Consider the following 57,079-nt stretch of genomic DNA (forward strand, 5'->3'; position numbering starts at 1 on the left):
AGGGATCACGATTCCTATATCTACGGCCTTTTCCTTAATCTTTGCCCTTAATGGCTCCTCGCCACCGAAACCGGTTACATTAAATAGTTGCGAGTTGCCCTGCCCCTTCATATTCTCCAGATTGCTGATTAATTCGATGGACGCGTGGCCTGAATCCAAATTCAGAACGCCTAAATGATAGGTGGTAGGCCCTCCCCCGTAAAAAAGGTTCATCAGTACTAAAAAGAACGGAGAGAACATCAAAACCATCGCGAGAACTTTCCAATCCCTTATGTTTTCCTTAAAGGATTTGGTAACCGAAGCCGCCAGTCTCATTCCCGCAGCCCCCTTCCAGTCAGAGCAATAAATGCATCCTCAAGCGTCCGCTTCCGGATCGTCATATCCTCTATATGTATGTTAAAAGCTTGCAATCTCTGGTTCACCTTCGGAATAAGCTCAAGAACTCCACCCGCCCCCAGCAAAAATAATCCATCCGAATAGGTTCGCTCTGTACATTCATCCGGCATTGACTTCAGGACTTGATGGGCCAAATCTGCGCTTACCCCATTTACCCGTATCTGCAGAAGTTCTCCCTCCCCGGATTTTGCCTTGAGCTTCTCAGGAGTGTCTATCAAAAGCACCTTCCCATGGTCCATGATGGCCACCCTGTCTGAAAGTCTATCGGCTTCATCCATGTCATGTGTAGTGAGGATCACCGTTTTTTCTTGTGCCAGCTGTCTGATGAAGTCACGTACGAGTATTCTGCTCTGGGGATCAAGCCCTGCCTGAGGTTCATCCAAAATAATCAGCTTCGGGTCATGGACAAGTGCCAGCGCGATATTGAGTCTTCTTTGCATTCCGCCTGACAGCGTCTTGGCAAGCTTATTTCTTTTCTCCCAAAGTCCAAGCGATTGCAGCAGGCTTTCTGCCTTATTACCGGCTGCTCTGGAACTTAGCCCGTAGGCCATACCGGCAAATTTCAATTGTTCAAGGCAGGTAAGCAGCTCCCAGATGACAATTTCCTGCGGACACAGCCCTATCATCCCTTTTACACGCTCATAGCCGGAGGACATGGAGATTCCATTTACAGTAATACGGCCTGAATCCACTTTGAGAAGACCGCACAGCATTCTTATGGTAGTCGTCTTACCGGCACCATTGGGTCCAAGCAACCCGAATACCTCTCCCTTGCGAACCGAAAAGCTTACATTGTCTACTGCGGGCAGTTCACCATATGTTTTGCTTAATCCTTCTACAGAAAGAAAGTTCTCATGCTCCATACATTGGATTACTCCTTTCGTTTATTTCAGCCAGACCTGTTCAAACCGTTCAACCAGAAGCTCAATATCCTCCTCAGGATGAATCATCGCATAAGAAACAACCCCATCGAGTGCCCCCATCAAGGAGATCCCATAGGCTTCAGGGTCCCTCAGATCAGCCTCTCCGGATTCCATTGCTTTTTGAAACATCCCTATAAGGAACGCGGTACTTTGATTTACATATTCTCTGTAATACTCCATAAGGGCCGGAGCTTGCAAAGCCTTTGACATCGATAAGAAAAAAAAGCTCAATTCTCTTGGCCTGCTTGCCCAATAGTTCAGATATTCTTTAATATATTGTCTTAATCCATCCATAACACTGCTATTCGAGTAAGCCTTTTCTGCCATTTCCATGATTGGCTCCGAAAGCTTCTGATTCGCCTCCATCAGGAGGACTTCCTTATTGGGAAAATGATGATAAAAGCCGCCTTTGCTGACACCGGCCCGCTTGGCTATAGCATCTACAGATGCGCCATCATAGCCCTTTTCAAGAAACTCTTCTACGGCTGCCATGAGCAGAGACTCCACTCTATGTTCCTTTAACTGTTTTTTTGTCATATTCCGTTCTCCATTCCGACCGTCGGTATGTTCAATATAACAAGGACTATTGGTGATATCTGTGAATTAATTAACACCTTGCTCAAGAAGGACGAGAAAAAAGGCTCCCCGCTGCTTGCAGCGGAAAGCCTTCAGTGCCCCAGGAGGGGCTTCGCCCGTCTCAAGGGGTGAGTACAAATGCATAAATGACCAGTATAAGCGTAAACACAATACAGAGATTCTCTACTGCATTGCCCTTCTTCGTGCCGGTGCTCATCAGCTTAAGCCGAAGCTTGAAGGGGATCGGAGGCAGCGGGGTAATTCCGCGCTGAGTCAACGAATCCGCCAGCAGATGCAGCGCATAGGACAGGCCGCCGGCAATCCACAGGCTGCCGCCGTCATTCATTTCCAGGGAAGCAAAATAGAGCAGCGCTCCCCACCCGGCCACGGCGTAGAGTGTATGTGTCAGCCCGCGGTGCGGGACCACGGAGGACACGACCAGCACGCAGGCGGCAATGTAGTTCCACGGGTCGTAATCGTCCGCGAACGCGAACAGTGCCAGCGCAATCAGCAGCATGACGAGATGCCGGAGCCTCCTGCCCGGCAGGAAGGACACGCTGCCCACCAGCAGCGCCAGGGCGATATTCCAGGGCGGAGCTGCAACCTCAGCAAAATAGAGATACACCGCTGCTCCGATCAGAGCCACCTGCAGGATGCGCAGCAGGAATTCGGGAATCGCCTTGCGCACCAGCAATGAATTCGGCTCATCAATATCGGGGAGAAGTGCGCTGACCGCCGCCACGGCGATCGCCGGAATCGTGATTTCATAGCCGAGCAGATTCATAACAGAGAGGGTAACCCCGGTGCTGATTACTAAATGGGATTTGCCCATCATAGAGAACCGCTCCTTTCTAAGTTGTCGAAATAAGAACAAGTGTGCGGTTATCGAAGTATACCAAGGTCTGGATTTTTTGTCCAGCCTGGCCTGAATGATTGAGCTTCACTCCTTATACCAGCTGGCCTTTTGCGCAGTTTCGGCTTGTCCTTCCCCCTGTTTTAGGATACAATTTGGACAACTTGATACAGCAACTGAACTCTATCTAACCCTTCTTATAATCCAGGAAAGGATGACCACTGTGACCCGCTCCCGAATCGCCGATCTCAGTCTGCTGCTGGTAGCGATGATGTGGGGCTCAACGTTTCTGATTGTACAGCATGCCGTCAGAGTGCTGCCGCCTCTCGCTTTTAACAGTATCCGGTTTACGGGTGCCGCTCTGCTGCTGGCGCTGATTACCGCTGTTTTTTACCGCCATGAATGGAAAAAGCTAAGCTGGCGCATGGTGGGCCACTCCCTGCTGCTCGGCCTTTTTTTGTTTATGGGCTATGGCTTTCAGACGATGGGCCTGCTGTACACGACCACTTCCAACACCGGATTCATTACCGGTCTGTCGGTGGTGCTTGTCCCCTTCCTGTCCTTGGCGCTGCTGAAACACGCTATATCCCGTTATACCTGGTTTAGTGCAATCCTGGCGGTGGCGGGACTTTATCTGCTGACCTTTACCGGCTCGGCATTCTCCCTGAATAAAGGCGACGGCCTGATTCTGCTCTGTGCTGTCGCCTTTGCGCTGCAGGTTGCCTATACTGGCGTGTATGCTCCGCGTTATCCGGCGCTGCCGCTGGCGACGCTGCAGCTCGCTTTTGTCGGACTGTTCAGCATTGTGGCTTCGCTCCTTGTGGACGGAACCGCACCGCTGGCTCACAGCGGAGCGCTGATCCTGAAACCGGATGTGCTGTGGGCGCTGCTGATATCCATTGGCCCGACGAGCGCGTTTGCCTTCTGGATTCAGACCGCCTGCCAAAAGTACACCACCCCGTCACGGGTAGCCATCATTTACGCTACGGAGCCGGTATTCGCCGTCTTGACCGGCCTTGCCTTCGGCGGTGAGACACTAGGCATCTCCGCTGGTTTCGGCTGCCTCTGCATCCTTGCGGCCATGCTAATGGCGGAGCTCAGCCCTGAACCGGCCAGGAACGGAGTTCTGCAGCAGGATAGAAACTGAGCCTGAAGCAGGACTGAACAGCAGTACAAACCACCGCCACAAGCCGGAAATACAAATACAAATAGATAAAACTAAGGAGAGAACCACACACATGTACAAATTGATTGCTATCGATATTGACGACACCCTGATCAATGATGAGAAAGAAGTAACTCCCGCAACACAGACCGCACTGGAACAGGCCGTTGCCGCAGGCGTTGTCGTAACTTTGGCTACCGGTCGAGCTTATGCTTCAGCACAAGCCATCGCCCGTCAAACGGGACTGAATGTGCCAATCATCACCTATCAAGGCGCATTGGTGAAGAACCTGATGGATGAAAAAGTACTGTACGAACGTTATGTCCCGCAGGATGCCGTACGCAAGCTGTTCACCTACTGTGTGGAGCATGACCTGCACCTGCAGACTTATATTGACGACAAGCTGTATGCCCGCGAAGAGAACCAGAAGCTGATTGATTACTCCGCGCTGAACGGAACTCAATACTATATTGAGCCGGATTGGGAAAAGCTCGTTCCACAAAAAACGCCAAAAATGCTCATCATCGACGATCCCGCATTCCTGGACGAACTGTCGCCAATTCTGCGTGAGCTGCTGGGCGATTCCGTCCACATCACGAAGTCGAAGCCGCATTTCCTGGAAATCATGCATCATGAAGGCACCAAAGGCCTGGCGCTTGAGTTCCTTGCGGCCCACTTCGGCTGCGAGCTGTCCGAAACCATTGCTGTGGGAGATTCCTGGAACGACCACGAAATGCTGGAAGCTGCCGGACTCGGCGTCGCTATGGCCAATTCCATTCCTGCGCTGAAGGAGATCGCTGATTTCATTACACTCAGCAATAACGAAGACGGTGTGAAGTTCGCTATTGATAAATTTATTCTGAATAACGTAGAAGCTTAAGCTGAGGTAAACCTTAGGTAGTGTGCTGTAATGATAGGGAATGCGGATGATTCGGCGGGAACCGGGATTTTGAAGTGTGCGATTGAAGATCGCATAAGTAACCCCCTGCTTAAATGTATTTGCTGCAACTATTTGGGGCAAAAACGATTGATTTTGAGAAATAGTTGTATTCCGTGCAATTAAAAAAAACGAAGACCTGCATTTTAGCCGGAATCCGCCTATTTAAATGTACAAAGTGCAACTATTCCCCAATTGCTACCGAAGAGTAAAGATATAGTTGTATGAAATACAGTTAACCGCAATTGCGATTAAACAGATCACTCAGTCTGTACGATGAACCGCTCATTACCTGACTGCTGATTACTCAACTAACTAATAATACGCGTTCTGTCGCTCAGGGCCGCATTGGTGCTACTGTATATCGCATATTTATTCTCCGCCCTGGCCATTATGCAAAAGGGTGCTTAGTCCCGGGTCTGCAGACCTTGACTAAGCACCCTTTTGTTGTCCAGCGTGGCACAGCTAGCAGCATGCCGGGAAATCTACTGGCTCCGCGCCTATCATCATCGCTTTTACCTCACCAGCACACCCGCTCCGTACCTGTCATATGGCCTCTACCCCGCCAGCTCCCGCTCTCCGCCGCCAGTGAGCTCCTGCGCTATGCTCCAGTCCTCCAAGACCATCTCCCTCTTCCAGCTCCAGCTGGGAATGATAGAGTCCATGGTAACGCCCCTCAGCAGCAAGCAGCTCATCATGGCTGCCGCGCTCCACAATCTCTCCGTTCTCCATCACCAGGATGACATCGGCGTTCTGGACCGTTGAGAGCCGATGGGCGATGACGATCGTTGTTTTGTTCTTCATCAGCTTGCGGATTGCTTGCTGGACCATTTTCTCTGAGTAGTGAAAACTAATACAGTATAGATCCCCTTGTGCCTCAACATGTATGTACTTAACCTCGAAAATACCCCTTTCCGCTTCAAAACATCTCCTCCTTTAAAATTCAGCCCCCCGCACCTTTGCATATACCTTGCTGTCATGCAGCTCCCCGTCCGTGCCGCGGTTGCTCTTACGCAGAATACCGTCCAGCTTAAATCCCGCCCGTTCGGCTACAGCTGCGCTTCTGGCATTTCTTGCACTGCAGCGGATTTCGATGCGGTTCGCCTCAAGCTCCCTGATGGCAAAATCGGTGATTCCGTTCACCGCCTCCGTGATATAGCCCTGGCCCGTGCAAGAGCTTCTGATCCAATAGCCGATCTCAAAAGCGCGGATATCCCAGTCGATATGATGCAGGCCGCTGCAGCCAATGAATGTACCGTCAGCTTTGTTGAAAATGTGCATATTGAGCATGGAACGTTTCAGAAAGTCCAACCGCGACTCCCTAACGTATTGCTCGGATTCCTCCAGTGTAGGCATGCTCTGGGCGAAGGGCATCCACGGCTTCAATTCATTCAAGCTTTCTCCAATACCTTCATTTACCGCAGCCCCATCCCCCCAGAGCGGAGCACGGATAAGCAGGCGTTCGGTTTCCAGACTTTCCGGAATATCAAGCATAATTGGAATCAATGGTTTAGTCATAACCGTTCAGTTAGCCTCCTTAGAAAATTGTTCATCAAAAACCCAGAACAGCATATTTTATCCTCCTTATTGTAGTTCTTCTGTAACTTTCTGAAAATAAAAACTAATACACTGCATACAAAAGAGAGTAGGATGAGGCAAATGGTGAAGGGCCACTTATCTGCGGGATGAGCATAACCCTGCCGCTGTCGCCGCTGCATTGGCGAAAGTGCTGCACAAGGTGCGTACTCTATTCCTTACTCCGAACGTGTGAGCGGGAGTCTTAGGCCCGTAACCGCCAGCGTCACATTTTCCGGCAAAATATAAGCTTTTCTCAGATCCACATCATGCGACATATGTGTATACACGGCGTGTGCCGGCTGAACTGTCCGCAGCAGATCTGCTGCTTCCGTCATATCGTAAACAGAGCGGGTCGACAGCTCCGCCGCCTCATAATAAAAGCTTGTACCCAGTACCAGCAGATCCAGGCCATGCATGCGCTCCGTTTCCTGCGGTGTAAGGGAGATGGAATCCGGACAATATACCCACTTATACCCCTCCTTCTCCAAGCGGAAGGCGTAGGAGTATCCGTTTTTGCCGTGATTCACTTTCCATGTGTCGATCTGCCAGCCATCCAGCTCGATCCCGTCATCGCACGGTATCATCTCTATATTGCGGTCCAGCCATGGATATTGCCGCAGAATCACCGGAATCACCTCCGCAGGCGCGTACAGCTCCCCTTTATATCCCATCCAGCGGCAGGCATCTGCCCATTCGGGCAATCCGCCAATATGGTCAAAATGAGCATGAGTCACCAGCAGCCTGCGCATGGTACGTTGACCAAGCGATTCCATCTGCCGCCGCCAGTCCGGACCACAGTCAATCGCCAAAAAATCACTGCCGTTATCTATAAGCACGGAGGAGCGAAGCCGCACATTCAGCCCGCCCGCTCTAGCCTCCATGCAGGTCTCACAGCTGCAATATACCCGGGGAACGCCCATTGCGTCGCCTGTCCCCAAAAACACCAAGTTATCCATCTCTAATCTCTCCTTCAGTTCCCGGTGCGGAAGTTTAAGTAACCCCCATTATAGTACATCTCCCTCTTCATCTCATTATTATTAAAGCTCTCCATGCAACAAGCATATTTAGCACAGCGGTGAAAGGGGGTAGCTGTTAATGTAAAATGTGGATTTCAAGAACGCATACAGGAGGTTATTTTCATGGAAGACTGTTTGATCTGCAGACGGATTGACATGATTAAAGAAGACACCAATCCCTACTTCGTAGCTGAGCTCGAAACCGGCTATGTGGTCATTGGCGACCATCAGTATTTTGAAGGCTACACTCTTTTCCTCTGCAAGGAACATAAACGGGAGCTTCACGAACTGGACAGCGGCTTCAAGCAGAAGTTTCTTATGGAAATGAGTAAAGTCGCCGAGGCGGTCAACATAGCTTTTGAACCGGATAAGCTGAACTATGAACTGCTTGGCAACGGTGATTCACATATACACTGGCATATCTTCCCTAGAAGATTAACAGAACCGAATCCTACTCATCCTGTTTGGTGGACGCCCAGAGAGACGATGTATTCCGAAAGTGTCAGACCAAGTCATGAGGCATTGGAAGAATTGAAGCATAAACTGCGGGGAGCGTTGGAGAAGTTGTAGGCTGACAAGTATAGGCTTAAAGATTACATATAAAAACAGAGCAAAGACCGCCCTCTGCGATGAGGTACGGTCTTATTTGCTGCAGCTTAGGCAACGCAATCCTATCCGTATGGGCTATATTCCCGCCAGTACCTGGTACCAGACTCCACGTTTGGCGTAGAGTGTGCTGCGCACTTCATCCCAGCCGCCAAGATACTGAATATCAAAAAGCCCAGCCGGGACAGGATAATGGTCCGCATTCTCCGCATACACCTGCTCATTCACCGGACGGAAGCCGTATTCGGCGAAGACCTCCTGGGCCTCCCGGGTTGTCAGGAAGTCCACCAGCGCCTCCGCCGCCTCGCGGGTTCCATGCTCTTCCGCGTATTTGTCCACGACCGCCGCAGGATTCTCGATCAGGATCGTATTCTGTGGAATAATAACCTCATAATTTACACCCTGGGCAATCCGCGCCAGCAGCTCATTCTCATAGGTGACGATAACATCGCCCACGCCGTATTCAAAGGCAGCCATCGAAGCCCGCCCGCTTTTGTCCAGAGATTCTACGTTCGCGTGTATGCTCTCCAAAAAAGCTTTGGCGGCAGCAGGGTCTTTCACCCCTTCTTGCGCCTCAGACAGCTTGAGACCCGCCCCATAGATGGCATTGATATCCCACTGTGCTCCGCCAGAGGTCTTCGGATTGGGATACAGCACCTTAACGCCGGGCTTCGCCAAATCAGCAAAGTCGTGAATTCCCTTCGGGTTGCCTTCGCGTGTCCCTAGAGCGACAACCGAGCGGGTCACCATCCCGGCTTCTCCCCGCTCCTTCCAAGTTTTCTCTACCAGCCCTGCCTTCACCAGCTTGTCGACATCACCTTCCATGGCCAGCAGCGTCACATCGGCTTCGAACCCGCCGGCAATTGCCCGGGCCTGGGTCCCCGAAGCCTCATAGGATTCCTGAAAGGCGATAGTCTGGCCAGTCTCCACCTTCCACTTCGCTGCGAACAACGGCAGAATATCGCCCATCGCGTCTTTAGCCACACTATAGGCACCGACCACAAGCGTCAGGTCTCCTTGCTGGGGAGTTTCCTCCGCTGCGGTGTCCTGTTCCTTCGCGCAGCCGGCAAGGGCCAGCGCGAGCAATACCAGCATTAAGGCAGCTAGCCATCCGTGCAGTTGTCTGCTCCTTTTGAAAAGCCTCATACCGGCTCCACATCCTTCGGGGTGTTGGGTTTGAAAAATCCGTGTTGACGCTTGGCTCGGGAGAATTCGCCTATCGTGCAACAAACAGCGGATATAAGCTGTACTTCAAGCACTGCTCAAAGGCTCGCTCACAACTGCGGTGAATATTTGGACTTCCGGTCGCTGTCGCTCCTACAGTTCCAAAATTCCCCTCCGTTGCTTCTCAGCCCTATCCGCTTTGTATAGTACCTCTTCTAAAGTCCGCTATCGCTTGCTCCAGCTTCAACTCGCCTCTTGCCGCTTTGACAACAGATTGTTAAACCCTGTTTTATATTTAATAAAAACTGCACCGTCCTGCTGCGGACGGTTAACGATATGAAATCTAGTGAGTGATTAAATGAATACAGGCATTGGGTCTTCCTTCAGCCCGTTCTCCTGAATCCAGCTCCGCTCATCATTAAACAGATAGGCGCGGTGGACAAGCACGGCGATCTCCTGGCCCGGCTGCAAGGTTTCCTTCTCCAGTGAACGGTAGGTCACCAGCTTGTGGCCGTTCACTTCCACCTCTACCAGCCATTCGCTGCCGCGGAAATGCAGATGCTTCACGACCCCCTGTTCCGTGGCCGAAGCCATTTTAAATTCATTCAGATGGCCCACTTCGATATACTCGGGGCGGATCAAGGCTTTGGTCGGCTTGCCGCCGCCCGCATTCTTAAAGCCCTTCAGCTCGGAGGCGCTTTCGATCAGTGTGGACTCGCCGATAAAGGTCGCCACAAACGGCGTCTTCGGCTCCTTATAAATATCCCAAGGCGTGCCTTTCTGCTCCAGGCGGCCCTGGTTGATGATCATGATCTCATCGGCGACTTCTATCGCTTCGTCCTGGTCATGTGTAACGAAGATGGAGGTGATCCCGACACGCTCAATCAGCTCGCGCAGCCAGGAACGCAGCTCCTGGCGGATCTTCGCGTCAATTGCCGCGAACGGCTCATCCAGCAGCAGCAGCTGCGGCTCAGGCGCAAGCGCCCGGGCAAAAGCCACCCGCTGGCGCTGGCCGCCGGAGAGCTGATGGGGATACCGTTTCTCGAACCCCTTCAGTCCTGTGAGCTCCACCAGTTCCATAACACGGTTCTGGATCGTATTTTTGTTAACTTTTTTCACCTTAAGACCAAAAGCAATATTCTCATAAACGGTCATGTGCTTGAACAGTGCATAGTTCTGGAAAACAAAGCCGATTTCCCGCTCCTGCGGCGGAAGATTGTTCACCGCCCGGCCGTGAAAAATGATTTCACCGCTGTCTGGCGTCTCCAGTCCTGCCAGCATGCGCAGAATCGAGGTTTTGCCGCCTCCGCTGGGCCCGAGCAGCCCGATCAGATGACCTTTGGTAATCCCGAAATCAACGTCCTTGACGGCATGAAAATCTCCAAAATGTTTATTCAGACCCCGAACCTCGACATGCATACCTAATGCACTCCCTTTCTTCTCTTGCTCCATTCCATCAGCAGCAGCAGACCCGCGGAAAATGCGGCCAGCACCAGCGCTATCCCGCCCGCAGCCGTTACATTGAAATTCTCGACATCCTGGTAGACCAGGGTGGTCGCGGTCTGGGTCTTGTTCATGATGTTGCCGGAAACGACAAGCACCGCACCAAATTCACCAAGCGAGCGCGCAACCGTTAGAATTACACCATAGATTACCGCCCAGCGGATCGACGGCCAGGTCACCTTCCAGAATGTTGTCCAGCCATAGGCTCCAAGCGTTGAAGCCGCCTCTTCCTGCTGTGAACCGATCTCCTGGAGCACCGGCATCACTTCACGCACCATTAAAGGGAAGGTTACAAAGAGCGTAGCAATGACCATCCCGGGAAAAGCGTACACAATCTTCAGTCCGATTTGTTCAAAGATTGACCCCAAAGCGCTGTCCGGGCCCAGCAGCAGTACAATCATCAGCCCGCCGATAACCGGAGATACCGCATAGGGCAAATCTACAATGCTGTTTAGCAGCCCTTTTACCCGTTTCCCCAGCCAGTTTGCCCGCACCAGATAAAGAGCCATCATAATGCCAAACAGCGTGTTCAGCAGCGTAACGACAACTACGACAAACCCGGTCATCATCAGCGCATGCAGCGCCTCCGGTCTGCTCAGGGCGGCCCAGAAGCCGCCGAAGCCTTCACTGAAAGCCCCCATTGCCATTTTGCCCAGCGGTGCAGCAATCAGCAGGAAAAATACTAGATAGGTTAGTCCAATCCATAATTTCCTCATGACCGTCTCCCCCGCATCTGCAGCAGATTGATCATCCAGAGAATAAGAAAGGACAACGTCAGCAGAATGATGGAAACCGCAGCGGCCCCCACCGGATTATCACTCTCCACTTCCCCGAAAATAAAAACGGAAGAGACGAGTGTACGGCCCGGAATATTGCCTGCTACCAATACAACCGCTCCGAACTCCGCAAGCGCACGTGAGAAGGCCAGCATCCCGCCGCTGATCATCCCCGGTGCCATAGAGGGCAGAATCACCTGCCTGAATACGCGGCTGCTCTTGGCTCCCATCGTATAAGCCGCTTCTTCCTCGGAAGGGTCAAGCTCCTCCAGCAGCGGCTGAACCGCGCGGATTACGAAGGGAAAAGTTACAAAAACCATTGCGATTACAATCGCCGGCTGATGAAACACAATTTCAAAGCCCAGCGCCTCCGCGAGCCCGCCAATCAGGCTGCCTGGACCCAGCAGCAGGAGAATCATCAGTCCACCTACTGCTGTTGGCAAGGCAAAAGGCAGATCAACAAGACTGTTCAGCAATGACTTGCCTGGGAATTGATAACGTATAAGGACCCAGGCAATCATCGTGCCGAGTACAACATTAATAACCGTGGCAATAACGGCCAGTTTTAAGGTCAAGAAGACTGACTTCCAGGCAATTGGGTCGCTTATGGCTTCAGCAAAACTGCCGAACCCTAGCGAAAATGAATTGTAATAGACGCCCAGTATAGGCAAAACGATAAGAATTACGAAATACAACAGTATAGTTGAGCGAAATCCCCAAGTCCAACCCTTGTGTCTAAGCAGCGAATTCAAGTTATAAGTCCCCCCACCTCCGGCTTACCGGTCGGTTTACTTGCCTTTATACCCATAATTATTCCTATTAATATACTTGGTTTAATATTATCACTACTTTACCAAATGCCTCTGGTATCGTCAATTACTTTCACAGACTTTTGGGGTAAAATATATTATCATTCCAACTTCTGCAGCACCGAAAGGAGATACTTACTAATGCTTCATACCATGGAGATCACAACCAGCAAGCGGGACGAATTGCGGGATATTACCCGCGAAGTTATTTCCTATGTTAAAAAGAGCGGTGTACAGAACGGGATTATCGTCGTGTATTGTCCGCATACCACCGCAGGAATTGCGATCAACGAAAATGCCGATCCCGACGTGAAGCATGATGTGCTGATGAGACTTGACGAAGTTTTTCCCTGGGAGCATCCCAACTACCGTCATGCGGAAGGAAATACCGCCGCTCATCTGAAATCAATTACGGCCGGTCCCTCACAGAGCATTATTATCCACGAAGGCGCGCTACTGCTTGGACGCTGGCAGGGCATCTACTTCTGCGAGTTCGACGGACCGAGACGGCGGCAGTGTTATCTGAAAATTGTCGAGGGGTAGGCAGACCCGAAAGTTATAGCTATTATTGTATAGAAAAAGCGGCTCCGCCAGTTTCGGGGATCCGCTTTCTATACAATGCATAGCCTCTATAATACTTTCGCCATGCAAAGTTATACCAATGCAACGTTCTAAAGTGTGAAGGGCTAGAAAAACGGTATTTTTACAAACTGCGGCTTAGTACTTTGACATGTGTCAATGCGGCCTCTTTGACATCATCGAAAGAAACTTTATCCTGAATGTAATAAGAAATGAATCCGTGAGCGGATAAAAACAAGGTTAATGGTACGCTCTGCCAATCCTCCGAAACATAACCCTCTTCCTTCATATGGCTGCGTACAATACTTGAGAATAACTCAAAACATCGTCCCTGTTCCGCTCGACAATAAGCAAGCAGCTCTTCATCCCGGATCATGAACATAATCTCATATTGGTAAGGATGATCCAGTCCGAAGCGGATAAACTCCATAATAAGCTGTTCCACCCGGGTCATTCCCGGTTCAGGCGGTTTGTTCATTGCTTCATTAAGCAGTATTGCCACATGATTGAAATCCTCTACTACAATGGCGTAGAACAACTCCGCCTTTTCCTTGAAATGATAATAAAGAGAGCCGTGGCTATACCCCAAATGCTGACCGATGCTGCGCATGGAAATCGCCCGGTATCCTTTGGTGATAAACAGATGCCTTGCCGCCTCCAATATTCTTTCCCTCGACAACTCTCTCTCCACTGCTCTTCTTGCCATATCTTATTCCCCTTCGCTGTAGTAAAGCCGCCGCCCTTCAGTTACCAGGGATTGCCCCTCGGTAAGATCTGTTATCCATGCCTTAAATGCGTCGCCTTCATCATTTCGCGGGAGACACAGCAGCTTGACTTTATCTGTGAACGAAGTTTCTCCGGTCTTAATGCCTTTATTTCTCAGCTCATTTTCGACCTTGCCCAGCCAGGTGTACTCGATTTCCACGAATACTTCCCGCCTCAGCACACGGGTGATCACTTCTCCAGCTTCGAGTGCCAGCACTGCCCCATCCGTATACGCCCGGATAAGTCCTCCTGCTCCCAGCATGATGCCTCCAAAATAACGGGTAACAACAATTGCGACATTTTTAACACCTTGGTTGCGGATTACCTCCAAAATCGGTTTACCGGCCGTTCCACTCGGTTCCCCGTCATCCGATTGCCTCTGAATCTCGTCCCTCTCACCAATCGTATAAGCAGAGCAGTTATGTGTAGCATTCCAATGCTGCTTCTTGATGTTCTCGATAAATTGCACCGCTTCTTCTTCATTCTCCACCGGCATTACATGGCCGATGAAGCGTGATTTACGGATTACGACTTCCCGGAAACCGGGAGAACGCACCGTCCGATATTGTTCCAGCATCCTTATTCCAGTCCTTACCTACGTATGATAACTTAATATAGTTTAGGAGCAGCCCCGGTATGGATTACCTATGGACTGCTCCCTGATGATTACTTAGTATGAATGTTCTGTGTTAGGCAGTGGTACTACTCAGTAAGTCTGGCTTCGAGCTCAGCCTTTTCTTTCTCGTAACCCGGTTTACCCAGCAGAGCGAACATATTTTTCTTGTATGCTTCTACGCCCGGTTGATCGAACGGGTTAACACCCAGCAGATATCCGCTGATACCGCAGGCTTTTTCAAAGAAATACACCAGATAACCGAAAGTATATGGCGTTTGATCAGGGATGGTAACGATCAGGTTCGGCACTTGTCCGTCCGTGTGCGCCAGCATGGTTCCCTGGAAAGCCTTCTTGTTAACGAAATCCATTGTCTTGCCGGTCAGGAAGTTCAGACCGTCCAGATCATCCGGATCGTTCTCGATCGTTACATGATGCTCCACCTTCTCCACTTGGATAACTGTTTCAAAGATGTTGCGGTTACCCTCCTGAATGAATTGGCCCATCGAGTGCAAATCTGTGGAGAAGTCTACAGAAGAAGGATAGATTCCTTTGAAATCCTTGCCTTCGCTTTCGCCGTAAAGCTGTTTCCACCACTCCGATACAAAATGCAGGGACGGCTCGTAGTTTACGAGAATTTCCGTTGTTTTGCCTTTGCGGTATAGAGCGTTACGTACTGCAGCATATTGATAGCTCTGGTTAGTAGCCACGTCAGGGTTGTTGAACTCATCTGCTGCGGCTGCGGCCCCTTGCATCATTTCTTCGATGTTGATTCCTGCTACGGCGATTGGCAGCAAGCCTACCGGCGTCAGCACGGAATAACGGCCGCCTACATCATCAGGAATAATAAACGACTCATAGCCTTCTTCATTCGCCAGCTTCTTGAGCGCGCCTTTCTCCTTATCAGTAGTAGCGTAGATGCGTTTGCGTGCTTCTTCCTTGCCGTATTTCTTCTCCAGCGCAGCGCGGAAAATGCGGAAGGCAATAGCCGGTTCAGTGGTTGTTCCGGATTTGGAAATGACGTTCACGGAGAAGTCTTTGCCTTCTACAAGATCAAGCAGGTGCGTGATGTATGTAGAGCTGATATTGTTACCGGCAAAATAAACTTCCGGCGTCTTGCGTTGGTCCTTCGAAAGGTTATTGTAGAAGGAATGCGAAAGTGCTTCAATGGCAGCACGTGCGCCCAGATACGAACCGCCGATACCGATAACGATGAGTACATCGGAATCATTTTGAATTTTCTTGGCAGCTTGTTGAATACGTGCGAACTCTTCCTTGTCATAGGCTGTAGGCAGATCAATCCAGCCAAGGTAGTCGGAACCTGCGCCACTCTTGTTGTGAAGCTGTTCATGAGCCAATTTCACGGGAGCGGCAAAATAATCGATCTCTTGCTGGCTGAAGAAGGAAAGAGCTTTGGTGTAGTCAAAATTAATCTTCTTGGACATCGGTAATGGTAACCTCCTGTTTATCTCTTTAGATTTGACACCGTTTGTTACAACTTTATAATTAGGATACTTTAAATCGCCTTGACTGGCAAGGTCTTAAGGCACATCCCCGGCTTTAGAACCATGTTTTTGGAAGTTTCATGGAAGCGTTTGCCGTGTAATCATGGGAGCCTCTCCTGTGGAACAAGCCCGGGTGCCGTGATAGAATGTAGAAAAACATGGCTAAAGAATCTGAGCCGGGAACTACAGGTTCAATTTCTATAGTAATCTCAAAGAGCGAAGGTGGAAATGGAATGAAACAGATCGGCTTTATTGGACTCGGTACAATGGGAGCCCCTATGGCTTCCAACCTTCTGCGCGGCGGTTTTCAGGTTACGGTATATAACCGTACAGCCGCTAAATGCGAGCCTCTCGTTGCAGAAGGCGCGTTGAGTGCATCTACTCCGCAGGACGCGGCAGAGGGTAAGGATGTTATTATGACCATGATCAGCAATGATGATTCGATCCGGGAAGTATTCTACGGCCAGGGCGGCATCCTGGAGGCCCTTAAACCGGGAGCCGTTATCATCGATTCCAGTACGATCTCACCCGGACTGGTGCGGGAAATCGCAGCCGCGGTGGAAGAACGCGGCGGGAAATTCCTCGATGCGCCTGTCACCGGCAGCAAACCAGCGGCTGTCGAAGGCACGCTGGTATTTATGGTTGGCGGCAGCGCAGAGGTGATCGAAGAACACCGTGATATTTTCGACTCTATGGGCAGACTGCTGCTGCACATGGGTGACAACGGCAGCGGAGCCGTTGCCAAGCTTGCCCATAATGCTATGGTCGGGATTCATAATGTCGCCCTCGCTGAAGGCTTCTCTATCGCCGTGAAGTCAGGCGTTCCTGCGGACAAATTCCTTGAGCTCGTCCAGAACGGTTCAGCCGGCAGCAAGCAGGCAGAGCTCAAAGGCCGCAAAATTATCGAAAATGACTTCAGCAACCAATTCTCACTCGCACTAATGCTGAAGGACCTGAAGCTCGCCTCCTCGCTCAGCGATTCCACAGGTGTGCCTTCACCAATGCTTGGCCTTGCCAAAAGTATGTTCCAAGCCGGATATACCCAAGGGTACGGTGATGAAGATCTCTCTGCTGTCGTCAAATGTTATGAAGAGTGGATCGGCCAGAAGATTGGCGCTGGCGCTAGCCAGGAGTAGAAATTTAATTTAGCTGAATTTTCAGACGCAGCCGGAAGTACAGGCTGCGTCTATTTTTGCTGTATAACCGGGGTTGTCGCACCGCTCTCTGTGAAGCCGTTATAACCTATTGTAAGGAGCATCCATGCAGGATTCTGCCTGTCCATTGACGAATATTGATTGTGAAAATAAGTACATATCATTTCAAGGAGGAACCCCATGCTGAACATTCATCCCGCTGACCCTTCGGATGCTCCGGTATTGGCTGAAATACAGAAAAGAACATTCGACGAAGATGCACTTAAGTATCGGAATAAAGCGGAAGACGGACCGCCAGGTTACGATTCCGTTGCTTGGCAGGCAGAAATGATGAAGAAAGGCCATTATTATAAGCTTCTTGCTGACGGCGTTATTATCGGCGGAATGATCGTGTTCCCTGCTTCAGGGGAAGACGAATTCCTTCTCCTCCGGATCTTTATTGACCCCCTCCAGCAGAATCGCGGATTCGGACAGGAAGCATTTCATTACCTCTTTGCCAGCTACCCAGGCGCGAGGAGATGGTCACTTGACACCCCTTCCTGGGCCGTCAGAAATCATCACTTCTATAAGAAAATGGGATTCGTCCAGACCGGAGTAATCGGGGATCCTGACAGTCAAGACGCATTTTTTGAGTACGAACGGATCAGCTCCAATGTAACAGCATAAATCATCCCTTGAACGATCCAATACGGCAAAACTGGCATGAGGGTCCCTATCATTTTTCCAGTGAAGACAAAAAAAGAAGCCCCGCCATAAACGCGGGACTTCCAGGTTGAAATCTTATTGTTACAGAATCGGGTAAGAACAGCAATAATCAGTTAAGCCGAATACTTCCAGTGCAAACTTGGAGTTTCCGGGAACGTGGAACGTCTCCGCTCCTTTAATTTCCTTCCACACCTCAGTGCCGGGAAGCAGCACTTTTAGATCACCGGACAAAATTTCCATGGTCTCGGGACCATCCGTGCCGAATTCATACACACCAGGGAGCATAATGCCGAGTGTCACCTTAGTTCCGTCCTCCAAAATGACTGTACGGCTGGTAACTTTTCCATCGTAATAAATATTGGCTGCTTTTTGAATTGTCGCGTTGGTGAACTGACTCATGTGCTCATTCTCCCCTTTGTCCTTAATGCGTATATTATAGCAGGGCTTTTACGCGGCTGACTACATTTTCCACAGTGAAGCCATATTCTTTAATTACAGTATCGCCAGGTGCAGAAGCTCCGAAGGTTGTGATGCCCAGAATATCGCCTTGGTCACCTGTGTAACGTTCCCAGCCGAAGGTTTGCGCCATTTCGATCGCCAGACGAGCTTTTACTTCAGGCAGAATGACGGAATCACGGTAGGCTTTATCCTGTTTCTCGAACAGGTCCCAGCTCGGCAAGCTGATAACACGTACATCAATACCTTCTTCAGCAAGCGCTGCTTGTGCTTTTACAGCCAGCTGCACTTCAGAACCGGTAGCAATGATTTGTGCTTGCGGTGTGCCATTCTTGGAGTCGGAGACAACATATCCGCCGCGTTTGATATTATCGCGCACTCCTTCAACTGTACCAGGCAGGATTGGCAGGTTCTGGCGGGTAAGCACCAGCGCTACCGGATTCGAGGTGTTCTCCACTGCGTAGGCCCAAGCCGCGGAAGTTTCGTTGGCATCCGCCGGACGAATCACAGTAAGACCTGGAATAATGCGCAGGGAAGCCAGTTGTTCAATCGGCTCATGGGTAGGGCCGTCTTCGCCGACAGCGATACTGTCATGTGTCAGCACATAGGTTACCGGCAGCTTCATGATCGAAGCCAGACGAACCGCAGGACGCAGGTAATCGGTGAATACGAAGAAGGTACCGCCGAATACTTTGAGACCGCTGTGCAGGGCAATTCCGTTCATCGCTGCAGCCATACCGAACTCGCGTACGCCGAAGTAGATGTTGCGGCCGTCATAGGAATCGGAAGTAAACTGTGTCAGACCATTCAAATGTGTCATTGTCGAGCTCTCAAGGTCAGCGGAACCGCCCACCAATTGAGGAACACCGGCAGCAAGAGCGTTCAGTGCATTACCGGAAGCTACGCGGGTGGATACCGCTTTGTCTTCTGCTTTGAAGAATGGAAGCTTGGCATCCCAGCCTTCAGGCAGCTCGCCGCTGATTGCAGTTTCGAACTGTGCTGCAAGCTCAGGGTAAGCCTTTTTGTAGGCAGCAAATTTTTCATCCCAAGCTTTGTTAGCGGCGATGCCATTTTCCTTCACTTCAGCAAAACGGGCGCGCACTTCGTCAGGTACATAGAAATCTTCTTCATATACCCATTTGTAGAAGTCTTTTGTAAGTTTCGCTTCGTCTGCACCTAGCGGGGAACCGTGAGTACCGCCATGGCCGCCTTTACCCTGTTTGTTCGGGCTTCCGTAGCCGATAACAGTCTTGACTTCAATCAGTGTCGGTTTGCTGCTGTCCGCTTGCGCTTCGGCAAGTGCTTTACCCAGCGCCGGAAGATCGTTGCCGTCTTCTACACGCAGAACCTGCCAGCCATACGCTTCAAAACGTTTAGCTACATTTTCGGAGAACGCAAGATTCAGCTTGCCGTCAAGGGAGATATCATTTGAATCATACATTACAATCAATTTACCCAGCTTGAGATGTCCTGCAAGCGATGCGGATTCGGAAGAAATCCCTTCCATCAAATCACCGTCGCCACAGATTGCATACGTATAGTGGTCAATTACATTATGTTCATCTTTATTATAAGTAGCGCCAAGCTGAGCTTCAGCCATAGCCATACCTACCGCCATACCGATACCTTGTCCAAGCGGACCCGTAGTAGCGTCAACACCGGCAGTGTGTCCAAATTCCGGATGGCCTGGTGTCAAGCTGCCCCATTGACGGAACTGCTTCAATTCTTCCATTGGCAGATCATATCCGCTGAGGTGCAGCAAGCTGTATAGCAGCATGGAGCCGTGTCCTGCAGACAGTACAAAACGGTCACGGTTTACCCAAGTCGGGTGATCCGGGTTGTGGTTCATTGTTTTCGCGAACAGCTGGTAGCCCATTGGGGCTGAACCCATCGGCATTCCTGGATGTCCGGAATTGGCTTTTTCAATTGCATCGATTGCCAAAGTACGGATGGTTGTGATGGCCAGGTTATCCACCGTTGAATTTTCTTCTTTGTGGATCGCTTGTTCTTTTGCCTGTTCTGTCATTACAATAATCCTCCTCTAAATCAAGAATGTCATTTTGACTATTATTGTATCACTAATGTGGAAGCAATTCCAATTGTTTTTGTAAACTCTAGGTTTCAACAGCTTATATTTTGTATCTCCCAAACATCCTATACCTGATTTCACCTACATCAAATAAAACTTGCATCTTGAAGCATGAACCCCTAGCGGCTCTTCCGTTAAATAAATGCTGTGCTAACTGGCGGGAGCAATTTTATAAGCGTTTAAGGTGAAGTTTAACTTATGTCAACTTAGCCTTTGGTCCAGTTTTGAGTTAAGACTAAAGTTTGTTTTACAAAGCTGGATTATACAGTAAGATGAAGATACTTCAATTAACGGTTTAACCGGATGATATAATACTTCCAGAAGAAAGGAATTTCGAACATGACCGCAAATAGAGATATCTATATTGTGCTTACCGGGACGGGTACCGCCTTCAGCGGATTAATCAAATGGTTCACGAAAGCTGAGCTGAATCATGCTTCGATCGCCTTTGACAGTGAATTGCGCGAGGTATACAGCTTTGGAAGAAAAAAAATGTACAACCCGTTTGTTGCGGGGCTCATTCACGAGAACTTTATCGACCCCTTTTACAGCAGTGCGAATTGCGCAATCTATCAGCTCAGAGTCAGCAATACGGAATACGAGACGATGTACAACCATGTGCAGGGCATGATGCAGCATCAAGAGCGCTATAAATACCATCTCCTGGGCCTGATTGGAGTCCTGCTGAACATAAAAATAGACAGGGAGGACGCTTATTTTTGTTCCCATTTTGTCGCCTCCTTGTTTGAAGAAATTACGTTTCAGCCTGTAGATAAGCCCTCTTGCTTCGTGACGCCTGAAGATTTCGCCTCATCGCTGTGCGCTCATAAAATTTACAGCGGCAAACTGTCCTACTATATGCGCAGAACTCAAAGAACGGCTTACATAACCCAGGGAATGAAAACAGGATCTGCTGCTTCAACTGCCTCACTTGGTTCAAGAATGTTAAGAGCAGCAGAAGAACGAGCCGAGGGAATCGTCTAACGATTATCCCTCCGCCCGTCCCGTTTTGCTTTTATTTTATCCGGTGACTCTGAAAATACTCGGTCCATTCCCCCATGATAGTTACTGTCACAGTATCCGTTTTGGTATTAAACTCATTTTTAGCGGTAAAAGTGAACGCAACCGGACCAGCCGGCAGCTTTTCAAAAGCGGGATCATACAGTTCGCCAGTCCACAGCGTTCTGTCGCTGTTCACCGGATTCAGTCGAACCGTATAGCCACCCGTCATGGTCACATCAACCGTATCTGGCATACCCGTAGCTTTTGCCTCAAGTACAAAACTCTCTCCCGCCCAAAAGATGTTATAGCCTCGCGGACTCTCCGCATTCCCGCTCTTTTTTAAATTATAAGCTTGCCTATTCTTGTTCCACTCCCCTGTGTGCTGCACTCCGCCCTTCACCGTCAGCAGATTGACCATAAAATATTTACGTGGGGAAACGCTACTCCAGGCGAAGCCATCATACGCCTCTACCTCCACTGCATACTTCTGATTTTCCGCCAGGCTTCCTGCCGGGATCTGCCACTGCTTCGCACTTGTAGTCTGTTCCCCCGACTGTACAGTCACAGCCCCGGTTGTAAGATTAATGATTCGCACTTTATACCGCTGCTGCAGATCACCATCCTCGTCCTGGTACTCCCACTTCATAATCGGCGTTAGCGTATTGACTACCGTTGGACTCGCCTGACTGCTGCTGGTCGGGTACGTAATGTTAACCGTAGGCAGCCGATTGGCCACAGTGATGGACTGCGACAATTCCCGGTACAGCCCCAGGGAGTCTGTGACTACCTGTCGCAGCGTAAAGGTCCCGTTAGTGGTGAACTGCTTACTGAAATTGCCCTGGGCGCTGGCTAAGCTCTCCGTTCCGCCTGCCGGCTTCAGATAATACTTATGACTAATGCTGTCGCCTTTCACGATATCCGGATCTGTGGCCTTATCCTGTATGTTCACGATATCCGTCCGGTAGATCGGCACTTGAGTTGCATTACGTCCCGTATCCGTCAGTAAGGTGAAACCCGGCTGCGGCGGATTGTCGATGATGAAGGCTTTCTCATTCGAAATTTCCGACCAGGAACCTTTGGAGTATGCTCGGCCGTACAGATAAAAGTATACGAACCGCTCAAAAGTCGGGTTCGGAATCTGATACTGCCGCAGCGTGCCGGCGGGATCATTGTTCTGAATGGTTTTAACTAATGATCCATCCTTGTCATAAAACTCTAATAAATACTTCTCTTGCGCGTCGTTCTCCGGATCACTGTATGTCCACTTCACTAGCGGATCTCCCAGCAGCTGCGCATCAATGACGGAAGGACTCGCTGCCGTTCCTACCGGAGTGGTGAGTGTCAGCGATGGCGGCAGGTTTGGAATAACACTAACCTCCAAGGTGGCGATATTGGACTTCGCTCCAATCTGATCAATCGCCCAGTGCTCAAAACGATAGGTACCCGTCTCTGGAAAGCTCACCTCTATATTCGGAGTAGTATAGCTCTTCATTTGGCCGCTGCTGTCCGTAACATTCCAGTAATACCGAAGTGTGTGCTGATCCGCTGTATCTTCGTCTACGTCCGCTGAATTGAATGTAAGTGTGTCATCCTGATAAACTTGTGCCTTCCCGATAATCTTCGCTGTTGGAATATGATTCAGCACGGTGAACGCCCGGGAAACTGTTGAACTCAACGATCCGTCAGATGCGGTTAGCTTCATCTCCCATCGATCCGAGATGGATTGTTTGGGCGAAAGACTGTTCGCGTTAATTAGATTTTGCATGACCACGGTCTGATTTCGATTGGTCCCTACAGCATAATATGGACCTTCACGGTTAGCTGTTTTCCAAACATAGGACAAGCTGTCACCATCCTTGTCCGGATCTGGAGTCAAGTTTTCTAGGGCAATAACGGTATCCCGGTATACCTCCGAAGGCATATTGAAGTCAGCAATCGGGGGATGATTCATTACCGTCACGCTCTGGCTGTAAGGCTCAGACCATAATCCGCGGTTATCGCGTACTTTTAAGGTCAGTTGATAACTTCCCACTCCATAGCTGGCGATATTCGGCGGTGTGTTGGCTCCACCGGTATAGGACCATACCGTCTGTGAACCATTTTTCACGACGGACCATTGATAGGTATCCAGTGGGTCATTGTCGGGATCAAAGGATTTGTCGGCGACCGTGGTTGCCTTCCGGTAGGAAACGGTGCTCGGCTCTACGGTAAACAGTGCTACCGGAGGCAGGTTCCCCCCCGCTGTGCCAACCGTGCGTACGCACCAGTCACTCCACACGCCCAAAGCATTTTCGCCGTCAATGTCTCGTACCCGCAGGCGGATAACATAGTTTTCGGTAGATGATAACGTCCCTGAAGGAGTACCATCTTTCCATAGCTCTTCATCGCCTTTTTTATATTGCCACTGCCGCTGCGTCAGCCCCTTATCCACTCTGGAAATATGATCGGAGTCATAGGAACTGTCGGTGATCTGCAAGGCTCCACCGACTAATTTAGCAGTGAATAAGGCAATCGGCTTACGGTGTACCTGGAAGGAAAGCTTCGTAAAGTTGTCACTGCCCCACATCCGGTATTCACTGAATCGATTATCCGCCGTTGGCGTATCTTTGGGCTGATAGGTGACGACGTAGTAACCGGTGAATGGAAAGGAATCATACGGCGAATTCCGCCAGGCTCCGGAATCAGCAAGCAGTCCCATACTGTTGTCAAAATAATCGGGATTATGCTGGTACTTAAAGCGCTCCGCGTATTTGGCATCTCCCTCATAATCGCTGTATGATGTGCTGTTCTGGATTTGGCTATTAATAAGCACGAATGCACTACGCTTTAACCGTTGCCTCACTTTAAAGGACATCGAAGCAGAGGCCGAAGCATTCGAGGGATCGACCGCCTTCACAATTACCGTGTAGTCACCTGGAGGTATCGCATCCTCCAGGACATCAATAGGGATCGAAAATGCTTTGGTATTATGTGCTTTGGGCACGATAATTTTCTTGTACAACACATTAGGGATTTCCACACTAATGGTAACATCATTATTATCCGCATCCTGTACATAGCCCTCCACATTAAGAAGGCTTTTACCTGCATCATTTTGCAGCGTTTGGCCGCTTGGTGTTGTGAGTGACAAAGTAGGCGTTGAGTTCACTACCAGATCAAAATTCATAATTTTGCTTATTCTAAAAGTTCTCGAATGATTGTAATCAGCTACATAATTCTGCAAGATAACCGTAACTTCCATTTGTGTTGGTGGATTGACGATGCGCTTTTGAACCCCCGGATATTCGGCTTCATATTCTTTGAAAGTTTCATGACTATCATGTAGAATATCCACCATCGTATCTACTTCTCGTTCATTTTGCTCTGGTGGGTTTTTTTCCGGGAGATAATCTTGATCGGTTCTAAAATGCATTTCATCCACTGGATTGTGCCAAGGGTAATCCGGAAGATCATCTCTAATCCCCATATACATACCGAACTGAACCTGGTTTCCTATATACATATCTCTAGAAATATTTGTTCTCCTTGCCCGATACTGGGCGGGAAGAATTTTATAATTAAATTCTTTAGTGATTTTATTAAACGTTATATTTGTAATCGTGGTCTCAGATGCATCTAATATCAAAGTACCGTTTCTTATAATTCCGTATTCATCGTCGGAATAAGATAAAGTATCGCTCCATGCGGGTATGATTACATCCGCATATTGGATAATATTTGTATCCAGGGCATTCACTTTAGCTGTTCCCGGAAAAGCTTCCGGGAACACTGAAAGGACCATCAACCAGCAGAGCAGTACAGTTACGATCCGTTTCACCATGTCCAATCCCCTTCGGGTCCAAGATTCACTACCTCCACAATTTTCTCATCAATATGCTGATCCGATGAATCGGCATGTCTCCGATCTGCTGCTGTCACAAATTCATCAATGGTCGGTTGATTGAAGCTTTCATATGCAGTGTGCCGGATCTCATATCTGCCCACATGCGAAAGTTCAAAATTTAGCCGATGCTCATTTGCATCGCTGAATACCACCCAGGATTCGTCAGCAAAACTCTTATCGTTATCCGAATCAAAACGGTACTCCCACACTCTACGGCTGATGATATCGCCGTCAGGAGAATAGGAAAGATCATCCAGAGTGACTATCGCTTTGTTCCCCTTTTGCGGATCTCGGTAAACTCTCCCCGGTGTGGAGAAGTACATAATCGGAGGATCGTCCGGCACAATTTCAAAGGTGACTTCATTCGTTGCGCTATACCCTAAGGTGTTCTCTACATAAATGGTAGCCTTATATAGCCCCGGCTCCCTAAATAGAACATCTTTTTGATATATACCATTTAAGCTGCCGCTATACTTGATTGCTGCATTACTGCCTCCAGCCCCGGCCACCGCAGAAATGGTGATTTTCGTTTTATCGGTTTTGATTGGATAATGTTTCGGGCTTGTACTCTTGTCAATCAGCGTCACCTTGCGATTCTGCTTCTTCGTCCCCCCGATCTCCAGGAGCGCTTCCGGAATCGGCTCAATGACCCGTACGAAGGTACCCGCACTGTCGATCATCATGTCCTTGTCCACTACCGTAAGCCCAATGGAATTTTGCCCCACTCGTTCGGAGGGATACCACAGGGTGGCCAAATCTCCTTTTTGAGAGTAGGACACGAAATTGGCTCCCTCTGATGCGAAATAATAACCGATGATATCTCCATCCGGATCATAAGATCCCGAACCATTAGCAACAAGTTCATCCCCGGCTTTAACGATAGGGTTAGCAAAAATGGAAGCTACAGGAGGTCTACCCTTTGGAGTTGGCGGTTCTTCGATATTAGGAGGGAAGCTAACGGTGGGTTCGCCCTTATAAACTTCCACGGTAGCCTCTAACTTTTCGGAGAGTTGATCGATCTTCCCCTCTTTCGTCTCAATCGGCTTGCTGAAGCGTACCGTAACCCGTAATTCATAAACCTGCTGATAATTATCTTTACTGTTTTCAACTTTCATCTTTGGGATCTTAAATTTATTAAATGCCTGGCTGCTTGTTTTACTTTTCTCAAAACTTTTCTTGGTGTCTAACGTACTGGGGCTTTCTTTTTCCTGTGCATAAAACACCCATTCTGCGATGTTAGAGGAATTTTCATACCCCGAAAGTATTCCTTTCAGGGTCAAATTGACCGGCACATCCGCATTAGCATACTTGAACGGATTGGGATCGGGTTTGTTAACGACGACTAATCCGGTAAGGGTTGGTCCCTCTTGAAGAGTATAATCAAAGGAAACGTTACCGGCGTAGCTGTAAGAAGTCACTTTTGCTGTTCCGGTGAAATAATAAGGAATTGTGACGTAATACAACCGACCGAGTACCCATGTGCCTTTATCGAAAGTTTCTGGAACCTCTTCTCTAGTGAAATTAGCGGTTGGTGTGGTGTAATGGACACTATATAATTTATTGTTAATTTTACTGACCGTTCCTGATCCACCCTGCATATTTTCTAGATAGATTTCAATACTGGACTGTACAACGTTGCTATAGGGGACAGTCTGTATCCCATCTAATTGATACCAAGTGGCTGTATTCGGGTCTACTGGTTCAGAATAGGTTGTTACAGGTGTCTTCGGTGGGACTTCTGAGGGAACAGATGAATCATCGGCATTTTTGTTATAACTATACTGAGACCTGCTCTCAATCTTGTAATCATTTATCTGCCACCTTTTACCGTCAGAATAGCGCCAAATGGAATTACCAACTGTCGAGTTAAACTTTTCTATAAACATTCCATTTCTACCCTTTACCGGAATGGAATCAGTCTTTTCATCTCCCTTAAGTGTGACTTTTATCTTCCCGTTCTCCATTGTTAGTGATCCAATTATATTGTTATTGCCTTTGTATTTTAGTGTCCCTGTTTTAATCGATGTAGCAGTTACGCCACTGGGGAGATCCAATAGAAAGGTCTTCGCACTATTATTAGAACCTGTCAGACCTGTTATTGTAGGGATCGATATGGATAACGATTTTGTATCAGCAGCTCTTGCTGAGTACGAAAAAAATGGGAATAACAACATAAAGCAAAGGAGAATTGTGATTGTTTTTTTCATTTTACTGCACCATAGGCGTAACATACTTATAATTGCGAACTCCTTTGTTTTCAACTCGGATAAATACCAAACTAAAAGGTCCGTCGTAACCATATGCACTATATGATGTAAGTTGTTTACCAGGGGCTAGACTCCATGTCCATAAAGCTTCTGTATTGTTATCAAAATCTGCCATTTTTACTGGCATAGACTTGTAAGCTTCTTCTCCAAAATTCAACCTCCACTTATCACTCAAATCTTTCGAAGAAAATTGCACAACGGCCTTACTGTTATTCGCAATCGTCATTTTTGTCCAAATGAAATATTTCTGTTCACTGGCGTAACCGTATTTTTTTATCAGTGCCTGAGCTGCTGCAGACTTTGTTTCCATGATCATGATCTTCTCCAGCGTATAGCTAAACCCCCCAGCCGTCACAGTCACCGGCAGTTCGATATCCTTTTTCAGACCATAACTTGAAAGGTTGTCCCTTACGACTGGAGCAACTGTAGCTGCCGGTTTTGCTGCTGCTGCGTTTGTAACCACAACCTGCCCCAACACCAAACTAAACAACATCGATCCTGCTAAAGCTGCTTTAATCATTGTCTTTTTCATTTTGAATTTCCCCTTATATTCATATTTAGTAATGCATCCATTAACAGGATCGATAATCATACCTGTGAGAGACCTGGATAAGACATCAATAGTCTTATTCAGGTTAAGCTGTAAAATGGCCTTCCCTATCCAACGAATCTATCATCTCAAAATGCATAGCAGCGGGTATTGTGGGTCTGTTATCATACGCATCATTAATAACGTCACGAACGACGGGAAGAAGGATGGCGATTACGATCCTACACAGAGAAAACCGATCGCGATAACCAGTCCTGTTGAGATAACATCTTTTTCAAGGTTAACGTCTCCTCTAATGAACTTGGTTAGTTTCTCCTCAGCCTGTTCGTTAATCTTGTACTTACCGATTACGCTGTTGTCTCCGGATTTCTTGATTTATACCGCTTTTTGCGGTTGAAATCCGGAGACAAAGGCGGTCGCTATCGCTCTTACAGTTCCACCCTCCCACTGCTTTAGTCTCTAGCCAGTCCTTTAGTTCAACTGATATAGCAGATATCTTGTATCTGACAAAATCACTCATTCAGCTTATACTCCTGCACCGCCGGTACAATAATGGCCTCCTGAACTTTAGCTCTGGTGACCAGCACCGGATGTTTGGTCTCGATAACAGCGATGACCGAGGGGCCTTGTATGTATTTGGCGATGCCATGAGCGCTGTCTTCGTAAAGGAACGGAAAATTCACTCCGATCGATTCATCCACAATGTCGAACTTTACAATCTTCACCTGCGTCTGGAGCCTGCTGCCTGCCAGGGGGGAGAGGCCGCCATCCAGGCCCAGATTAATCTGAAGCGACTGCCGGAAGGTGGCGTATGCTTCAGCCGGGTCGATGATCAGACGGCCTTGTGCCCGTGCGGCTTCATTCAGTTGCTGTGATGCATCGTGGACCGCCATATTGTTGGCATCCTTCAGCATACTGCGCAGCATGTCCCACTCCTGATTCTGGATCTGAAAAAACCAGGAATAAATAAAAATCAGCAGAACAAAGGCCAGTTTAATAATATAATCCATAAATTAGATTCATCCCTTAATCAGTCAAGATACTCACTCATGATCGATCCATGGCCATAATAACGTGTCGGTTGAGACATGCCTGAGAAATTATAGGGAAACAGATTCATCCGCGGTGCGGTAACATACACATCAAGCCGCTGTTTGCGCTCCTGCACACTCGTCGTGCTGCTTGTGATTGCAATTGAAGCTTCAGGAAATCCAACTGCCTTCAGATTCGCAATGACCTCACTTCGCAACGAAGCCGTAACCATGCCTTCTGTTGCCACTTTTTGCGTAATATAGGAGGTGTTGGCTTTGACCTGCAAATCCAGCAAATAATCGATGTACGTAAAGATCGGCTGCAGGATGATGAATAAGACAAGCCACATAAACAAAGCGCGGAGGACGGTTGCCTTCAAACTTTACGCCCCCTTTTAATACTGCTCCACTTGCTTGGTATGTGTAATGATATCGTCCTGGCTTCCGCCAATGATGTCTGTTGCTGCCGCAATAAAGATCCCCGCAATCACAAAACCGATAGCCAGAAACATAGCGACTGAAATGGAGTCTTTTTTCATATCCTCTTAACCCACTTGATGGAGTGAAATATCACCCAGAGCCATTTGCCCCGGCTGGGCAGGTTGAAGCATAGTTACACCGGGGATATCGGGTCTGTTATCATCCGCCTTAGAGACCACATCACGTACCAAAGGAACCAAAATGGCAATTACAATGGCAACACAGAGAAATCCGATAGCGATGAACAGTCCAGTAGAAATAGCGTCTTTTTTCATTGTTAATATCTCCCTTTTAATTGTATATTTTATAGTGATGCTTGAATATAACAAAAACCTCACTGAAACATCCCCACACCGTTAAAATTGCCCTTAATCAGCATGATGTACTGCATGGCCAGCGAGACGATCATCAGGAAAGTGGCAAGCGACGGGATCACGTTGATAATGGTGGAAACGTCGCCGATAAACGACCATTTTTTGAGATATTGATCGCTGGAGATTTTGGTGATGATCTTGCCTTGTTCCCGCAAATAGTTCGCCGCTTCCGTGTCATCATCCATCCCCTCCGTGGCCAGCAGGATTGAGCGGATATCGTTGATAAAAGCATGACCGTCTGGGAATTTACCGCAGAACCATTCGATTGCCCGCTCGTTCCCCTCATCGACTGCCCGTTCGGACAGCTCATATAAGTCCTGGCGGATGTATTGGAAATGGCTGGCCGTTCCTGCACAGAAGGCACCAAACTGCATGTACCCCCGCTTGCGCAGCCGGTTGTTCTCGTAGAGGCGGATGAAGGAGATCAGTTCACCGTCTTTTTGAATCAGTGCTTTCTGATGCAGCCAAGCGAGCAGCCAGCCGAAAGGCAGATAACGCAGCGGACTGGTGATGAGCAGAATCAGTACAGCAATCAGCAAATCATAGATGGAAAAGGGAACTGCGCGGATGAAATCACCCGTCACCTGAACCGCTAAATAAATCAATGCCGCCGAATAACGAAACAGTGTGATTTTGCTTGCAGATATCGAGAGGCCGCTGCCATGCAGTAATTGCTGAAGCCGCTCATTTTGCACACGTTCCCCCAGCGCCTTCCACTTCACGCCTAACCGGTGAACATATCGTTCCTGCCTGCTGCTGCTCACAAAGACCAACAGCGAGAGATATACAACACCAAGTATTGAGATTAATAGCAATAATCTATCCATAGTTCATCACCTTAGTTGTAGTCCAGTTTGGGTCTGGCGAGAACGGTACTAATGATGAAAGAAATAAAAAGCCCGGAGATAATGATCGTCAGAAAAATAATGCCGACTGAAGTTTCAAACTGCAGCTTAAAATAAACATCAGGCTTCAGCATGTAAATAAAAGTTCCGACAGAGGATACGAGCACTATCAGGTTGCCGTACAGCCCCAGGCTGATTGCATCCCTGCTCCCGGCTTTTACCGTCAGAATCGTCTCCCGCTGCTGCTCCATGGACCGATTCAGCATCATGAGCGAGCTTTTTAAATAACGGGTGCCTTCCTTCTCGCAATACAGCAGGTCCGACACGAATTCTACAGCGAAGGTTGTCCCGATCGCCCCGGAGAATCTGGCCGCTTCCTCATTCAGCTCACTTTCATTGCTGTAATTAGCGAACGCCGCACCCAGTAACCGTAGGGGAGTCTTCAGCACATTATCTTCAGTCAGGAAATCAGACGTTCTGGACAAAATAGCATCTACCGATAAATGCGTGAATTTGGTAGCAATTTTGATAACATCGAGCAAATCGTAGCTTCCGCGCACTTTTCTCTGGGCATAGGTGTATCTCATCCGCAAATAGGGAACGCTCGCTGAGATTGCTGCCACAAATAACGGAAGGCGCCAAGCACCTTTAACCGGCAGCCGTTCATTGAAGCTGATCCCCTCCAAAAAAGGATTGCTGAAGCTCATCTGTCCCGGCAGCTCTTTTAACGTCAACAAACCGGACAAGAAAACCGCTGTGAACAGAAAGACCGTCCGCATGGAGAAACGCATGACACTGAGGCCAGGCTCATATTTCCGGTGTGAGAAATACAGCAGATCATCCAGATGCCGGTACAGCCACATTCTTTTTTTGATCCCGCTGACCTTTTTGCCGAAAAGACTGACCCTCAGGTTCATCCGATAGTCTATTTTTTGTCCGAACTCCCGCAAATGCCGATCCACAAGCGGCTTCACCAATAGCCAGATGCCCCAGACAACCAGCACATGAAGAGCAAAGCGGATTATATAAAAGATTAGCTCCACACTCTCCTCCCCCTCATTCGTTCAACACAATCCTCGATTTCAGGCTTTCCTTCAGCGGCCCTTCCATCGGTCTAATAGCGGCCAGATGCCCCAGCTCATGGAGAAGCAGACGTGTTGCCTGCGGATTTTTCTTTTTCATCTTTGTCATCAGGCCTGTTGTCAGCTTGTCATTATAGCTCCAGGCGGATTTCTCATCCTCCCAGCGCATCAGATCATTGGCAAACACCGAATTACTGCCTTCTTCATAAAAAACCTCGGAAATCCGGGCCAGCCGCTTTTTCCCGTCCGGAACGCTTTCCAGAATAAACACCAGCTCACAGGACTTCAGCGCGGAGATCAGATGTCCCTTCAGACTGCCTCCGATCCGTGTGGACACGGCAAAAGCGCCCTGATAAGGAATATCCTCCGAATCCACCGTATGAAAGGTTCCCGTGATGCCGTCATAGCCCTTTTCCCCGCTCCACAGGTAAAACTCCCATTCGTTATAGCGCATCTCCGTCATATAGAGGATATTGGGATCATGCCGCAGCGACTCCACCCCGACTTCCATCAGCTCTTCGTTGGCAGCCTGGATCGGAATGATCCGGTGACCTTTAATCTGGTACGGCAAAATCGACTCCGGATGTTTCTCGATCATCACCACTCCCATGCAGGAGGTGGAACCGAGCAACTGCTCCCCGACAATCGTGTTGGCAAAAGTGGTTTTGCCCGAACCCACTGCCCCGGCAATAATCGTGTTGCGGAACGTGCCCGCTAACGCCCGGATCAGTTCAATTGCTTCGGCAGGAATACATTCCGTACCGGCCTGATCCTCCAGATCCAGAAACTCCACAACCTGGCGGCGCAGCGAGATGGTCGTAAAGCCGTCCCACACCCTTGGCGACACCCAGATCGCGAGCCGGATGAACCGTCCGGGCCAGAGCGGATCATCCATTTTGAACTCTACCGAAGGATTGTCCTTGTTCAGCTTTTTGTTGGGATCACTTTTCAGCAGGGAGCGCTTCAGTTGCTCGACCCGGTCAAGTGAAGGCATTTCATACGGATAAGGCACAAATTTCCCGCGATGGTTATAAAAAATTTGCTTCCCGATCATCTGCAGCCCGGTAGATTCGCTGTAAGCCCGGTCCGTGAACCAGCGGTAGGCTGGCCCAAAGCCCTTCCATTCGTGAAAAAGCGCCTCTGCCGCCGTCCGGTATGCCTCCGGCAGCTTGCCGGTGAACGGTGTTTTGCGCAAGTATTTCTCAATCCCGTTCATAAAAAAGCTAACCGCCTGCGGATCACCGATCAGCGCCTTTCCATTCAGCTCAAAATAGCTGTCATCCTCCCGCTCCAGTCCGGCGTTCATATCGTTTTTCATCTTTTGCAGGAAGCTATAAAAGTCCTCCTTGCCCGGCTTGCTGGTGCGAAGCAAACTCTGCTTTAGCGAGAAGGGCCGATGGGAGTCCAGATAACTGTGCCGGTTATTCGGCTGAAGACCAGACGGACTATTGCCCCCCGTATACGGACGAGGGTACAGGCTACCTTGCTGCTTCCTGTGATCTTGCTTCTGGCCCGGCTTCTGTTCTGCTTGCCACATCTCTTCCCGGTATTCGATCATTGAAAAATCCCTCTCTTTCGGGCTTCCTGCGCCAGTCCAAGACTAACCAACAGGGAGTGGACCTTGTCGTCTACCTGCTGAAGCTCCTTTTTGCCAAGCGGCAGTGATTCCAGAAAAGGCTGATAATACGGCAGCTCAAGCAAAATCTCACTGCCGAACCGCAGCGCCAGATTCTTAGGCGAGGTCAGCTCTTCGACATTGCTGCGGTTTATAATCCACTGGAAGTCCTGCGGATAGAGATCCATGTGTCCGGCCAGTTCCATCAGGGGCTGAAGGCGATATTCGTGTTTGGGATGGGTTACGATCATCCGGAGCACTGATTTCTGCATTCCTGCGTACCACGCGGCACTTTCAGGAATGGAGCCAAAATCGGCAACCACCAGGTCTGCGTTCGCCCTAGCTTCCGTGAGCAAATATTCAATCTCCTCCTCCTGATAATCCTGTGCGCTTAAGTAATCGAAGTTGCCCGGCAAATAACTATATCCATCCTGCTTAACCAACCCTGCGAAATCCTCGGGGTGGAGCATCTTGCCGGTAATGCGCGGACGCAGCCTGTCCAGACTTACGGCCGTTTTGGGATCATAGCCTGGATCATACAAATCCAAACCGAGCAAAATCACACGCAGTCCTGCTGCCGCAATCCTCCTGGCGAACAGCTTGGCTACACTTGTACAGCCAATGCCCGGACCGGATCCAAAAAAGCCGACCAGATTTCCACGCTCCTCGTGTTCCTCCTCCAGAATGTACCGCAGCTTCTCTACCACCGCCGATGATGTTGAGCGGGGCGGAATGAAGAATATGCCAAGGCTCTCACACAGCATATGTATAGACTGATAGCCGCGGACTCCCTTTTGCAGATACATATATAAAATAGTTGAACCCGGGTATCCTTGGCGAAGTCCGCTTAAGGCTGCAACAGGTACCTGCTCGCTTGTTACCATCAGCATGTGCCCTTCGGCATGTTGGACTTCGGGCAATACACTTTGTGTGATGACGGTGAACCCGGCAAGCTTGATTTCGTTAATGGTTAGCTGATCCATACCGAGACTGAAAATTTTCAAGACTGCCTTCCTCCTTTCTACTCAACTCGTACAATCCATAGCTTCTTGCCTTGCTCCAAATATTGTCCCAGCAGCTCACCGTCGCTTTTCTTCAGCTTCAGTTCCGGCGCTGCAACCTTGCCCGTGGAAGTAAAGCGGTTGTTAATGTTGCCGTTCTCTGTATCCAGCACATCATTGTTATCCTCTGTACGGACATAGTTTACGGTGACACCGCTGAGGAAAACCTGACGGGCAGGCTCAGCCGGCTGGGCGGCCTCATTTGCTGAGTTGCTTGCCGATGGATCAGGCTTGACTCCTGTGGTGGACGCCGGAGTTCTGGATGCATTGGCAGCAGTAGGAGGGGCGGCTTCGGATTTATCCGGCGGATCCCCTTCCACCAAATAGATATCCACCTTGTCTCTGCTGCGGAGCGATCCGTTGATTGCAAAGATGGCTTCCTTCGGAATAGGGAAAATCCCCTCATCCTGCTGCGGCTCCAAATCACTGACATCGACCAGCGATTCCGTCAGGATACTGCCGTCCATCAAATTCACATTAGTTATCTTGTGTTCCACCTGGCTGACTTCCGTAATGACCCCTGAGGGAATATCCTTGGTCTGGACAGAATCCAGGTAGAGATCTCCCACTTTCAGCTCATAATTTTTAGGTAAAAAACCGCCCTCAGCCACCTTCACCTTAACTACTGTCTGCGACAGCACATACGGCTTAAAATAGAGATCATAGCCAAGCAGACCGCCTAAGCCAATGATCAGTATAAGAAAGGCGAAGAAATAATTTCGTTTTAACAGATGCCCCCGCTGTGATCCCAAGCGATTTACCTCCTTTGAAATACGGTTATTTGCGCATGACAAAATGCACTTTGGCATACGTAGCCAAAATGCTGGTAAAATGCTTTTTTACCTGATTGAGAATAAGAAGATTATTAGATTATACATATGAGGTAGCAAATCTAGAGGCAACTGCGGGATAAAGTATCCCGGCTGGAGAAAGGATTCCGGTAAAAGCCAGGCCAATACTGCCGTCAATGACACTAGCAATACAGTTGGTATTCCCATTGGGATAGGATTGGCAGCGATATTACACTCTGGCTTTCACCGGATGAATTCAATTAATTAAATACTACTGTCTTATTGTGATGAACAAGGATTCTATCCTCAATATGCCATTTGACCGCACGGGCCAGAACAACCCGCTCAATGGTGCGTCCAATACGTTTCAGTTCATTCACATCATCGCTATGGCTGACCCGCTGCACATCCTGCTCGATAATCGGACCTCCGTCAAGCTCTTCGGTCACATAGTGGGCAGTAGCGCCGATGATCTTCACCCCACGCTGATAGGCCTGGGCATAGGGTTTGCCACCCACAAATGCCGGCAGGAAGGAATGGTGGATATTGATGATCCGGTGCCGGTAATGCTCAATAAATGAAGGAGAGATAATCTGCATGTAGCGGGCCAGAATGATGACGTCAATATCATCACCGATGACTTCCAGCTGGCGTTTCTCTGCTTGCATCTTGGTATCCGCCGTAACCGGAATATGATGGAACGGAATACCGAAAGATTCAACGTACGACTGCATATCGGTATGGTTGCTGACAACAAGCGCAATATCGGCATCCAGATCGCCTGCCTGCCACTGCCAGAGCAGCTCTACCAGACAATGATCTTCTTTGGAGACGAAAATCGCCAGTTTCTTCTTATGGCTTACATTGAAAATTTGCCAGTCCATCTTGAACCGCTCGGCGACCCCTCCGAAGATGGACCGTACCTCTTCCAGACGTTCTTCCAGCTTTGGCAAGTCAAACTCCACTCTCATAAAGAACATTCCGCCATCCGGGTCCATTGTATATTGATCGGATTGCACGATATTAGCTCCGTGCTGGTATAGAAAATGCGATACAGCCGCAACAATCCCCGGTCCGTCGGGACAAGAAATGAGCATGCGTGCCCGGTTCGGGTATTGTCCGCCTGATGAATGATCTCTTTTCACATGTAATTCCATAATCCCCTGTCCATCCTCTCATCTACTTGCGCAATCTGTAGTTTAGCTTAAGCGTTCACGAGAACTTGTCTGCCGGCCAGCCAGGCGATCAAACGCTGATTGATGGCTTCCTCGCTAAGCTGCGGGAACAATCCGGCAGAAGCGATATTATCATATAAACGTTCCAGCGGTTCACGCGGATCAGCCTTTTTGGCTTTGGCATCATTCTTCAGCAGCTCCCACACATCAAGCACATACTTGCGGGAATCCAGCTCCTGCTTGGCAAAGAAAGCATGCAGCTCTTCTACCTCCTGCAGGAATTCTGCTCCGAACCGTTCAGCCACATTGCCGCGCAGCAGAGCAATCTCCACCTCGTACATCGGGCGAAGTGTCTTGGCGTCCTTCCCGATCCAAGGGGTCTCCAGAATGAACGGCAAACCTGCCAGAGCTTCATGGTGAACCACATTGTTGATCGTTTCGAAGCCAATCCAGCCAGACCCAATCGGGGTATGGCGGTCTTTTCCCGCTCCGCGCGGATTTTTGCTGTCGTTAATGTGGACTACGCCAAGCCGTTTCAGGCCAATCACCTCATCGAACTTCCGCAGTACACCATCAAGATCGCCAACGATATCGTATCCGGCATCATGAATGTGACAGGTATCCAGACAAATGGACAGCCGCTCATTATGTACGACCTTGTCAATGATCGAGGCAATCTCCTCGAAGCTGCGGCCGATCTCTGTTCCTTTGCCGGCCATCGTCTCAAGAGCAATGTGTACTTCTGTCTCGTTCGTACCGCCAAGCACCTCGTTCAGGCCATCGGCAATACGCTGAATTCCGTACTCGGCATCCTTGTCGGTATACGCTCCGGGATGTAATACAATGTGCTTGACCTCAAGTGCATGGGTACGGCGGATTTCTTCCTGCAGGAAATCAACCGCCAATTGATAGGTGTTTTCCTTGTAGGAGCCCAAATTGATAATATATGGAGCGTGAACGACGATTTCCTCGACTCCGTTAGTCTGCATAGCGAGCTTCCCTTCAGCAGGGTACATCGCTTCGATCGGCTTACGGCGTGTATTCTGCGGAGCTCCCGTATATATCATAAACGAGCTTGAACCGTACTCATTTGCTTCATTGGCCGCGCTCAGGAGACCCTTGTCCGCGCAGGACACATGTGAACCTATTTTCAGCATGCCTTTTCCCTCTTTCCTTCACGAATTAACCCTTATTCTACCGTGATCGGGAAAATAAATCTAGGCAAGCTCCCGCGGATGTCTTTCGCTTCGCAAAACTGTGGAAATACGCTATACTTTAGAAGAGATTAAGGATTGTGACAATCATCATTGTCAAAGGCGGTGTATACATGTCTTTTAAATCAGACTTGAGCTTATTATCCGCAATACCAAGCAATTGGTTTATGAACTCCATCGCATTCTGGACTTTTCTGCTGCTGGGCTGCATGTGCATCGGCGGCTATTTCATGTTCCGCAAGTTTTTGAAGGTGCTGCCCAAAGCCGACGGCAAGTCCAAGCTGGACTGGCAGAATTACTGGGTGGAGCGCAGCCGTCCGCTATGGAGCGACGAGACGAAGGCTTTCCTGGATCAGCTTGTGCAGCCGGTGCCCGGACCTTTCCGCGATATTGCCAAACATTCCATAGCTGCAGAGATCGGTAAAATCGCGGTAGAGAGCAATGCTCCGGCAGTCACCCGCGAGCACTGCATCAAAGGCTACATTGTCGCCACCCCGCGGCGTGATAACCGGTTTCTTATCACCTTCCTTGAAAAGAACGGCATCGACTACTCACCTTACCGGCATTTAATCAAGTAACAATCCGCTTATCTCCTGCTGTAGATATACCACTAACGTCTCTTCAGGACGTCCTGAAACGGAGATTGCCATATGAAATACGTAATTTGCGGCGGCAGCGGCTTTATCGGAAGAGAGCTTACAGAATACTGGCTGCAGGCCGGACATCAAATCATCATCGTCGGACGCAAGCTGCCCAAAACCCAAATGATACATCCGGGACTCAGTTACCTTACCTGGGACAGCCTTTCAGAGAATCCGGGTTCTGCTGAAGGTGCAGATGCACTGGTCAATCTGGCCGGAGCTTCGCTCAGCCAGCGCTGGAGTCCGAGCGGAAAGAAAGTTATTATGGAATCCCGTCTTGAAACCGTTGCCGCAGCCGCCAAGCTGCTGAATGCGCTGCAGCATAAGCCCCCGGTAGTGATCCAGTCTTCCGCTGTTGCCATTTACGGAACATCGCTGGCCGATACTTTTGACGAAGCCTCACCGGCCCATGTAATGGACTTTCCGTCTGAGGTTGTCAAGACCTGGGAAGCAGCAGCGGATGAAGCTTATACAGGGGTTAGGCTGGTGAAACTGCGGACCGGGGTTGTGCTCGGCAACGAGAGCGGAGCATTTCCCAAAATGAAGCTGCCCTATGCTCTGGGCTTTGGCGGCAGAATGGGCAGCGGCAAGCAAAGCAGTGGCTGTCCTGGATTCACCTTGCCGATATGTCCCGGCTGATCGATTTCTGCATCCAGACTCCCGGAATAGAAGGCCCTGTCAACGCGACTGCCCCGAATCCCGTTACAAATGAGGCTTTCGGCAAAATGATCGGCAAAGTATATCATCGTCCGCATTGGTTCCCGCTTCCGGCGTTTTTATTAAAAGCAGCTGTAGGTGAACTGTCGGAGATTTTGCTGGAAGGCCAGCGCGTGCTCCCTGCCAAAGCCATTCAGCATGGTTTCACGTTTACTTATCCGACCTTGCAGCCGGCTCTGGAACAGCTGAAATCAGAATAGAGTATAGATCTGCTATCAGCCCGCTTCTCCAAGGTTAGAGCGAATGAAACGTATAAGACCCTTTTACAATGGTAAAAACAGATCCTTCGTTCAGCGGGTACTCCTTATAAGGAATCATGGCTTCTCCCTGATAAAGGGTGCCGTTCCTGGAGTCCAGATCCTTCAGGATGTACCCCTCAGCACTCTTGGAAATTTCAGCATGCACTCTCGATGCGCCTTCTGATTTCTCTACATACTGGGCTACCTCCGGCGAGCGGCCGATAATGAAGCTGGCTCGGTTCAGTTCAATGATTTCTGCTGGTCCGCTTTCATCCTCACCGCATCTTTCCAGATAAGGAGAGGCAGATAGCGGCTTTACCTCCGGCCTCATCTCTGAAAGATTCTCCCGGGAGAGCAGTGCCGTCGCGGCTACAGCCACCGGCGGCTTAATCATGCTGCGCCCCTCCATCCCCACTTCAGTTCTTTGTATGCCCGCAGGAACACGAGCATTCGCAGCTGTAGACAGCTGCGGACTAGCTCTGACAGGAGCTTCAGTACGGACTGGAGTTACCGGATTTCTGCCAAAATCCCATTCCAGTTCCCGCTTGGACCTCCAGCTTTTGTCCGCAGCATCTACTTCGCCCTCTTCCTCCTCCTCTGGTTTGCTCCCTCCGAGCACAAGCCTTTCACTCCAGACCAACCAGCAAAATCCACCCAATACTAACGTTGCTATTGCGCAAACTGCCAGCCACAACGGCTTGGGACTATTTAAATAGAGGAACTTCCATAACAACGCGCCGGCCAAAACACCGCCGAGCACAACATAGGTTCTGTTAGCAGAGGACTGGGAAGAAAGACGATGCTCACTGCCCGCTTTATCCGGCTTTGTCTCCTCCTCCTCGTCCTTCCGCTTAAGTTTTGGCAAGTCATTGTTCCATGGAGGCTCATACTGCTGGGTATTGTCTGCAGGTTGTGCATTCTCGGTTACCCCATATACCGAACGCCTTGGCAGAGCGGACAGTTTACCTGCTTCACGTGCACTTGCCTTCTCCTGAATATGTCTCTCTGCACCCGGCGGCACTGCTGCCTGAGATATTTGGATTTCTGGCGGCAGCTCTGTATTATTCACAGGTCTAATGACAGGGTCCGCAGCGGTCAGCAGCTCCGAGAGCAAATCCCTTAAGCCTGCAGGAGTAAAATCCTCTCCTCCACAATATTGCAGCAATCTCTGCACACCGCTTCCGGCAAGCTCTGTTACCGAAGCCATCATCACCATAATCAAAGACCTCAGACATTCCCCCGGCTTCGTGGTTGCTGCAGGCTGTTGCAATGGAATGCAGGTCAAGTAGACTCTTCCTCCGTTCAGCGGACCTTCTACAAAAATGTAATCCTCATGCAGCGCATATTGCTCCGCCCGCAGCATGTACAGCCGGCCTTCCTCCATTCCCTGGGCAATTTGCAGCAGCAGCCCGAAAAAATCGTTCATGCTGAGCCTGTCGCTTTTCAGCAAATGGCTGAGCATTTTGCGGCGGGACAGGGAATATTCCAAGGTCACCTGCAAATCAATTTCTCTGAGCAGCAGCCGCAGGTGATACGGAATGCCGCTGTTCATCAGCATCCGGGCCTGAACCATATTAAGCTCGCCCACAGACAATCCATCCGGCTTGCCGAGCAGCATAGAGATACCGTCCTGCTGCACAAAATCGCGGCTCAATCCGAACATCAAGCTTCACCTCCAATCTATAAGTAGAGATATGTACAAATGAACCCTGGAACTACAGCCAGCATAAAGGGAAACCTGAGCATTTCCTTGCCGTTCCCAGCCTTTAATATTTTTGGATTACGCAGCAGCAGAAATCCGGCAGTCCTGCTGACAATACCGCGAATCCTCCTTCCTGCCTCCCGTCTGCACAAGACAATCATCCAGCCGATTACAGCACCGAATAAGATAGAATACATCATGACCTGCAGCGTGAACAGCACGCCCGTCCATGCACCTATTCCTGCAAAAAGCTTAACGTCTCCAGCTCCGACAGCGCCCATAACATACAGGATCAGCAGCAATGTAAAGCCAACCCCAGCACCGCAGGCAGCGAACAGCAATCCGTGCCAGCCGTTCATTATGCCTTGCACAAGCAGGCCTGTCGTCAGTGCAGAGACTGAAATCCAGTTCGGTATTCTCATCCACCGGATATCGGTTATTAACGCCGCCGTTAGAAACGGCAGACAACCCCAAAATGCCCATTCCGTCATACATAACATCCTTCTTCCGCCATGTTCATTTCACAACCGTAAATGCCGCCTCTAGGAATGTACCGTCATCCAAACGGACTACAAAAGGCCAGGAACCCGGTGTTGTATTCACGCCGATTTTCCATTCCCATTCGATATAACCGCCTTCATCCGCTTGCTTCCAGCCCAGATATTTGGCCGTGCTCTGGCCGCTTTTATAAAATATCGACAAGTTTGCCGAAGCATTTGGCGGAACTTTAACCCGGATCTTGCCCTGATAATTTGCTACCCCCGGATTCGGCTTCGCCAGAACTACAATGGAATGCTGCTCTTCTCCGGCACCGCCGTCTCCATCTGCCCCTGTTTCTCCGGTATCGCCAATCCACAGCCGCTCCACCGCACTTGCCTCCAGTACAATGCTCCGGTTCAGAAAGGGGACCTTCATCGGCAGCTCGTAGCTGACAACGAGACCAAAATAAGGTCGTGTGCCTTTCTTCAGCTCCGGAATAATGGCATTGGAGACATGAACCCGTTCATAATCCAGCCAGTCAGATGAGAGATAAGGCTTCATTATTGGCTTCAGCGCAAGATCCAGCACCGACTGCGACGCCTCAGCCTGAAGCTCCTGAAGCGGGCCTTCACCCCGCTGTATCGCAGCGTTGACCCACTCGTTCAAGGGCTCAGGAAGGTCTGCGGCGAAGCTTTCACCCCATTGCTCAAGCGACAGGCGCGGGATACTCCAAGTCCCGGATGATAACGGGGACGCGCCTCCTGCTGCGCCAGCATTGATTTGCGCAGCTGCATCAGCTTCCCTTCCTATGCTTCCACCAGTGCTTCCTGCTGCAGCCGGCTGACCTGCCGTTCCGCTATCTGCTCCTTGTTCTTCCCCCCACTTCTGCGCAGCCAGTGCCGCCGGATACATGTGGGCCGATATCACCTTGACCGTATCAGAAGCTGTGCTCTGCAAGGCTGTAGAGTACAAGGTCATCTGCACGATAAAAATCAGGAACAGGACAAACAGCAAAAACATGGGGAGAACCATAGCCGCCTCAACAACCATACTGCCTTCATCCCGCTGTCTGGTTAGGCTCTGCCATTGCTTCATTCTGCAACCTCCCGCTAATATGAAAAATCAGCCTTTACCCCTCTGTAATACAATCTGCCCTGAACATCCCCGGGAAGACCGGCGCTGTAGTCCACCAGCTTGACTACGCCCGGCAAAAACCAAAGCGGCATCGCCATTTTAATCTCCGCCGAGGCATAGGTGAATTTCTCGGCCGGATTTATTCCGGTGTTCAGCCGGATCAAAGCGAGCATGCGGGAGAGCTGCACATCGCCCCCTCCATGCAGGAGCATGAACAACCGCAAATAATCACGGTAGGACAGCTTTGCAGGCATGTATTTGGACAGCGGGATTTCCCCTGCCCTGCATAGCAGCAGCATATCCTGAACAGCCTGCTCGATTCCGTACAGCAGCGCTGCAGCTAGAATCGCCAGCGGATTGCCGAGACGCGAACTTTCAATAAAGCCCTCCATAGTACGGATGGCTAGCCGCAGCGCAAAGATTTCACCGTACGCTGCCGCTACATTACCCGCAGGGTTATGGAAGCCGTAGAGAATATATTCAAGCTCCTGGGCATGGGGATCAAGCTGGTCCGCAAGCGGCAGTGCGGCGTCACCTGCGGAGCCGGAAGCTACCGGAGTCAACTTTGAAAGATCGAAATGCGGAAAATACATTGCAGAATATTCTGTTCGGAACAGCCGGTCTCTGGCACCCTCCATAATGCTGCCCATTGCGGCATAAATATCGTCTGTCTTTGCCATTGAAGAACTTCCGGCTGCATAAGGATCCGATGTGTTCTGCGAATTCGAGGCTTCCTGGTCCGATCCACTGTTCAGCTGAATGTTGTCCTGATAATATTGGCTCAGCGTCTGATAACGTTCCCGTGCTGCTCCGGCGCTGTCGCCAAGCTGACGAATCTGATCCAACAGCTTCATAGCATCGTTCAGCTTGGCTTTTGCCTGCCGTTCGATTTGCTTGCGTTCTCTGTCCGAAGTTCGGTGGGCTTCAATCTTCCCGGCTTCAGCAGCAATGATATCTCCATGTTCACCATAGTTCTGGAGGTAACTGCTGACGGCCTGTAAAGCGTTCAAAACTGCCATATTCATGCTGCCAAAATCCGCATCCAGCCCCGTGGCTCCACTCAATGCGCCCGGCAATCCGGAAGCTGCCTGCTCCGCTGTCTGAGAGGCAGTTTCCTGAACAATTAAGTCATGCTCCATGGCGCTGATCTCTGCCGGTGCGAGAATAAGCGAATCCTCCTGCTCCCGCATTTTTTTTAGCGGCTCTGCACTCAGTTCACCGGCACTTCCCGGTATGTCCCAATTTCGCGCACTATCTTCGGCACTCCCCGCCCCGTTAGTTCTGGACTGTTCAAGTATGTACCTCATCTCTTCATTCAGCTCCCTGACTCTTTGCAGCGCATTCCCGGCATCAGCGATAAGACGGGTATGCTCTGTACGAAAAAGAGTCAGTGCTGACGGAATCCTCGGAAGAAACTCCGTAGTTTGTCTTAAATACTCGCTGATCTGACTGCTGTATCTGGAATATTCATCCTCTTCACGGTAAAAATCCGCATAGTATTTGCCGACATAATCGTCATACATCGCTGCAATGTCAGCCGCAGAAGTGATCTCCCCCAGAAAACGGTACTCAATATGGTCTCCCGGCGGATTCATAATCAGTTCTTGAAGGGATCTTACGCTTTCCGCAGCCTGCTTTCGCCGCTCCATCATAAGATCCAGTGCAGCCTCGCGTTCATCGTACAAGGGCTGCAGCTTGCCGAATAATTTGGTTGAGCGTGAAGCCTCACCCATAGCCGCCGAGAGCGGCTTAAACTTGCCGGCCAGCTCCAGGGCAAAATCGATCGGTGCTTTATATTTCATCTCCTCAGCAATCTGCCTTTGAAAAACATCGTAGCTTCCAAGAGGGCGCCTCCAATTCAAGACCGAAGAATCCAGGCCTAAGGGCAATAAATTAAAAGCATCCCCCCGCCCGCTCTCGTATAGATTGTCGTTCAGCACCCCGGACAGCAGCTGATTGCCGTCACTGCCGCCAAAGGCGAACAGGCCATAGCTCTCGCGCAGCTGAATATCATAAGAAGACATTACCGAACGGACTGCGGCTCTCGCCAAACGTTCCTGCTGCACATTAACGGCGGCAATCCGTGCATAATCTATCAGCACAGCGGTGAACAGGAACACGAAGGCCAGTATCATAATCAGGAAAATAGAAACCGATCCCTCTGTTCCTTTCTTTCGCCACGAATTGAACGCTTTTCTTGGACTGCAGGCCGTACCTTTTCTACTCCTCATCCGCGCCCCTCCCTTGGCCTCTTTTGGGTTCCGAACTCCACAAAGCGGATCAGCGCAGCTTCTTCAGCATCTGGGACGCGTCTTTCTTTTCCATGCTTGTTCCGGTATTGCCACTCTCCGTGCCTCCCTTGAACTTCGCACCATAATAACGCATCAGATCTACTGTTCGGATAAACTCAACAGGCTCAGAAACAACGGACTGGGCTTTCACTTGAGGGTTGGCCTCGTCCGCCAGCATCTCATCCAGTACGGGCAGATTCAGCATTTGCTTCAATTCCGCACTGATCTTCCGGCCGGTTAAACTGTAGGCATAATTCATCTGGCCACTTAAATTTGCCGGAACTATGCCGGAAGATTGCTGAAGCTTAATTGCAGGCAAGGTACCAGTACCCTCGGCAGCATTCGGCAGTGTAACAGAAGCCCCGCCGTTCCCGGCGCTAAGCCCGAATAAAGAAGCTAGCATTCCATCCTCGCCGATCCGCCAATACAGCGAGTCATACTCGCCAATAACAAATGATCCTTCCGTCTCTTTATGGCTGTTGTCCCAATTGTAAGCCGCACGTTCAGTCGCAGCGGAAGCGACCTGCAGCAGCATCGACTTCTGGTAACTGTACAGGCAGAAGAATAGCAGCAGCATCGTAATACACATGATGATAGGCAGCAAAAGTGAAGCTTCGATAGTAAAGCTGCCTTCGTCATCCTCCAGTTTCATGATTCGAATACTTCCTGGCTCTTGCTTCCTGCAGTGCTGATCAAGTCTTCTACCACTTTGACAATCTCCTTGCGGAACACCAAAACTACAGCGATCAGTACAGCGATAATCAGGATCATCTCCAGCGTGCCCAGCCCTTCCTCGTCCTTCCACAAGTTCTTAGCGCCTTCTATTATGAATGTCATCATTCGTCTCATCCTCCTACATTTTCATCATCATAAATGCCGGTGTGCCCACCAGAATGATTACAATTAAAAAGATAACCACCATCGGGAACACCAGCTTCGAAGAAGCCTGCTCCCCCCGCGTCCGGCTGATCGCCTTCCGCTTCTCCCAGAGCATCCGCGAAAGATCGCGCAGCGACAAGACAAAGTCGGCTCCGCCTCTGCGGTAATTCAGCAGCACCGTGGTTGTAAATAGCGATACCTCCTGTACGGCGCAGCGTTTGCTGAAATTCTCAAACGCCTGCTGAAAGGAGTAGCCGCTCTCCCACTCCCCAGTCATAATCGACAGCTCTTTATAGAGCGGATGGCTGTAATCTCCCTTCCGGCTCTCCACGCAGCGGATAATCGCCCGCTGCACATTCTCCCCTGCGCCGACCAGCAGGACAATGCTGTTCAGCAGCTCGGGCAGCTCCAGCATAATATTCTGCTCCCGCAGCCTTACCTTCTTGTGCAGATCACTGACCAGTGCAACGGGTAGAATAACTGCCAGACCAGTCCCCAGGAGAATTCCCGCCTTCTCGCCGCTGAACAGGGTCAGCGCGCTTCCACCGATAAGCAGCAGCCAGCTGTAGCTGAACATTTCACCCATAAAGAGCAGCGTCCGTTCTGCGCTGTAGCGCATGCCGTAACTGCGCTGCAAGGATCGCTGAATTCGGAACATCACCGAAGGAATATGACTGCCTATTCCCCACCGCTCAATCAGCAGCAGGAAGGGCTCGCCCAATCCGCGCAGCCGCAGTCCATCCATAGGCAAACTGCGAAGCCCGGAATAATGGCTGCCGCATTTCAGGCGCAGGAATATCCATCCCAGCCCTAACATCAGAACGGCCGAACCGCACAGCCAAATCATTCTTTCACCTCCTTCACAGCGGGATATCCATAATCTTGGAGGTCCAGAGATAACACAGAAACAGCCCGCCCAGCGCCAGTGTGGAAATTGCAATTCCGGCACCTGTATACATTGGCTGCATATAATCTCCAGCGGTCAGGCTCATGAACAGCACCATGGCAAGCGGGGAAGCCAGCAGCGCCTTCGCCTCGAATTTCTTCTGGGCGATGCTGACGGCAATGTCCTGCTGGATATCCAGCTTCTCCCCGATGATTGTGGAGGTGCGGCGCACAATCTCCACAAGGTCGCCCCCTGTCCGCTTGCAGACAGAGAATACATCAGCGAACCGTTCCACATCCTCCATGCCTGCCCGTCTGCTGAAATCCTGCAGCGCTTCTTCCACAGGCTGTCCATACTCCATCCGGGCACATATAATATTCAGCTCAAAGATCATATCGCTGCCCCCTTCCGGGTCAAGCATCCGCAGATCCTGCACGGCCTCGCGAAATGCATTCTCTACGGAACGTCCGGCGGACAGCGAAGAAGAGAGCGAAAATAAGGTTTGCTTGAATTGCAGGTTAAGCGCAGACCGGCGGCGCTGCCGCAGGTAATCACGCAACAGCCGCGGTGCATAAGCTCCCCCCGGCACAAGCAGCAAAGACAGCAACAGGTTATGGTAGAACAGGTACCCGATGCCGAACAGCAGGAGCCCGCCTGCCAGCATAGCCAGCATTCTAGACAAAGGAGTCAATACATAGACGGTATAATCCGGCAGCTGCGGACTGCCCCCGGCTTCAGCCTCCGCAGATGTCCCTCCCTTCTCTGCGGAGGACCCCCTCCGCTTGCCCGGCGAAGAGACTGGCTTCTTCCCCAAATGAATCAGAAGACCACCTCCTTCTCAGTTCCCCAACTGTATTGCGATAATGGATAACTCTGTACCCCAGCCATCCTCAGCTTGCTGGAATGCAGCAGAGGATTCCCGCAAGGAACCAGGCCCCCCTCCACTCTGCCCTCACGTTCCCCCGTTTCTTGAAACGCATATAACGGATTCAGCGCTACCTCCCCATCCCGTAGTCCGATGACCTCCGAGATTTCCATCACCCGCCGCGAGCGGTCCCGCAGCCTGGAGAGATGGACAAAGATATCTATCGCAGAGCCGATTTGCTGGCGGACCACTGATACCGGCAAATCAGCTGCACTGAGCACCATCGTCTCCAGACGGCTGACCATATCCTGTGCGCTGTTGGAATGTCCAGTTGAGAGCGAACCAGAGTGGCCCGTGTTCATAGCCTGCAGCATATCCAGACACTCGGCCCCCCGCACCTCGCCGACCACGATACGGTTCGGGCGCATCCGCAGGGAGGAGCGGATCAGGTCGCGGATCGTGATCTCCCCGCGGCCTTCTGTATTGGCGTTGCGGGTCTCCAGCGAGACCAGATTCGGCACGGTGACAATCTGCAGCTCGGCAGAGTCCTCAATCGTGATCACCCGCTCCTGCGGCGGAATAAATTGAGACAAAGCATTCAGAAAGGTGGTCTTGCCGGAGCCCGTGCCGCCGCTTATAAAGATGTTGTATCCGGCAGCTACCAGAATCTGCAGCAGCTCCGCCGCTTCTCCGCTCAGCGCCCCACGATACACCAGCTCGCTCATCGACATCGGCGTTTCCGGAAATTTGCGGATCGTCATCGCCGGCCCTTTCAAGGCCACTGGCGGCAGTACGATATTGACGCGGGAACCATCCTTCAGCCGCGCATCCACAATCGGGGTGGAATCGTTAACCACCCGGTTCACACCGGAAACTACGGTCTGGATAATATCCTCCAGTCTGCTCCTGGATTCGAAAGCCAGCGGCAGGCGGCGGATCTGCCCTTCCTCTTCAATAAATATCTCCTCATGACTGTTGATCATAATCTCGGTGATATTCGGGTTATCCACCAGCGGCTGCAGCACATCCAGCCCCCGGAAGGAATCGAACAGCTTTTTTACCAGTTCATGCTTTTCCTGGGCAGTTAAATAACGCAGGCTGTCCATCTCCAGAATGGTTCGTTCAATATAGCTGTTAAGCTCACGGTTTCCGACAGCCGAAGTGACATCAAGCCCTGCGCGTATGTCGCTGCGCAGCTTCCTGAACATGGCTTCATTCATGTAAGCCCCCGGTGAATACCCGCGGCAGCGCCGGCTCAATGATACCGGTGCAGAGCTGCTGCACCCCAGCCGTAAACTGCGGAGAATTCAAGCAGAGCTCCACATGATGCTGAAGTGCCCAGGAAGGGATAAAAGGAAGCGCACCATCTATTCTGAGTTCTTCCCGCCCTGGCCGGCCAGCGGCTGAATCCCCGGCAAAATTCATCACAAACCTGCTCTTGCCCGGCACCTCCGGCGGCAGACCGGAATGCGGATCTCCGCAATGCTCCAGCCACCTGAGCGTCTTATACATACTTGCCTCGTCACTCTTCAGCGCCCATAGCAGAATGCCGCACCGCTGCAGTACTGCCTGGGCCCGCTCTTCCTCAATGCTGCCTGTATCTACAATCACAACATCATAGCCAGCATCGCCGGCCAGCAGCTCCAATAAATCCAGCGTATCCTGCCGGGTCATCTGCAGCATTTCCTTGAAATTACCGATCGGTCTGAAGGCGTCACAGCGGAGGCTGTCATGCCTTACGGCGTATCTCCCGAGTTCAGGCTTGCCTGCATTCCCCTTGCTTCCTTCGCTGCCGCTTGCTTTAAGCTCGTACAACAGAAGTTCTAGCCCGGAAGTGTTGCCCTGGGGCATCCGCAGGAACAACCCGCTGCTGTCCACACTTTCCAGGTTCAGATAAAATACAGACAGCCCGATCCCGCCAAGCTGCTTGGCCAAATTGAGCGCAATCGTTGTTTTGCCGCTGCTGCCGCTGGCTGAAACTATCCCGAGCAGCAGCGTCTCCTCCTTGGCAGCCGAAGCTGTCCTCATGCGTTTCACATCGCCTATCCGGAGGATGGACTCCAGAAGCGAGGGCAGCGACTGATATTTCTCAATCACCATACCCCCGGCCAGACTCCCCGCATTGCTGCCAGAATACTTCCCGGCCTCGCTTAGAACACCCCAAGGAACTGTATTTCTGCCTTCCACCAGCCAGGCCTCAACGAAAATAGGATCGCCTACAACGGCGTCCGGCAGCTCTTCTCCCTTCATGAATTCCATAAAGGTATCCAGCCGGCTGAAAGCTGTGATCCGCAGCATCTCCCCATACTCACTGTGATGCAGGTAATGCAGCAACGGCTCAATGTATTGACTCTCACGAACTGCCAGTACGATCCTCGCCGCCATGAAATCACTCTCCTTCCTGTAATGCGTACCTTTAAAAAAGACAACAAAAAAGACAGCAAAAAAAGCACCGCCAATAACCGTGGTATACGGTCATTGAACGGTGCTTCCGTTACTATCCTTTAATTTACAGCTATAGTAGCATATATGCAGTAGAGCGGCAATATCTTTTTTACGAATACCTCTTCTGTACTCCAAATCCTGAGCCCGCACCATATCCTGAGTTGGATATTTACCTCATTATTCCACTGCCCTATACTGTTAGTCAGTCAGCTTTCAGCACGGCCAGATTACAACTAAAGGAGATCATTCAACATGAAATTAGTGCCCAGTTTACTCGCAGCCCTCGTCTTATCCGGATCCATCAGCTTGTCAGCAGCCGCAGCAACCAAACCTATCACTGTACTCGTTGACCAGCAGAAGCTTAATTTGACCACCGCCGCCCCGATTCAGGATGGCAATTCCGTGCTCATCCCTATGCGGCCCATTTTTGAAAAGCTCGGCATGAAGCTGGTCTGGGATGCCAAGAGTAACACGATCACAGCCACCAAGGAAGGTCTCAGCATCAAGCTGCAGACCGGAAGCAAAAAAGCAACTATAAACGGAACCGTTAAACAGCTGGCCTCCGCACCCAAAACAATTGACAAAGTCACTTATGTTCCCCTGCGCTTTGTAAGCGAAGCCACCGGAAACAGTGTGGAGTGGAAAGCAGCTTCCAGAACTGTTGCAATTACAAGCAAGGAGAACACCGCTGATGTCAAGGGAATCTCCGCATTATTTGATAAATATGTGACGTATTCCAATACAGAGAACTATGACGGGTTCATGAACCTTATTGATCCGGAATCCCCACTGGCAGGGATCGGCCCAGGAATCAAAGAGCAGTACGAAATCTTTGATGCCAAAACTACCGTCCTCCAGATGGAAATTATTGATTCCAAAGGGAATGAAGCAACCGTACACACGATTGAAACCTCCGAGAAAGTAAACGGTCCCTTCATGCTGGATAGCCAAGCAGAGTATGTATACTCCCTCACCAGAAAAGCCGGCGGTTCTGCTTGGCAAATCAGCGGTATCCAAATCGCTGCGCTACAGTACATTCTTCCGGCAGATGTGCTGGAGGCTAAGGTCAATGTACCCAAAACGGATGAAGATCAAATTAAAGCTGTGGTTCAGGCCAATGTGGATTACTCCAACAAAGAGGATCTGGATGGGGCATTATCCACCATTGACGAAACTTCCCCTGCATACGAGCAAAGCAAAGAACTTTATATGCAAATGTTTAAAGCCTATGATTTAGCCATTACGCTTGACTCTTCTAAAATTATTGATTATACCGGGGATACTGCTGCGGTATACACAGTGCAGACGTCCAAGAAAGTAAAAGGTCCGGAGTTTCAGGACAGCCGGGCCGTATCGGTCAATATACTGAAAAAATCGGCAGACGGCAAATGGAAGCTTACGCAAACCTATATCCTCACGACGACAGCTCTTAATCAATAAATCCTCTTTTCCCAAACCGAATAGGGGTTTAAGCCAGCCCAAAAAGCAGCAAGGTGACATAGCCACCTGCTGCTTTTTTGGGGTTGTGCACATCGGCTGTGCACCTTACAGAAATCTCTTGCGGATTTCCGGTGTGGGAAGCAGACATTGCTCGTCACGCCCAAACCAGCGGTACCGGTTCCTTGCCACAAGCCTGTACAGGGCATCTCTCAGAGGCCGCGGCACAAGTATGAAGATATATGCGGCAGGCCACGGAAAACGCAAGCCACGGGCGATCCGCAGCACTGCAGCCGACTCTGTATAGCAGGTCCCGTTCTCCACCAGCACGACCGTATTCAGCTGGTCTGATCCAAGCCCGCCTGCACTCAGCATTCCGCCCGCTGTCTCACTCTGCAAGGGGGCGAACAGAAATCTGGCCTTGGGATCGCGCGGAATAATAAACCGCACCAGCCCCTGACAAAGATGGCATACGCCGTCGATCAGCACAATAGACTTACCGCCCGTCTTGTTTTGCTCTTCCTCCATCTTGCCACACCCCCTCTTCATAGTATCTCCCCCGGAAATAAACAAAAACGCGGGATAGCTCCCGCGCCTCATCATCCGTCCATTTAATTATTCAGCAATAGCCTTGTCGATCCACTCGTCGCCGAGCATTTGCCCTTCGAAATCAGCAGTGAAGGATTCCATACATTTGCAGATGAAATCTTTGCGGCAAACCGGACATGGTGTCTTAAGCAGGCGGCTGATGTTCGTCATTTTCCATTCCGGAAACCGATGATAGAACGCGCGGCACTCCGTTCCGTCAGCAAGCTTGATAATGAACTCGTACAATCCTTCCTTATCATTGCTGCTGGCTTTGGTCACATTCGTAATATGCGGTCTGTAAGACATCTTCATCACCCATTATTTATATTTTTGGTACTTAGTAGCACACGTGCATAACAGATACTTAGACATATTAAAGAATTTTAGGGGTGATGTCAACCAAAGCCGCCCTTTAGACCGCTATTCCCGGCTGTTTCCTGCCTCACCGTCTCTATTTAGCCATTATTTCCAGAAATCCTTCTAAATACCGGCTGCTCGTTACAACACATTCAGTTCAACTTCGATGTTGCCCCGCGTTGCCTTGGAATACGGACAGAACGCATGAGCCTTCTCTGCCAAATCCTCCGCCTGCGCACGGTCAATGCCGGGCAGCTTCACATCCATTCTTACAGCCAGTCTGAAGCCGCCGTCGCTGTCATCCTTGCCGATGGATACGTTGGCGGTGACCTCCACATCCTGCAGCTTAACGCCCTCTTTACGGGCGATATTGGCCAAGGCACTTTCATAGCAGGCACCGTAGCCTGCCGCGAACAGCTGCTCAGGATTCGTGCCGGAACCCCCGGGGCCGCCAAGCTCCTTTGGCATTTTCAAATCATGTTCAAGTACACCATCCGAGGACTTCACAGAACCTTCCCGTCCACCGTGAACCGTTGCTGTAGCCGTATATAATGCTTTCATCTGTATCTGCTCCTTTATCAAAATGTATTTGTACCGCTGCATACCCTACATTTAAACAACAGAGATATTTTGAAACGAATATACAATGTTGTCACAATTCTGACGGGTTGCTTCTTACGATAAATAGTGTAAAATTAAATTGTGATAAATCAAAATTCGGGAGGCGTTATTCATGAGTATTTATGATTTCGAGGCCAACACGCTGCGCGGGGAAGAAGAATCCCTGGCCAAGTACAAAGGTAAGGTGCTGCTTGTCGTGAACACAGCCAGCAAATGCGGATTCACCCCGCAATATAAGGGTCTCCAGGAAGTGTACGATAAATTCAAGGGCCGTGGTTTTGAGGTGCTTGGTTTTCCGAGCAACCAGTTTGCCGGACAGGAACCGGGTGAAAGCGAAGACATCGCCGAATTCTGCGAAATCAATTACGGAGTAACCTTCCCGATGTACGAGAAGGTTGACGTGAAGGGCGACGAAGCGCATCCGTTATTCAAATACCTGTCCAAGGAAGCGCCGGGCGTCCTGGGCTCAAAGAGCGTCAAGTGGAATTTCACCAAGTTCCTGGTCGATCAGGAAGGCCGTGTCCTGAAGCGGTTCGCACCACAAACTACTCCGGACCAGATCGAAGCCGATATTGCCAAACTGCTGGACTAATCCTCCCCTATAATATGAAAAGATACTCTTCACAAAAGCCCGCGGCTCCTGTGAAGAGTATCTTTGTGTTCGCTATACCACAATCATTATGCTAATTGTCATTTCCATCCTCCCTAATTATGGTATACAGAGAATATAGCACTCGATGCTTGAAACGTAACACCGTTTAATTCCCCGGAAAGCAGGTTGGCTATGAAGCAGGATGTTTTGAAGCGGGTTTTCGATTATATCGAAGATCATCTGAATGAGGAGATCAGCCTCGACAACCTCGCCCGGACGGGATATGTTTCTTTGATGCAGCTGTACCGGGAATTCTACTGCGTATCCGGCCATTCCATTAAAGACTATATCCGCAAAAGAAGAATCAGCAACGCATGCGCCCAGATCAAGAACTGCGGGTTATCCATTACCGAAATTGCGCTGGGCAACGGCTTTGACTCCCTGCCTTCCTTCTCCAAGGTCTTCAAAAAAATCGTCGGGCTTACGCCAATGGAATACAAACGGAGCAGCGTGTTCTATACCTTCCTCCCCGGGCAGTTCCCCCTCCACTTGGCGGAGACAGCCATTAAGATCCAGTCCGGGCAACCGCTGCATGGCCTGACCGCCGTTTACCTCGCCGCAGGAGACACAGACATCGAACAGCAAGCCATCAACGCACTGAAACAAGCGGTCTTCACAGCCAAGCGTACGGACATGAGTTTTAGAGTCTTCGGATTAACCCCCGTGCAGGTTGGACGGTCCAGACAATCGTACAACCTATTCATAGATACCCGGAATCATGAGTACTGGATTTCCGCCCTGCGGGAGGCCGGTTATCACTCCATAGAGCCAGCTACGTTATGCGGCGGTGAGTTTGCCGTCTTATCCGTACCTTTTACCGGAAGCATCAACCCGGCCTGGGACTACCTTTACAGTCATTGGCTGGCCAAAAGCGTGTTCACCCTGGCAGGTGATCATTGCCGTGAGGAATTCATCATTCAAAAGACAGGGACCATCAAAGAGCTTCGTCTATCCCTGCCCATTATCCGCAAGCAAAGCAGCTACATCATTGAAGTAACCCCATTTGCGCAGCAGCACTATATCGTCGCCCATGCCGTGGGCAGTCATGCGGAAGATGAAGCTTCGGCCAAGCTTTTATCGCAGATCAATCAACGCGGATTCCTTCCATCGTCGTTTTATGTGGAGATTACCAGCAATGGATACTTGTGCGGTGTCGAGTGGACAGAAAAGGGCGAATTATCAGCCGAAGACGGTCTGAGTTTTGTTACCCTAGAAGCAGGGCTTTATGCGGTATTAACCACAGATAGTTTCGGGGATTTCACAGGACTTGCGGATATTATGACCCGCTGGCTGGAGGAAAACTGCTGCTATAGGCGGGCCGGCAGCCCTTTTGCCCTCTATACCGTAAATGAAACCTATGAAGAGGTCTCCATGAAGGTGTGTATTGCTATTGGCGAACATTCTGTTATAAACGGACAATCCATCCCTTCAAATCCCATTTATAATGAAGACGAAGAACAAATGAACTAGGAGGAATCATGCATGACAGAGCCGTTACGCCAGAGCAGCTATGATGGAACTACCGAGGGATACGCCCCTAAATTCAAACCGCGGGTAATCGAACTGATCCGCCAGCAGCTGGAAAAAGAAGCCCCTCAGCGCACCGACTCCATTGGTGGAGAAAAGCCTTATGTACTAGATTTACCGGAGCTTCAAGTCATCGGCTGGCAGAACCTCAATCAAGCAGGCGAGCCTTATGCCGATATCTGGGGACATGTCTTCGGGGAAATCGATATCGACAGCAAATTTGATTCCATTCCGTCAAAAGTCCAGAGCAGCGGCTGTTACCTGGGCATCTTCGAAGGCCGCGATTCGGTTCCCAAGCTGTGGGAGCAATCCGCCTGGGATACCGGCTATTTTTTAGGCGTTGAGGTAGGAGATCCCGGTACAGTTCCCGAAGGACTTGTGCATAAGGATTACCCCGCATCCAAATATGCTATTTTTATCGCCAAGGGTGTGCCGGCAGCTGCGTTTCAGAGCACATGGGATTATATCCATCAGGAATGGCTGCCTTCAGCGGAATTTAAGTTCAACGAAGCCGGGGTTTTCTTCATCAACTATACAGAGAAGTCAGGACCTGATGACGAAAGATTCGAGGCCCATCTGTGTGTACCTGTGGTGGAAAAATAGCGGCGATCCGCCGTTTGCATCCTACGAACGGCAACACTTGTAGTCCGGGTTTCCCGTCGTGTCACCGCCACTGGCCTGACGTTGTCTATCGCGTATGTCCTTCCAGGAAGTAAGCTGAATCTTTTCGGTTTGCAGTAATCTGTGAATATCCTCATCCATAAATAACAGGTACTCGATCTCCCTTTTCTTCCAGTGTGGAGTAATTGCCCGCATTTCATAAGTATTCAGCGCAGGATGGATGACAATTTCCGTTATCCCTCCTCCCACACCTTTTATAGCTTCCATCATTTTAACCTTAGCAATGTCATAGTCCTCCCCCTGCTCCAAGTGATAGGGAAGATTAATCAAGTCATCAATTAACAAGATCCCTCTTTTCCGCGCCGATTCAATCCTCTCCGTCATTAATTCCCTCATCTCTAAATCCAGAAATGATTGATTTACTATATTAACAGGCAGCTTAAAAGGCAGCCGGTGCTCCTGGCACAGATCAAATACAATCTCCAGAAAATCCCGGCCTCTCGACAATCCCAATAAACTGCCCTCATGACTGTCCAAGTGTGTCGGTTCAATCCCCAGCGTTAGAGCCATCTCGATCTGACTTCGGATTTCAGTTCGGATGGCTTCAGCAGTAGCGTGCTCTTCCACATGAGCTGCATGTTCCCAAAAATATCCCTCTGCAGTAATTAACGACTGTATCCTGGAACTCCTGGTAACCGGGCCCCACTTATAGGCCGGAAGACTCGAAGTAAGCGTAAGATGAATTCCCACATTAACATTGTGATGATTTTTGGCATACTCAGCAGCCTCTTTCGCCCAGGGCCCCGGCATCATAATCATGCTGGAATTAATTGCATCGGCTTGGTACAGGTTCATAATAGCCTCATTCATGGAATGGCACATTCCGAAATCGTCGGCGGTAACGATAAGAAACCGCTCATTAGAGTTGTGAATTTTATTCGGCACTCTTTTTCCCTCCATTGGGTCAGTCTATAAAACAAAACAAAAAAACCTGAAATCCCTTGAGCAACAAGGAATTTCAGGTTTCTTCATGTATGCGGTAGAGAGGACTCGAACCTCCACGGGTATACACCCACTACCCCCTCAAGATAGCGTGTCTGCCATTCCACCACTACCGCGCGGTGAGTAAAACGTTAAAGCATTGTTTGAGGCCAACATTCAATATTATAAATCCATTTCAGCAAAATGTAAAGATACCACTTTAAGAATTTTCTTCGTTTTCTTTAAGCCTGCGGTATCGGGCAAACTCGATATATTCCTTAATAAATTCTTGCTCCTTCTGCAGCAATTCCTCACTTTGGCAATTCAATTGCCGTATTTGGCCAGAAAAATAATCCTCCCCGCCTTCGCGAAGAATCTCCGTTGTAGTTTTGCCCAGAATCAGCCAATCCAGACTCACATGAAAAAAAGCACCGATCTCGATCAGCTTATGTGTTCCGGGCGTCGACTTGCCCCGCTT

At 50.0% G+C, this 57,079-nt stretch carries 57 protein-coding genes, 1 tRNA gene and 1 pseudogene (2 of these 59 only partly in view); 13 read left to right on the forward strand and 46 right to left on the reverse strand.

Translation table 11 applies throughout. The annotated features are described in order from the left end of the window. The 4 genes from NYE29_RS03010 to NYE29_RS03025 form a co-directional block, all read right to left on the reverse strand. Nucleotides 1–315: the 5' portion of an ABC transporter permease gene (locus NYE29_RS03010; protein WP_340894304.1), read on the reverse strand. Its footprint begins 828 nt before the window's first position; the window shows 315 of its 1,143 coding nt (coding positions 1–315); it begins with the start codon at nt 313–315; its stop codon lies off the left edge, out of view. After that, nucleotides 312–1,259, reverse strand: coding sequence for an ABC transporter ATP-binding protein (locus NYE29_RS03015; RefSeq protein ID WP_340894306.1), 948 nt, complete (start codon nt 1,257–1,259; stop codon nt 312–314). The genes NYE29_RS03010 and NYE29_RS03015 overlap by 4 nt, the downstream gene beginning before the upstream one ends. Before the next feature lie 21 nt (nt 1,260–1,280). Then, nucleotides 1,281–1,856: a TetR/AcrR family transcriptional regulator gene (locus tag NYE29_RS03020; RefSeq protein ID WP_340894308.1), complete on the reverse strand. Its 576-nt coding sequence runs from the start codon at nt 1,854–1,856 to the stop codon at nt 1,281–1,283. Nucleotides 1,857–2,016: 160 nt separating this feature from the next. After that, on the reverse strand, nt 2,017–2,730 hold the full coding sequence (locus NYE29_RS03025; protein ID WP_340894310.1) for a metal-dependent hydrolase: 714 nt from the start codon (nt 2,728–2,730) through the stop codon (nt 2,017–2,019). 241 nt (nt 2,731–2,971) lie between these two features. Between NYE29_RS03025 and NYE29_RS03030 the strand changes: the two genes are divergently transcribed. Next, nucleotides 2,972–3,895, forward strand: coding sequence for a DMT family transporter (locus NYE29_RS03030; protein ID WP_076114626.1), 924 nt, complete (start codon nt 2,972–2,974; stop codon nt 3,893–3,895). Nucleotides 3,896–3,986: 91 nt separating this feature from the next. Beyond that, entirely contained in the window at nt 3,987–4,793 is an 807-nt protein-coding gene (locus tag NYE29_RS03035) for a Cof-type HAD-IIB family hydrolase (RefSeq protein ID WP_038587139.1), read from the forward strand. A 603-nt stretch (nt 4,794–5,396) separates the two neighbouring features. On the opposite strand, the gene NYE29_RS03040 is transcribed toward NYE29_RS03035, so the two are convergent. The 3 genes from NYE29_RS03040 to NYE29_RS03050 form a co-directional block, all read right to left on the reverse strand. Further along, entirely contained in the window at nt 5,397–5,654 is a 258-nt protein-coding gene (locus tag NYE29_RS03040) for a hypothetical protein (protein ID WP_340894315.1), read from the reverse strand. Between the two features lie 132 nt (nt 5,655–5,786). Beyond that, nucleotides 5,787–6,368: a GNAT family N-acetyltransferase gene (locus NYE29_RS03045; RefSeq protein WP_340894317.1), complete on the reverse strand. Its 582-nt coding sequence runs from the start codon at nt 6,366–6,368 to the stop codon at nt 5,787–5,789. 236 nt (nt 6,369–6,604) lie between these two features. Then, entirely contained in the window at nt 6,605–7,384 is a 780-nt protein-coding gene (locus NYE29_RS03050; RefSeq protein ID WP_340894318.1) for an MBL fold metallo-hydrolase, read from the reverse strand. A gap of 183 nt (nt 7,385–7,567) precedes the next feature. Between NYE29_RS03050 and NYE29_RS03055 the strand changes: the two genes are divergently transcribed. Next, nucleotides 7,568–8,014 carry an HIT family protein gene (locus tag NYE29_RS03055; RefSeq protein WP_038587134.1) on the forward strand — a complete coding sequence of 149 codons (447 nt, stop codon included), beginning with the start codon at nt 7,568–7,570 and terminating at the stop codon, nt 8,012–8,014. A 114-nt stretch (nt 8,015–8,128) separates the two neighbouring features. On the opposite strand, the gene NYE29_RS03060 is transcribed toward NYE29_RS03055, so the two are convergent. From NYE29_RS03060 to cysT, 4 genes are all read right to left on the reverse strand, one after another. Continuing rightward, a complete protein-coding gene (locus NYE29_RS03060; protein WP_445322149.1) occupies nt 8,129–9,196 on the reverse strand; it encodes a sulfate ABC transporter substrate-binding protein in 1,068 nt (355 codons plus the stop codon). 372 nt (nt 9,197–9,568) lie between these two features. After that, nucleotides 9,569–10,633: a sulfate/molybdate ABC transporter ATP-binding protein gene (locus NYE29_RS03065; protein WP_038587129.1), complete on the reverse strand. Its 1,065-nt coding sequence runs from the start codon at nt 10,631–10,633 to the stop codon at nt 9,569–9,571. Between the two features lie 2 nt (nt 10,634–10,635). Continuing rightward, complete coding sequence (locus tag NYE29_RS03070) at nt 10,636–11,433, reverse strand: sulfate ABC transporter permease subunit (protein WP_038587126.1); 798 nt, start codon at nt 11,431–11,433, stop codon at nt 10,636–10,638. Beyond that, entirely contained in the window at nt 11,430–12,245 is an 816-nt protein-coding gene (gene cysT, locus NYE29_RS03075; RefSeq protein ID WP_038587124.1) for a sulfate ABC transporter permease subunit CysT, read from the reverse strand. The genes NYE29_RS03070 and cysT overlap by 4 nt, the downstream gene beginning before the upstream one ends. Before the next feature lie 198 nt (nt 12,246–12,443). Between cysT and NYE29_RS03080 the strand changes: the two genes are divergently transcribed. Further along, nucleotides 12,444–12,845: a secondary thiamine-phosphate synthase enzyme YjbQ gene (locus NYE29_RS03080; RefSeq protein WP_076111178.1), complete on the forward strand. Its 402-nt coding sequence runs from the start codon at nt 12,444–12,446 to the stop codon at nt 12,843–12,845. Nucleotides 12,846–13,005: 160 nt separating this feature from the next. On the opposite strand, the gene NYE29_RS03085 is transcribed toward NYE29_RS03080, so the two are convergent. The 3 genes from NYE29_RS03085 to NYE29_RS03095 form a co-directional block, all read right to left on the reverse strand. Next, nucleotides 13,006–13,587, reverse strand: coding sequence for a TetR/AcrR family transcriptional regulator (locus NYE29_RS03085; protein WP_038587118.1), 582 nt, complete (start codon nt 13,585–13,587; stop codon nt 13,006–13,008). Between the two features lie 3 nt (nt 13,588–13,590). Continuing rightward, nucleotides 13,591–14,223 carry a YigZ family protein gene (locus NYE29_RS03090; RefSeq protein WP_038587115.1) on the reverse strand — a complete coding sequence of 211 codons (633 nt, stop codon included), beginning with the start codon at nt 14,221–14,223 and terminating at the stop codon, nt 13,591–13,593. A gap of 125 nt (nt 14,224–14,348) precedes the next feature. Then, complete coding sequence (locus tag NYE29_RS03095; RefSeq protein ID WP_038587113.1) at nt 14,349–15,704, reverse strand: glucose-6-phosphate isomerase; 1,356 nt, start codon at nt 15,702–15,704, stop codon at nt 14,349–14,351. A 293-nt stretch (nt 15,705–15,997) separates the two neighbouring features. Between NYE29_RS03095 and NYE29_RS03100 the strand changes: the two genes are divergently transcribed. Beyond that, complete coding sequence (locus NYE29_RS03100) at nt 15,998–16,900, forward strand: NAD(P)-dependent oxidoreductase (protein ID WP_340894323.1); 903 nt, start codon at nt 15,998–16,000, stop codon at nt 16,898–16,900. Between the two features lie 198 nt (nt 16,901–17,098). After that, nucleotides 17,099–17,584, forward strand: a complete 486-nt coding sequence (locus NYE29_RS03105; RefSeq protein ID WP_340894325.1) for a GNAT family N-acetyltransferase — start codon at nt 17,099–17,101, stop codon at nt 17,582–17,584. A 120-nt stretch (nt 17,585–17,704) separates the two neighbouring features. On the opposite strand, the gene ppnP is transcribed toward NYE29_RS03105, so the two are convergent. Beyond that, nucleotides 17,705–18,022 (reverse strand): pyrimidine/purine nucleoside phosphorylase, encoded by a 318-nt coding sequence (gene ppnP, locus NYE29_RS03110; RefSeq protein WP_038587105.1) that lies wholly within the window; start codon nt 18,020–18,022, stop codon nt 17,705–17,707. Between the two features lie 34 nt (nt 18,023–18,056). Next, nucleotides 18,057–20,105, reverse strand: a complete 2,049-nt coding sequence (tkt, locus tag NYE29_RS03115) for a transketolase (RefSeq protein ID WP_038587103.1) — start codon at nt 20,103–20,105, stop codon at nt 18,057–18,059. A gap of 402 nt (nt 20,106–20,507) precedes the next feature. Here tkt and NYE29_RS03120 point away from each other — a divergent pair, with 402 nt between their 5' ends. Beyond that, a complete protein-coding gene (locus tag NYE29_RS03120; RefSeq protein ID WP_340894328.1) occupies nt 20,508–21,152 on the forward strand; it encodes a hypothetical protein in 645 nt (214 codons plus the stop codon). A gap of 31 nt (nt 21,153–21,183) precedes the next feature. Here NYE29_RS03120 and NYE29_RS03125 read toward each other — a convergent pair whose 3' ends face one another. The 14 genes from NYE29_RS03125 to NYE29_RS03190 all read right to left on the reverse strand — a co-directional run bounded on the left by NYE29_RS03125 (nt 21,184) and on the right by NYE29_RS03190 (nt 37,481). Further along, nucleotides 21,184–24,990 carry a hypothetical protein gene (locus tag NYE29_RS03125; RefSeq protein WP_340894330.1) on the reverse strand — a complete coding sequence of 1,269 codons (3,807 nt, stop codon included), beginning with the start codon at nt 24,988–24,990 and terminating at the stop codon, nt 21,184–21,186. Next, a complete protein-coding gene (locus tag NYE29_RS03130) occupies nt 24,984–27,260 on the reverse strand; it encodes a hypothetical protein (protein WP_340894331.1) in 2,277 nt (758 codons plus the stop codon). The genes NYE29_RS03125 and NYE29_RS03130 overlap by 7 nt, the downstream gene beginning before the upstream one ends. A gap of 1 nt (nt 27,261) precedes the next feature. Next, complete coding sequence (locus NYE29_RS03135) at nt 27,262–27,852, reverse strand: hypothetical protein (protein ID WP_340894334.1); 591 nt, start codon at nt 27,850–27,852, stop codon at nt 27,262–27,264. A gap of 530 nt (nt 27,853–28,382) precedes the next feature. Continuing rightward, the gene (locus NYE29_RS03140; RefSeq protein ID WP_340894335.1) at nt 28,383–28,880 is read right to left on the reverse strand and encodes a hypothetical protein; all 498 of its coding nucleotides are present in this window, start codon (nt 28,878–28,880) and stop codon (nt 28,383–28,385) included. Between the two features lie 20 nt (nt 28,881–28,900). After that, nucleotides 28,901–29,281, reverse strand: a complete 381-nt coding sequence (locus tag NYE29_RS03145; protein ID WP_340894338.1) for a hypothetical protein — start codon at nt 29,279–29,281, stop codon at nt 28,901–28,903. 15 nt (nt 29,282–29,296) lie between these two features. Further along, nucleotides 29,297–29,440, reverse strand: coding sequence for a hypothetical protein (locus NYE29_RS03150; protein WP_156130821.1), 144 nt, complete (start codon nt 29,438–29,440; stop codon nt 29,297–29,299). A 6-nt stretch (nt 29,441–29,446) separates the two neighbouring features. Next, on the reverse strand, nt 29,447–29,656 hold the full coding sequence (locus NYE29_RS03155) for a hypothetical protein (RefSeq protein WP_038587086.1): 210 nt from the start codon (nt 29,654–29,656) through the stop codon (nt 29,447–29,449). Between the two features lie 59 nt (nt 29,657–29,715). Continuing rightward, nucleotides 29,716–30,582 (reverse strand): hypothetical protein, encoded by an 867-nt coding sequence (locus tag NYE29_RS03160; protein ID WP_340894339.1) that lies wholly within the window; start codon nt 30,580–30,582, stop codon nt 29,716–29,718. Between the two features lie 11 nt (nt 30,583–30,593). After that, complete coding sequence (locus NYE29_RS03165; RefSeq protein ID WP_340894341.1) at nt 30,594–31,643, reverse strand: hypothetical protein; 1,050 nt, start codon at nt 31,641–31,643, stop codon at nt 30,594–30,596. A 13-nt stretch (nt 31,644–31,656) separates the two neighbouring features. Next, complete coding sequence (locus NYE29_RS03170) at nt 31,657–33,240, reverse strand: ATPase, T2SS/T4P/T4SS family (RefSeq protein WP_340894342.1); 1,584 nt, start codon at nt 33,238–33,240, stop codon at nt 31,657–31,659. Beyond that, nucleotides 33,237–34,301, reverse strand: coding sequence for a hypothetical protein (locus NYE29_RS03175; protein WP_038587076.1), 1,065 nt, complete (start codon nt 34,299–34,301; stop codon nt 33,237–33,239). Before NYE29_RS03175 ends, NYE29_RS03170 begins: the two co-directional genes overlap by 4 nt. Nucleotides 34,302–34,318: 17 nt before the next feature. Further along, entirely contained in the window at nt 34,319–35,110 is a 792-nt protein-coding gene (locus NYE29_RS03180; RefSeq protein WP_038587073.1) for a hypothetical protein, read from the reverse strand. Between the two features lie 299 nt (nt 35,111–35,409). After that, nucleotides 35,410–36,306 (reverse strand): formyltetrahydrofolate deformylase, encoded by an 897-nt coding sequence (purU, locus tag NYE29_RS03185; protein ID WP_038587070.1) that lies wholly within the window; start codon nt 36,304–36,306, stop codon nt 35,410–35,412. 47 nt (nt 36,307–36,353) lie between these two features. Continuing rightward, nucleotides 36,354–37,481 carry a deoxyribonuclease IV gene (locus NYE29_RS03190; protein WP_038587067.1) on the reverse strand — a complete coding sequence of 376 codons (1,128 nt, stop codon included), beginning with the start codon at nt 37,479–37,481 and terminating at the stop codon, nt 36,354–36,356. Between the two features lie 170 nt (nt 37,482–37,651). On the opposite strand from NYE29_RS03190, the gene NYE29_RS03195 reads away from it, so the two are divergent. Together NYE29_RS03195 and NYE29_RS03200 are read left to right on the forward strand one after the other, a co-directional pair. Next, a complete protein-coding gene (locus NYE29_RS03195; protein WP_038598797.1) occupies nt 37,652–38,116 on the forward strand; it encodes a DUF2621 domain-containing protein in 465 nt (154 codons plus the stop codon). Between the two features lie 72 nt (nt 38,117–38,188). Next, nucleotides 38,189–39,096 (forward strand): annotated as a pseudogene (locus NYE29_RS03200) (TIGR01777 family oxidoreductase). Between the two features lie 34 nt (nt 39,097–39,130). Here NYE29_RS03200 and NYE29_RS03205 read toward each other — a convergent pair. The 10 genes from NYE29_RS03205 to NYE29_RS03250 all read right to left on the reverse strand — a co-directional run bounded on the left by NYE29_RS03205 (nt 39,131) and on the right by NYE29_RS03250 (nt 49,757). Next, a complete protein-coding gene (locus NYE29_RS03205; RefSeq protein ID WP_340894344.1) occupies nt 39,131–40,798 on the reverse strand; it encodes a DUF6382 domain-containing protein in 1,668 nt (555 codons plus the stop codon). 17 nt (nt 40,799–40,815) lie between these two features. Next, complete coding sequence (locus tag NYE29_RS03210) at nt 40,816–41,328, reverse strand: A24 family peptidase (protein ID WP_038587059.1); 513 nt, start codon at nt 41,326–41,328, stop codon at nt 40,816–40,818. Between the two features lie 25 nt (nt 41,329–41,353). Then, nucleotides 41,354–42,412, reverse strand: a complete 1,059-nt coding sequence (locus tag NYE29_RS03215) for a TadE/TadG family type IV pilus assembly protein (protein ID WP_340894346.1) — start codon at nt 42,410–42,412, stop codon at nt 41,354–41,356. A gap of 14 nt (nt 42,413–42,426) precedes the next feature. Further along, a complete protein-coding gene (locus NYE29_RS03220; RefSeq protein ID WP_340894348.1) occupies nt 42,427–44,682 on the reverse strand; it encodes a hypothetical protein in 2,256 nt (751 codons plus the stop codon). Nucleotides 44,683–44,731: 49 nt separating this feature from the next. Continuing rightward, nucleotides 44,732–45,394 carry a TadE/TadG family type IV pilus assembly protein gene (locus NYE29_RS03225; protein ID WP_340894349.1) on the reverse strand — a complete coding sequence of 221 codons (663 nt, stop codon included), beginning with the start codon at nt 45,392–45,394 and terminating at the stop codon, nt 44,732–44,734. Then, complete coding sequence (locus NYE29_RS03230; RefSeq protein ID WP_340894350.1) at nt 45,391–45,582, reverse strand: Flp1 family type IVb pilin; 192 nt, start codon at nt 45,580–45,582, stop codon at nt 45,391–45,393. The genes NYE29_RS03225 and NYE29_RS03230 overlap by 4 nt, the downstream gene beginning before the upstream one ends. Before the next feature lie 13 nt (nt 45,583–45,595). Beyond that, entirely contained in the window at nt 45,596–46,468 is an 873-nt protein-coding gene (locus tag NYE29_RS03235) for a type II secretion system F family protein (RefSeq protein ID WP_340894351.1), read from the reverse strand. A gap of 13 nt (nt 46,469–46,481) precedes the next feature. After that, nucleotides 46,482–47,222, reverse strand: a complete 741-nt coding sequence (locus NYE29_RS03240; protein WP_340899594.1) for a type II secretion system F family protein — start codon at nt 47,220–47,222, stop codon at nt 46,482–46,484. Nucleotides 47,223–47,326: 104 nt separating this feature from the next. After that, on the reverse strand, nt 47,327–48,592 hold the full coding sequence (locus NYE29_RS03245; protein WP_340894352.1) for a CpaF family protein: 1,266 nt from the start codon (nt 48,590–48,592) through the stop codon (nt 47,327–47,329). Beyond that, on the reverse strand, nt 48,585–49,757 hold the full coding sequence (locus tag NYE29_RS03250) for a hypothetical protein (protein WP_340894354.1): 1,173 nt from the start codon (nt 49,755–49,757) through the stop codon (nt 48,585–48,587). The genes NYE29_RS03245 and NYE29_RS03250 overlap by 8 nt, the downstream gene beginning before the upstream one ends. 312 nt (nt 49,758–50,069) lie before the next feature. Here NYE29_RS03250 and NYE29_RS03255 point away from each other — a divergent pair, with 312 nt between their 5' ends. Then, entirely contained in the window at nt 50,070–51,257 is a 1,188-nt protein-coding gene (locus tag NYE29_RS03255; RefSeq protein WP_340894355.1) for a copper amine oxidase N-terminal domain-containing protein, read from the forward strand. Between the two features lie 105 nt (nt 51,258–51,362). Here the strand turns inward: NYE29_RS03255 and NYE29_RS03260 are convergent, their stop codons facing one another. The 3 genes from NYE29_RS03260 to NYE29_RS03270 all read right to left on the reverse strand — a co-directional run bounded on the left by NYE29_RS03260 (nt 51,363) and on the right by NYE29_RS03270 (nt 52,760). Continuing rightward, nucleotides 51,363–51,782, reverse strand: coding sequence for a thiol-disulfide oxidoreductase DCC family protein (locus NYE29_RS03260; RefSeq protein WP_340894356.1), 420 nt, complete (start codon nt 51,780–51,782; stop codon nt 51,363–51,365). Nucleotides 51,783–51,869: 87 nt separating this feature from the next. Further along, the gene (locus tag NYE29_RS03265; RefSeq protein ID WP_038587032.1) at nt 51,870–52,148 is read right to left on the reverse strand and encodes a hypothetical protein; all 279 of its coding nucleotides are present in this window, start codon (nt 52,146–52,148) and stop codon (nt 51,870–51,872) included. A 192-nt stretch (nt 52,149–52,340) separates the two neighbouring features. After that, nucleotides 52,341–52,760 (reverse strand): organic hydroperoxide resistance protein, encoded by a 420-nt coding sequence (locus NYE29_RS03270; protein ID WP_038587029.1) that lies wholly within the window; start codon nt 52,758–52,760, stop codon nt 52,341–52,343. Between the two features lie 172 nt (nt 52,761–52,932). Between NYE29_RS03270 and NYE29_RS03275 the strand changes: the two genes are divergently transcribed. The 3 genes from NYE29_RS03275 (at nt 52,933) to NYE29_RS03285 (ending at nt 55,602) form a co-directional block, all read left to right on the forward strand. Beyond that, nucleotides 52,933–53,412: a glutathione peroxidase gene (locus NYE29_RS03275; RefSeq protein ID WP_340894359.1), complete on the forward strand. Its 480-nt coding sequence runs from the start codon at nt 52,933–52,935 to the stop codon at nt 53,410–53,412. A 192-nt stretch (nt 53,413–53,604) separates the two neighbouring features. Continuing rightward, nucleotides 53,605–54,942 carry a helix-turn-helix domain-containing protein gene (locus NYE29_RS03280; protein ID WP_340894360.1) on the forward strand — a complete coding sequence of 446 codons (1,338 nt, stop codon included), beginning with the start codon at nt 53,605–53,607 and terminating at the stop codon, nt 54,940–54,942. 12 nt (nt 54,943–54,954) lie between these two features. Next, nucleotides 54,955–55,602 carry a GyrI-like domain-containing protein gene (locus NYE29_RS03285; RefSeq protein WP_340894361.1) on the forward strand — a complete coding sequence of 216 codons (648 nt, stop codon included), beginning with the start codon at nt 54,955–54,957 and terminating at the stop codon, nt 55,600–55,602. 21 nt (nt 55,603–55,623) lie between these two features. Here NYE29_RS03285 and NYE29_RS03290 read toward each other — a convergent pair whose 3' ends face one another. The 3 genes from NYE29_RS03290 to NYE29_RS03300 form a co-directional block, all read right to left on the reverse strand. Further along, a complete protein-coding gene (locus NYE29_RS03290) occupies nt 55,624–56,565 on the reverse strand; it encodes a polysaccharide deacetylase family protein (protein WP_340894362.1) in 942 nt (313 codons plus the stop codon). Between the two features lie 90 nt (nt 56,566–56,655). Further along, a tRNA-Leu gene (locus NYE29_RS03295) sits at nt 56,656–56,738 on the reverse strand. Between the two features lie 83 nt (nt 56,739–56,821). After that, on the reverse strand, nt 56,822–57,079 hold the 3' portion of the coding sequence (locus tag NYE29_RS03300) for a helix-turn-helix domain-containing protein (protein WP_076111211.1). It continues 108 nt past the right edge of the window; only the last 258 of its 366 coding nucleotides appear in the window; its start codon lies beyond the right edge, outside the window; its stop codon occupies nt 56,822–56,824.

Origin of the sequence: Paenibacillus sp. FSL M7-1046 (assembly GCF_038007405.1) — a bacterium.
Classification (GTDB): domain Bacteria; phylum Bacillota; class Bacilli; order Paenibacillales; family Paenibacillaceae; genus Paenibacillus_AQ.

Coding starts and splice junctions, on each gene's coding strand:
- NYE29_RS03015 (WP_340894306.1), bottom strand. CDS start 1,259: ATGGAGCATGAGAACTTTCTTTCTGTAGAAGGATTAAGCAAAACATAT.
- NYE29_RS03020 (WP_340894308.1), bottom strand. CDS start 1,856: ATGACAAAAAAACAGTTAAAGGAACATAGAGTGGAGTCTCTGCTCATG.
- NYE29_RS03025 (WP_340894310.1), bottom strand. CDS start 2,730: ATGATGGGCAAATCCCATTTAGTAATCAGCACCGGGGTTACCCTCTCT.
- NYE29_RS03035 (WP_038587139.1), top strand. CDS start 3,987: ATGTACAAATTGATTGCTATCGATATTGACGACACCCTGATCAATGAT.
- NYE29_RS03040 (WP_340894315.1), bottom strand. CDS start 5,654: ATGAAGAACAAAACAACGATCGTCATCGCCCATCGGCTCTCAACGGTC.
- NYE29_RS03045 (WP_340894317.1), bottom strand. CDS start 6,368: ATGACTAAACCATTGATTCCAATTATGCTTGATATTCCGGAAAGTCTG.
- NYE29_RS03050 (WP_340894318.1), bottom strand. CDS start 7,384: ATGGATAACTTGGTGTTTTTGGGGACAGGCGACGCAATGGGCGTTCCC.
- NYE29_RS03055 (WP_038587134.1), top strand. CDS start 7,568: ATGGAAGACTGTTTGATCTGCAGACGGATTGACATGATTAAAGAAGAC.
- NYE29_RS03060 (WP_445322149.1), bottom strand. CDS start 9,196: ATGAGGCTTTTCAAAAGGAGCAGACAACTGCACGGATGGCTAGCTGCC.
- NYE29_RS03065 (WP_038587129.1), bottom strand. CDS start 10,633: ATGCATGTCGAGGTTCGGGGTCTGAATAAACATTTTGGAGATTTTCAT.
- NYE29_RS03070 (WP_038587126.1), bottom strand. CDS start 11,433: ATGAGGAAATTATGGATTGGACTAACCTATCTAGTATTTTTCCTGCTG.
- NYE29_RS03080 (WP_076111178.1), top strand. CDS start 12,444: ATGCTTCATACCATGGAGATCACAACCAGCAAGCGGGACGAATTGCGG.
- NYE29_RS03085 (WP_038587118.1), bottom strand. CDS start 13,587: ATGGCAAGAAGAGCAGTGGAGAGAGAGTTGTCGAGGGAAAGAATATTG.
- NYE29_RS03090 (WP_038587115.1), bottom strand. CDS start 14,223: ATGCTGGAACAATATCGGACGGTGCGTTCTCCCGGTTTCCGGGAAGTC.
- NYE29_RS03095 (WP_038587113.1), bottom strand. CDS start 15,704: ATGTCCAAGAAGATTAATTTTGACTACACCAAAGCTCTTTCCTTCTTC.
- NYE29_RS03100 (WP_340894323.1), top strand. CDS start 15,998: ATGAAACAGATCGGCTTTATTGGACTCGGTACAATGGGAGCCCCTATG.
- NYE29_RS03105 (WP_340894325.1), top strand. CDS start 17,099: ATGCTGAACATTCATCCCGCTGACCCTTCGGATGCTCCGGTATTGGCT.
- ppnP (WP_038587105.1), bottom strand. CDS start 18,022: ATGAGTCAGTTCACCAACGCGACAATTCAAAAAGCAGCCAATATTTAT.
- tkt (WP_038587103.1), bottom strand. CDS start 20,105: ATGACAGAACAGGCAAAAGAACAAGCGATCCACAAAGAAGAAAATTCA.
- NYE29_RS03120 (WP_340894328.1), top strand. CDS start 20,508: ATGACCGCAAATAGAGATATCTATATTGTGCTTACCGGGACGGGTACC.
- NYE29_RS03125 (WP_340894330.1), bottom strand. CDS start 24,990: ATGGTGAAACGGATCGTAACTGTACTGCTCTGCTGGTTGATGGTCCTT.
- NYE29_RS03130 (WP_340894331.1), bottom strand. CDS start 27,260: ATGAAAAAAACAATCACAATTCTCCTTTGCTTTATGTTGTTATTCCCA.
- NYE29_RS03135 (WP_340894334.1), bottom strand. CDS start 27,852: ATGAAAAAGACAATGATTAAAGCAGCTTTAGCAGGATCGATGTTGTTT.
- NYE29_RS03140 (WP_340894335.1), bottom strand. CDS start 28,880: ATGGATTATATTATTAAACTGGCCTTTGTTCTGCTGATTTTTATTTAT.
- NYE29_RS03150 (WP_156130821.1), bottom strand. CDS start 29,440: ATGAAAAAAGACTCCATTTCAGTCGCTATGTTTCTGGCTATCGGTTTT.
- NYE29_RS03155 (WP_038587086.1), bottom strand. CDS start 29,656: ATGAAAAAAGACGCTATTTCTACTGGACTGTTCATCGCTATCGGATTT.
- NYE29_RS03160 (WP_340894339.1), bottom strand. CDS start 30,582: ATGGATAGATTATTGCTATTAATCTCAATACTTGGTGTTGTATATCTC.
- NYE29_RS03170 (WP_340894342.1), bottom strand. CDS start 33,240: ATGATCGAATACCGGGAAGAGATGTGGCAAGCAGAACAGAAGCCGGGC.
- purU (WP_038587070.1), bottom strand. CDS start 36,306: ATGGAATTACATGTGAAAAGAGATCATTCATCAGGCGGACAATACCCG.
- NYE29_RS03190 (WP_038587067.1), bottom strand. CDS start 37,481: ATGCTGAAAATAGGTTCACATGTGTCCTGCGCGGACAAGGGTCTCCTG.
- NYE29_RS03195 (WP_038598797.1), top strand. CDS start 37,652: ATGTCTTTTAAATCAGACTTGAGCTTATTATCCGCAATACCAAGCAAT.
- NYE29_RS03205 (WP_340894344.1), bottom strand. CDS start 40,798: ATGTTCGGATTGAGCCGCGATTTTGTGCAGCAGGACGGTATCTCTATG.
- NYE29_RS03210 (WP_038587059.1), bottom strand. CDS start 41,328: ATGACGGAATGGGCATTTTGGGGTTGTCTGCCGTTTCTAACGGCGGCG.
- NYE29_RS03215 (WP_340894346.1), bottom strand. CDS start 42,412: ATGAAGCAATGGCAGAGCCTAACCAGACAGCGGGATGAAGGCAGTATG.
- NYE29_RS03220 (WP_340894348.1), bottom strand. CDS start 44,682: ATGAGGAGTAGAAAAGGTACGGCCTGCAGTCCAAGAAAAGCGTTCAAT.
- NYE29_RS03225 (WP_340894349.1), bottom strand. CDS start 45,394: ATGAAACTGGAGGATGACGAAGGCAGCTTTACTATCGAAGCTTCACTT.
- NYE29_RS03230 (WP_340894350.1), bottom strand. CDS start 45,582: ATGATGACATTCATAATAGAAGGCGCTAAGAACTTGTGGAAGGACGAG.
- NYE29_RS03235 (WP_340894351.1), bottom strand. CDS start 46,468: ATGATTTGGCTGTGCGGTTCGGCCGTTCTGATGTTAGGGCTGGGATGG.
- NYE29_RS03245 (WP_340894352.1), bottom strand. CDS start 48,592: ATGAATGAAGCCATGTTCAGGAAGCTGCGCAGCGACATACGCGCAGGG.
- NYE29_RS03250 (WP_340894354.1), bottom strand. CDS start 49,757: ATGGCGGCGAGGATCGTACTGGCAGTTCGTGAGAGTCAATACATTGAG.
- NYE29_RS03255 (WP_340894355.1), top strand. CDS start 50,070: ATGAAATTAGTGCCCAGTTTACTCGCAGCCCTCGTCTTATCCGGATCC.
- NYE29_RS03260 (WP_340894356.1), bottom strand. CDS start 51,782: ATGGAGGAAGAGCAAAACAAGACGGGCGGTAAGTCTATTGTGCTGATC.
- NYE29_RS03265 (WP_038587032.1), bottom strand. CDS start 52,148: ATGTCTTACAGACCGCATATTACGAATGTGACCAAAGCCAGCAGCAAT.
- NYE29_RS03270 (WP_038587029.1), bottom strand. CDS start 52,760: ATGAAAGCATTATATACGGCTACAGCAACGGTTCACGGTGGACGGGAA.
- NYE29_RS03275 (WP_340894359.1), top strand. CDS start 52,933: ATGAGTATTTATGATTTCGAGGCCAACACGCTGCGCGGGGAAGAAGAA.
- NYE29_RS03280 (WP_340894360.1), top strand. CDS start 53,605: ATGAAGCAGGATGTTTTGAAGCGGGTTTTCGATTATATCGAAGATCAT.
- NYE29_RS03285 (WP_340894361.1), top strand. CDS start 54,955: ATGACAGAGCCGTTACGCCAGAGCAGCTATGATGGAACTACCGAGGGA.